Annotated in this window: 50 protein-coding genes and 1 riboswitch (2 of these 51 running past the window's edge); of the genes, 25 read left to right on the top strand and 25 right to left on the bottom strand. The window is 74.9% G+C overall.

The window, feature by feature from the left end:
• Positions 1-526, top strand: the 3' portion of a protein-coding gene (locus tag AC230_RS03900) for an APC family permease (RefSeq protein ID WP_049714487.1). The gene continues 971 nt to the left of window position 1, outside the view; the window shows 526 of its 1,497 coding nt (coding positions 972-1,497); the start codon falls outside the window, past its left edge; its stop codon occupies positions 524-526.
• Between the two features lie 98 nt (positions 527-624).
• Positions 625-1,206: a YIP1 family protein gene (locus tag AC230_RS03895; protein ID WP_049714486.1), complete on the top strand. Its 582-nt coding sequence runs from the start codon at positions 625-627 to the stop codon at positions 1,204-1,206.
• Between the two features lie 157 nt (positions 1,207-1,363).
• Here AC230_RS03895 and AC230_RS03890 read toward each other — a convergent pair whose 3' ends face one another.
• The 4 genes from AC230_RS03890 to AC230_RS03875 form a co-directional block, all read right to left on the bottom strand.
• A complete protein-coding gene (locus AC230_RS03890) occupies positions 1,364-2,575 on the bottom strand; it encodes a cytochrome P450 family protein (protein WP_049714485.1) in 1,212 nt (403 codons plus the stop codon).
• Positions 2,576-2,707: 132 nt separating this feature from the next.
• Complete coding sequence (locus tag AC230_RS03885; protein WP_049715000.1) at positions 2,708-3,922, bottom strand: MAB_1171c family putative transporter; 1,215 nt, start codon at positions 3,920-3,922, stop codon at positions 2,708-2,710.
• The gene (locus AC230_RS03880) at positions 3,915-4,565 is read right to left on the bottom strand and encodes a death domain-containing protein (protein ID WP_049714484.1); all 651 of its coding nucleotides are present in this window, start codon (positions 4,563-4,565) and stop codon (positions 3,915-3,917) included. Before AC230_RS03880 ends, AC230_RS03885 begins: the two co-directional genes overlap by 8 nt.
• Positions 4,562-5,047: a helix-turn-helix domain-containing protein gene (locus AC230_RS03875; protein WP_049714483.1), complete on the bottom strand. Its 486-nt coding sequence runs from the start codon at positions 5,045-5,047 to the stop codon at positions 4,562-4,564. Before AC230_RS03875 ends, AC230_RS03880 begins: the two co-directional genes overlap by 4 nt.
• A 323-nt stretch (positions 5,048-5,370) precedes the next feature.
• Here AC230_RS03875 and AC230_RS03870 point away from each other — a divergent pair, with 323 nt between their 5' ends.
• Positions 5,371-6,303 (top strand): trypsin-like serine peptidase, encoded by a 933-nt coding sequence (locus AC230_RS03870; RefSeq protein WP_049714482.1) that lies wholly within the window; start codon positions 5,371-5,373, stop codon positions 6,301-6,303.
• A 57-nt stretch (positions 6,304-6,360) separates the two neighbouring features.
• On the opposite strand, the gene AC230_RS03865 is transcribed toward AC230_RS03870, so the two are convergent.
• Together AC230_RS03865 and AC230_RS03860 are read right to left on the bottom strand one after the other, a co-directional pair.
• Positions 6,361-7,095, bottom strand: a complete 735-nt coding sequence (locus AC230_RS03865) for a hypothetical protein (protein WP_049714481.1) — start codon at positions 7,093-7,095, stop codon at positions 6,361-6,363.
• On the bottom strand, positions 7,095-8,357 hold the full coding sequence (locus tag AC230_RS03860; protein WP_049714480.1) for a VWA domain-containing protein: 1,263 nt from the start codon (positions 8,355-8,357) through the stop codon (positions 7,095-7,097). The genes AC230_RS03865 and AC230_RS03860 overlap by 1 nt, the downstream gene beginning before the upstream one ends.
• A gap of 215 nt (positions 8,358-8,572) precedes the next feature.
• On the opposite strand from AC230_RS03860, the gene AC230_RS03855 reads away from it, so the two are divergent.
• Positions 8,573-10,108, top strand: a complete 1,536-nt coding sequence (locus AC230_RS03855) for a carboxylesterase/lipase family protein (protein WP_049714479.1) — start codon at positions 8,573-8,575, stop codon at positions 10,106-10,108.
• A 21-nt stretch (positions 10,109-10,129) separates the two neighbouring features.
• Here the strand turns inward: AC230_RS03855 and AC230_RS31750 are convergent, their stop codons facing one another.
• The 4 genes from AC230_RS31750 to cobN form a co-directional block, all read right to left on the bottom strand.
• Positions 10,130-10,963, bottom strand: coding sequence for a hypothetical protein (locus AC230_RS31750; protein WP_049714478.1), 834 nt, complete (start codon positions 10,961-10,963; stop codon positions 10,130-10,132).
• Positions 10,960-11,847, bottom strand: a complete 888-nt coding sequence (locus tag AC230_RS03845; protein WP_049714477.1) for a hypothetical protein — start codon at positions 11,845-11,847, stop codon at positions 10,960-10,962. Before AC230_RS03845 ends, AC230_RS31750 begins: the two co-directional genes overlap by 4 nt.
• A complete protein-coding gene (locus AC230_RS03840) occupies positions 11,844-12,074 on the bottom strand; it encodes a hypothetical protein (protein WP_049714476.1) in 231 nt (76 codons plus the stop codon). Before AC230_RS03840 ends, AC230_RS03845 begins: the two co-directional genes overlap by 4 nt.
• 398 nt (positions 12,075-12,472) lie before the next feature.
• Positions 12,473-16,072: a cobaltochelatase subunit CobN gene (gene cobN, locus AC230_RS03835; RefSeq protein ID WP_049714475.1), complete on the bottom strand. Its 3,600-nt coding sequence runs from the start codon at positions 16,070-16,072 to the stop codon at positions 12,473-12,475.
• Positions 16,073-16,175: 103 nt separating this feature from the next.
• Positions 16,176-16,310, bottom strand: a riboswitch (cobalamin riboswitch).
• Between the two features lie 107 nt (positions 16,311-16,417).
• Here cobN and cobG point away from each other — a divergent pair.
• From cobG to AC230_RS03815, 4 genes are all read left to right on the top strand, one after another.
• Positions 16,418-17,722, top strand: a complete 1,305-nt coding sequence (gene cobG / locus AC230_RS03830; protein ID WP_049714474.1) for a precorrin-3B synthase — start codon at positions 16,418-16,420, stop codon at positions 17,720-17,722.
• 38 nt (positions 17,723-17,760) lie between these two features.
• Positions 17,761-18,387: a precorrin-8X methylmutase gene (locus AC230_RS03825; protein WP_049714473.1), complete on the top strand. Its 627-nt coding sequence runs from the start codon at positions 17,761-17,763 to the stop codon at positions 18,385-18,387.
• The gene (locus tag AC230_RS03820) at positions 18,384-19,898 is read left to right on the top strand and encodes a precorrin-2 C(20)-methyltransferase (protein WP_049714472.1); all 1,515 of its coding nucleotides are present in this window, start codon (positions 18,384-18,386) and stop codon (positions 19,896-19,898) included. The genes AC230_RS03825 and AC230_RS03820 overlap by 4 nt, the downstream gene beginning before the upstream one ends.
• A 178-nt stretch (positions 19,899-20,076) precedes the next feature.
• Positions 20,077-20,961: an alpha/beta fold hydrolase gene (locus tag AC230_RS03815; protein WP_049714471.1), complete on the top strand. Its 885-nt coding sequence runs from the start codon at positions 20,077-20,079 to the stop codon at positions 20,959-20,961.
• Positions 20,962-20,980: 19 nt separating this feature from the next.
• On the opposite strand, the gene AC230_RS03810 is transcribed toward AC230_RS03815, so the two are convergent.
• Both AC230_RS03810 and AC230_RS03805 read right to left on the bottom strand, forming a co-directional pair.
• A complete protein-coding gene (locus tag AC230_RS03810) occupies positions 20,981-22,249 on the bottom strand; it encodes an alpha/beta fold hydrolase (RefSeq protein ID WP_049714470.1) in 1,269 nt (422 codons plus the stop codon).
• A 127-nt stretch (positions 22,250-22,376) separates the two neighbouring features.
• A complete protein-coding gene (locus AC230_RS03805; protein WP_049714469.1) occupies positions 22,377-23,171 on the bottom strand; it encodes a cobalt-precorrin-6A reductase in 795 nt (264 codons plus the stop codon).
• Between the two features lie 48 nt (positions 23,172-23,219).
• Here AC230_RS03805 and AC230_RS03800 point away from each other — a divergent pair, with 48 nt between their 5' ends.
• Positions 23,220-24,359 (top strand): cobalt-precorrin-5B (C(1))-methyltransferase, encoded by a 1,140-nt coding sequence (locus tag AC230_RS03800; protein WP_049714999.1) that lies wholly within the window; start codon positions 23,220-23,222, stop codon positions 24,357-24,359.
• A 3-nt stretch (positions 24,360-24,362) separates the two neighbouring features.
• Positions 24,363-24,746, top strand: a complete 384-nt coding sequence (locus tag AC230_RS03795) for a VOC family protein (RefSeq protein WP_049714468.1) — start codon at positions 24,363-24,365, stop codon at positions 24,744-24,746.
• A 34-nt stretch (positions 24,747-24,780) separates the two neighbouring features.
• Here AC230_RS03795 and AC230_RS03790 read toward each other — a convergent pair whose 3' ends face one another.
• A complete protein-coding gene (locus AC230_RS03790; protein ID WP_049714467.1) occupies positions 24,781-25,452 on the bottom strand; it encodes a FadR/GntR family transcriptional regulator in 672 nt (223 codons plus the stop codon).
• A 362-nt stretch (positions 25,453-25,814) separates the two neighbouring features.
• On the opposite strand from AC230_RS03790, the gene AC230_RS03785 reads away from it, so the two are divergent.
• The 9 genes from AC230_RS03785 (at position 25,815) to AC230_RS03745 (ending at position 37,301) form a co-directional block, all read left to right on the top strand.
• Positions 25,815-29,639: a non-ribosomal peptide synthetase family protein gene (locus AC230_RS03785; protein WP_049714466.1), complete on the top strand. Its 3,825-nt coding sequence runs from the start codon at positions 25,815-25,817 to the stop codon at positions 29,637-29,639.
• A gap of 57 nt (positions 29,640-29,696) precedes the next feature.
• On the top strand, positions 29,697-29,921 hold the full coding sequence (gene pptA / locus AC230_RS31745) for a tautomerase PptA (protein ID WP_049714465.1): 225 nt from the start codon (positions 29,697-29,699) through the stop codon (positions 29,919-29,921).
• Positions 29,922-29,932: 11 nt separating this feature from the next.
• Entirely contained in the window at positions 29,933-30,673 is a 741-nt protein-coding gene (locus tag AC230_RS03775; RefSeq protein ID WP_049714464.1) for a maleate cis-trans isomerase family protein, read from the top strand.
• Between the two features lie 157 nt (positions 30,674-30,830).
• On the top strand, positions 30,831-32,009 hold the full coding sequence (locus AC230_RS03770) for an MFS transporter (protein WP_241833062.1): 1,179 nt from the start codon (positions 30,831-30,833) through the stop codon (positions 32,007-32,009).
• A gap of 225 nt (positions 32,010-32,234) precedes the next feature.
• Positions 32,235-32,792, top strand: a complete 558-nt coding sequence (locus AC230_RS03765; protein ID WP_049714463.1) for a DUF3291 domain-containing protein — start codon at positions 32,235-32,237, stop codon at positions 32,790-32,792.
• Positions 32,793-32,925: 133 nt separating this feature from the next.
• Complete coding sequence (locus AC230_RS03760; protein WP_049714462.1) at positions 32,926-34,449, top strand: alpha/beta hydrolase; 1,524 nt, start codon at positions 32,926-32,928, stop codon at positions 34,447-34,449.
• The gene (locus AC230_RS03755) at positions 34,446-35,612 is read left to right on the top strand and encodes a serine hydrolase domain-containing protein (RefSeq protein ID WP_049714461.1); all 1,167 of its coding nucleotides are present in this window, start codon (positions 34,446-34,448) and stop codon (positions 35,610-35,612) included. Before AC230_RS03760 ends, AC230_RS03755 begins: the two co-directional genes overlap by 4 nt.
• Positions 35,613-35,765: 153 nt before the next feature.
• Positions 35,766-36,599, top strand: a complete 834-nt coding sequence (locus AC230_RS03750; protein ID WP_049714460.1) for a hypothetical protein — start codon at positions 35,766-35,768, stop codon at positions 36,597-36,599.
• A gap of 441 nt (positions 36,600-37,040) precedes the next feature.
• The gene (locus AC230_RS03745) at positions 37,041-37,301 is read left to right on the top strand and encodes a dsRBD fold-containing protein (protein ID WP_049714459.1); all 261 of its coding nucleotides are present in this window, start codon (positions 37,041-37,043) and stop codon (positions 37,299-37,301) included.
• 24 nt (positions 37,302-37,325) lie between these two features.
• Here AC230_RS03745 and cobM read toward each other — a convergent pair whose 3' ends face one another.
• Entirely contained in the window at positions 37,326-38,096 is a 771-nt protein-coding gene (cobM, locus tag AC230_RS03740; RefSeq protein ID WP_049714458.1) for a precorrin-4 C(11)-methyltransferase, read from the bottom strand.
• Entirely contained in the window at positions 38,093-39,319 is a 1,227-nt protein-coding gene (gene cbiE / locus AC230_RS03735) for a precorrin-6y C5,15-methyltransferase (decarboxylating) subunit CbiE (protein ID WP_241833110.1), read from the bottom strand. Before cbiE ends, cobM begins: the two co-directional genes overlap by 4 nt.
• Positions 39,320-39,487: 168 nt before the next feature.
• On the opposite strand from cbiE, the gene tsaD reads away from it, so the two are divergent.
• Entirely contained in the window at positions 39,488-40,528 is a 1,041-nt protein-coding gene (gene tsaD, locus AC230_RS03730; protein WP_422125558.1) for a tRNA (adenosine(37)-N6)-threonylcarbamoyltransferase complex transferase subunit TsaD, read from the top strand.
• A gap of 78 nt (positions 40,529-40,606) precedes the next feature.
• On the opposite strand, the gene AC230_RS03725 is transcribed toward tsaD, so the two are convergent.
• The gene (locus AC230_RS03725; RefSeq protein WP_049714456.1) at positions 40,607-42,088 is read right to left on the bottom strand and encodes an SDR family NAD(P)-dependent oxidoreductase; all 1,482 of its coding nucleotides are present in this window, start codon (positions 42,086-42,088) and stop codon (positions 40,607-40,609) included.
• A 321-nt stretch (positions 42,089-42,409) separates the two neighbouring features.
• Between AC230_RS03725 and AC230_RS03720 the strand changes: the two genes are divergently transcribed.
• Positions 42,410-42,649 carry a chaplin gene (locus tag AC230_RS03720; protein ID WP_049714455.1) on the top strand — a complete coding sequence of 80 codons (240 nt, stop codon included), beginning with the start codon at positions 42,410-42,412 and terminating at the stop codon, positions 42,647-42,649.
• 168 nt (positions 42,650-42,817) lie between these two features.
• Here AC230_RS03720 and AC230_RS03715 read toward each other — a convergent pair whose 3' ends face one another.
• Entirely contained in the window at positions 42,818-43,603 is a 786-nt protein-coding gene (locus AC230_RS03715) for a sigma-70 family RNA polymerase sigma factor (protein ID WP_049714996.1), read from the bottom strand.
• Positions 43,604-43,702: 99 nt separating this feature from the next.
• Positions 43,703-44,710: an Lrp/AsnC family transcriptional regulator gene (locus AC230_RS03710; protein WP_049714995.1), complete on the bottom strand. Its 1,008-nt coding sequence runs from the start codon at positions 44,708-44,710 to the stop codon at positions 43,703-43,705.
• 111 nt (positions 44,711-44,821) lie between these two features.
• On the opposite strand from AC230_RS03710, the gene AC230_RS03705 reads away from it, so the two are divergent.
• Positions 44,822-46,174, top strand: coding sequence for an MFS transporter (locus tag AC230_RS03705; protein WP_049714454.1), 1,353 nt, complete (start codon positions 44,822-44,824; stop codon positions 46,172-46,174).
• Between the two features lie 15 nt (positions 46,175-46,189).
• Here AC230_RS03705 and panD read toward each other — a convergent pair whose 3' ends face one another.
• Both panD and AC230_RS03695 read right to left on the bottom strand, forming a co-directional pair.
• Entirely contained in the window at positions 46,190-46,606 is a 417-nt protein-coding gene (gene panD / locus AC230_RS03700; RefSeq protein WP_049714453.1) for an aspartate 1-decarboxylase, read from the bottom strand.
• A 96-nt stretch (positions 46,607-46,702) separates the two neighbouring features.
• Positions 46,703-47,527, bottom strand: coding sequence for an SAM-dependent methyltransferase (locus AC230_RS03695; protein WP_053160980.1), 825 nt, complete (start codon positions 47,525-47,527; stop codon positions 46,703-46,705).
• Positions 47,528-47,585: 58 nt separating this feature from the next.
• Here AC230_RS03695 and AC230_RS03690 point away from each other — a divergent pair, with 58 nt between their 5' ends.
• Complete coding sequence (locus tag AC230_RS03690) at positions 47,586-48,602, top strand: Lrp/AsnC family transcriptional regulator (protein WP_078870931.1); 1,017 nt, start codon at positions 47,586-47,588, stop codon at positions 48,600-48,602.
• Between the two features lie 515 nt (positions 48,603-49,117).
• The gene (locus tag AC230_RS03685) at positions 49,118-49,612 is read left to right on the top strand and encodes a helix-turn-helix domain-containing protein (RefSeq protein ID WP_049714450.1); all 495 of its coding nucleotides are present in this window, start codon (positions 49,118-49,120) and stop codon (positions 49,610-49,612) included.
• Here AC230_RS03685 and AC230_RS03680 read toward each other — a convergent pair.
• From AC230_RS03680 to AC230_RS03670, 3 genes are all read right to left on the bottom strand, one after another.
• Entirely contained in the window at positions 49,605-51,680 is a 2,076-nt protein-coding gene (locus AC230_RS03680) for a SpoIIE family protein phosphatase (RefSeq protein WP_049714449.1), read from the bottom strand. The two genes, AC230_RS03685 and AC230_RS03680, sit on opposite strands and share 8 nt — an antisense overlap.
• 165 nt (positions 51,681-51,845) lie before the next feature.
• The gene (locus tag AC230_RS03675) at positions 51,846-52,418 is read right to left on the bottom strand and encodes an ATP-binding protein (protein ID WP_049714448.1); all 573 of its coding nucleotides are present in this window, start codon (positions 52,416-52,418) and stop codon (positions 51,846-51,848) included.
• Between the two features lie 251 nt (positions 52,419-52,669).
• Positions 52,670-53,323, bottom strand: a complete 654-nt coding sequence (locus AC230_RS03670) for a DUF4360 domain-containing protein (protein WP_049714447.1) — start codon at positions 53,321-53,323, stop codon at positions 52,670-52,672.
• 517 nt (positions 53,324-53,840) lie between these two features.
• On the opposite strand from AC230_RS03670, the gene AC230_RS03665 reads away from it, so the two are divergent.
• Positions 53,841-54,182: a helix-turn-helix domain-containing protein gene (locus AC230_RS03665; RefSeq protein ID WP_078870930.1), complete on the top strand. Its 342-nt coding sequence runs from the start codon at positions 53,841-53,843 to the stop codon at positions 54,180-54,182.
• Positions 54,183-54,272: 90 nt separating this feature from the next.
• Here AC230_RS03665 and AC230_RS03660 read toward each other — a convergent pair whose 3' ends face one another.
• Positions 54,273-55,040 carry a hypothetical protein gene (locus AC230_RS03660; protein ID WP_049714446.1) on the bottom strand — a complete coding sequence of 256 codons (768 nt, stop codon included), beginning with the start codon at positions 55,038-55,040 and terminating at the stop codon, positions 54,273-54,275.
• 635 nt (positions 55,041-55,675) lie between these two features.
• Positions 55,676-56,946, bottom strand: partial view of an ATP-grasp domain-containing protein gene (locus AC230_RS03655; protein WP_049714445.1) — the 3' portion only. Its footprint extends 409 nt past the window's final position; only the last 1,271 of its 1,680 coding nucleotides appear in the window; the start codon falls outside the window, past its right edge; it ends in the stop codon at positions 55,676-55,678.

Raw genomic sequence — 56,946 nt, 5'->3', positions numbered from 1 at the left:
CAACGCGGCCCGGGAGAAGGTCTTCTTCCGCCCCTTCGGCACCCTGCACCCGCGGCACCGCTTCCCGGTCCTCGGACTGCTGACCATGGGGGCGATCGGCTGCGCCGGCTTCCTGATCGGCCGTCACACCGATCTGGCCACGCTCATCCAGCTGTTGACCACCGTCATGGTCCTGGTGCAGGCGCTCGGCCAGATCGCCGCCGTCACCGTGCTGCGCCGCCGCCAGCCCCGGCTGCGCCGCCCGTACCGGATGTGGCTCTATCCGCTGCCGAGTCTGGTGGCGCTCGTCGGCTGGCTCGTCATCTACGGCTACGCGGACCGCAATTCCCCGGGGCGGCACCCCATCGAGTGGTCGCTCGCCTGGTTCGCGGCGGGCTGCGTCGCGTTCCTCGGCTGGGCGCGCTACGAGCGGATCTGGCCCTTCGGGCCCCGCGAGATCCGCGAGGAGTTCCTGGAGCGGGACGCCGGCGACCCGGCCCCCGAGCCCGACGCCGGGGCCGGTCCCGTGGAGCCGACGCCCGCCTGACGGTCCGTCCGGCCCCTTGACATCCGGCCGCACGCCTGCACCTCCGCCCGGCGACCCGGACTCGGGCCTCCGCCCCGTACGGTGATAGAACGGCATCCATGCCCCTGACCACCACGACCGCACCCAGCGCGGAACCCCGCCGGCTCTTCTGGCACCGGCTCATACTCGGGCTCTGGTACCGGCCCGTCGAGGTCCTCGACGAAGCCCGGGACCGGAGCGTCTGGGGAGCCGCCATGTTCCTGTGCCTGCTGTGCGGGGCGCTGGGCACCCTGGCCAAGGACTCCTTCTGGGCGCAGTGGGACGTGGACCCGTCCCTCGCCCTCCAGGCGATGGCCATCGGCTCCGCCGCCGTGCTGCTCGCCAGCGTCCTGCTGGGCCTGGTGACCCACGCCATCGCCCGCCGCCTCGGCGGCAACGGCCGCCTCGGCCCGACGGCCAGCCTCTTCGTCCTCGTCTTCTGGGCGACGGACCTGCCCCGCCTGGTCCTCGACGTCTGGCTCCCGGCCGGCTCCGTTCCCGTCCGCGCGGCGGCCTCCGTGACGACGGCCTTCGGCTGCGCCCTGGCCACGCTGCTGATCCGTGGCCAGCACCACCTGCCGACGCGCAAGGCGGTCGCCTCGGTGAGCATCCAGATGATCGCGGCGGTGACGCTGCTGAAGTTCCCGCCGGGGAGCGGGTGAGGGACGGGCGTTCCGCCCCCGGACCCGGACCGCGCCGCCCCGTACGGCAGCGCGCGCCGCACGCCTCCCGACAGACGAAAGGCCCGCCCGGTGCGACGGGGGATGCACACCGGGCGGGCTCGATGTCTTTTCTACCTCATCACGGATGGGTCATGCATCAAAAACCTGTTCGTCTTGACGGAACGCAGCGCACGGGCAGCGAAATCAAGCCACGCGACCGCATGGTCGGACGCCACGTCAGATCGGCGACCGGAACAGCCAGTTCCAGTTCTTGGCAGCGGGACAGGAGTGCGGCGACGGCCGTTTCGGCCTCCATGCGGCCGAGGGCGGCACCGAGGCAGTAGTGGATGCCGTGACCGAGCGAGAGATGGCCGGAGGCGCCGCGCCGCAGGTCAAGGCGGTCGGGGTCGGGAAAGCGGCGGGGATCGCGGTTGGCGGAGGCCAGGGAGAGGAGGACCGTCTCGCCGGCCGGCACGGTGACGCCGCCGATCTCGACGTCCTGGAGCGGGAAGCGCCGGATGGCCAGCGGAACGGGCCCGTCCCAGCGGTTGACCTCCTCCACCAGGCCCGGAAGACCGTCCGGATCCTTTCGCAGCTCCGCGGCGAGTCCGGGACGCTCCAGCAGGGCCAGGACCGTGTTGCCGATGAGGTGGACGACGTTCTCGTAGCCGCCGAAGAGGAGGAGGAAGGCGAGCGACATCAGCTCGTCCTCCGAGAGCCGGCCCCCCGCGGCGTCGCCCTCGTCGTCGCGGACGGCGATGAGGTCGGAGAGGAGGTCGTCGCCGGGCTCGGCACGCTTCGCGGCCAGCAGCCGGGACAGGAAGCCGATCAGGTGCCCCACCGCCTCCCTCGCCGCCTCCGGGCGCGCCGGATCGGGGGCGACCAGCGCGTCCGTCCAGGAGCGGAAGTCGGGGCGGTCGTCGCCGGGGACGCCGAGGAGGTCGCACATCACCGTGATCGGGAGGGGGCCCGCGTACGCGGAGATCAGGTCCGCCTCGGGCCCGAGCCCGTCCAGCAGCGCGTCCGCCGCCCGCCGCACCGGCTCGCGCAGCTTCTCCACCCGCCCCGGCGTGAACGCCTTGACCACCAGGCGGCGGATGCGCGTGTGGTCCGGCGGGTCCATGTTGAGGAGGTTGGCGTCCAGCGCCGGCGGCAGGGACATCCCGGAGTAGTTCCCGGGCGCGGCGTGGCGCTTGTCGAGGGAGAGCCGGGGGTCGGCGAGGGCCGCGCGCACGTCCTCGTAACGGGTCACCAGCCAGGCGGGTTTGCCGTCCGCGCCGGGGACGCGGTGGACGGGGCCGGCCTCCCGCAGCGCGGCGTAGGTGCCGTGCGGATCGGCGACGATCGTTGCTGCGTCGATGGGTTGCATGCTTCGACCTTAGGGAGGAACCGGCGCGGGCGGCACCGGTTCCCGTACGCGTACGTACGGTCCCGGCGCCGCCCGGCGCCGCGGGCGGCCGTGACCCCCGTCCATGGCCGCCTCGTTCGTGGGGCCCGCGCCTCAGCCGGGTGCGCGGGCCGTGCCGGCCGTCCGCAGCTCGTCGAGCACGGAGTCGACCAGCCGGTCGTGGAAGACGTCCGCCACGAGCGCCAGGTGCTCGTGCTCGGCCGCCAGGTCGGTGCCCACGGTCACCACCACGCTGTCCGCGTGCGGATCGGGCAGGTGGCCGGCGAACCGGTTCGCCAGGCCGCGGCGCAGCGCCGCCGCCTCGACGACGGCCGCGGCGCGGGGCGCGCCGAGGCCGGCGGCGTCCGCGCGGCGGCGGGCGATGTCCAGGGCCGCGGGCTCGACGTGCCGCCGGACGCCGCGCTGGACATCGCGGATCTCGGCCATCTGCCGGTTGGCCCGCCACTCCAGGTCGGCCAGCGGCCAGCGGCCCGTCCAGCGGGGGCCGCCGATGGTGACCTCGGGGACCTGGGCGGTGACCTCGCGCCAGAGCGGGTGCAGCCGGCGCAGGCGGCGCCAGGCGGCGGCGCGGGGGCCGACGGCGGGGAGCGAGAAGCCGAGGAGGACGAGGAGCGCGGCGACCGAAGCGCTCATCGGGGCGAGGTAGTTGGAGAGCCAGGAGGCGTCCCGGCCCGACCAGGTCAGCAGGAAGCCGGCCAGCTTGCAGGCGCAGTACAGCAGGCCGAGCCAGCAGCCCGCGGCGAGCGTCCGCAGCCCCCGGGAGAGCCAGGAGGGGCCGAGGGTGGCCGCGTAGCGCGGGCACAGGACGCCGAGCCCGGCGAGACTGGCGCCGAAGATGGCCAGGTAGAGGGTGAGGAAGGCGACGACGCCGGGCGCGTGGGCGTAGGTGGTGCTGAAGTCCCTGGGGTGCTCGACGGAGTCGGGGCGGCCGAGGGCGAAGCAGACGATCGCGGCCGTCCAGGCGGCGGCGAGGACGGCCACGGCCCGGCGGGAGCGGGCGACGGCGCGGGCGTGGGCGGCCCGGTCGCCGCGGCTGGTCCAGCGCAGCAGCAGCACGGTGGCGCCGGCGGCGAAGAGGACGACGGCCGAGTAGAGGAGGACCATCGCGAGGTTGGCCACGCCCGTCAGCCGGTCGAAGGCGCGGTAGACGCGGGGTGCGGAGAACAGGAAGATGACGGGCACGCCGGCGGTCATCAGGGCGGTGAGCCCGAGGTCGACGTTGCCGCGGTCGCGGAACCAGGCGCGGGCCTTGTAGCCGACGATGGCCCAGGTGACGGCCGAGAGCGTCAGATAGAGGACGTCAAACACCGCCACCGCCCTCCCCGTCCGCGCGGGCCCGGCGGACGTGTTCGAGCGCGGGGCCGAGGGCGGCGGCCAGCGCCGCGGCCGGGCCCTCCAGCGGCCGGTTCCCGCCGGGGGGCGGCGGGACGACCTTCTCCATCAGGAGCGTGGCGAGGACCTCGGTCTCGCGCTCGGTGAGGTCGTCGTAGCAGTGGTGGCGGGCGACGCCCATGGCCAGGCCCATGCGGCGCATGGCGGTGGCGACGTCGACGGAGGGCGTCCAGACCTTGAGGGCGTTCTCGGTGACGGTGGGGTCCTGGTCGTGGCCGAGCAGCAGGTGGCCGAGTTCGTGGAGGACGATGTGCGCCTGGTGCCAGGGCGAGGTGCGCACCTCGTGGACGATCCAGTAGGCGTCGTCGGTGGTGGCGGTCATGCCGGAGACGACGCCGTCCAGCGGCATGGGCACCAGGTGGATGGGCCGGCCCACGCGGCGGGCGACGGCCTCGCACAGGGCGGGCAGGCCGGTGCGCGGCGGCAGGGCGAGCTCGTCGATGAGCTGCCCGCAGCGCCGGCGTATCCGCGCCACCCGCATGCCTGCACCGTCCTTGTCGTCGGCGTCCTCGACGCGCCGCCAGTAGGTGAAGAGCCGGTCGTCCGCCACGACGGTCACGGGCGTTCCTCACCGCCCTCCCCGGGCGCGTCGGTCGGCAGGTTCATCTGCTGCCGGAACTGACAGATGATCGCGGACAGGCTGTCCTGCACCTCGGGGGGCAGGCCGACCGACCGCAGGGCGATGGAGCGGACGCGCTGGTCGCGCATGGCGGCCAGGAACCGCACCTCGTCCTCGACGCGGGCGGCCTGCGAGTCGGACAGGCCGCCCATCAGGTAACACACGGGCACGGCGAAGAACTTGGCCAGGGCCCGCAGCACGTCGGGGCTGGGGTTGGTCCGCTTGCCGTTGCGCAGCATCGACAGGTACTGCTCGGTGACGGTGACGCCGCCGTACTCCTCCTTGCATCTGCCGATCTCCTCGGCGACGTGTGCGTTGGTGTAGGGCGCCCCGGGTGGATGCATGTTCGCGAAGAGGTAGTTGAGCCGCACCGCGAGCGCGTTGCCGGCGTCGTCCGCCGGTCCGTCCCCCCTGGTCCCCATCAGCGCCCCCGTTCTCCGTGCGGCCTCCGCGTGGTCGCCTCACGGCTGGTTAAGCCCGGGGCGGCCGCGTGGGGAATCCTGTCACGCACCGCCACGCGGCACCAGTCGGATTCCGGTTACGAGCAGGCAATGACTTAACCAGGAGTTGATGCCTCTTCGGAAGAGCGTTTTCCGGCCAGTGGCCGACGGCCCGTGGGTGCCGTCGCCGGAATCCGGCGTCCTGGTGAATCCTGTCGCGTCCGGCTCTCTCCACACCTCTCCCGTCCGTAGGACGATGGCACGCTCACCTCAATACGCGCCCCGAGCACCGGAGAGGAACGCTCATGCGCAGATCCCTCGCCGCAACCGGCCTCGTCACCCTTCTCCTGGGCCTCGCGACCCTCGCGCCCGTCGCTCCCGCGCCGCCCGCCGCCGCCGATCCCGGGGAGCGCGCGCTGGCGCGCGCGGCGGACGCCTACTGGACGGCGGAGCGCATGACGGAGGCCCTTCCGGCGGAGGCCGGGCGCCGTACGGCGGCCGCCGGCGGCCCGGCGGCCCGTGCCGTGCCGCCGAGCCGCCCCTTCGACGGACTCCCCCAGGTGGGGACGTTCTTCTGGACCGACGGGCAGAACAAGGGCCGCTTCTGCGGCGGAACGGTCGTCCGCAGCCCCTACCGCGACCTGGTCGTCAGCGCCGCGCACTGTCTGCGCCGGCCGGACCCGAAGAAGCGGCTGTCGTTCGTGCCGCAGTACCACGACGGCCTCAAGCCGCACGGCGTCTTCCCCGTCGAGGACATCTACATCGACCAGCGCTACTACGACCTGGGCACGGACGGCGGGGCGCGCTGGGACTACACGGTGGTACGGCTCGGCGACCGGGAGGACGGCACGCCGGTCGAACGGGCCGTCGGCGGTTTCGGCCTGGCCTTCCACCCGGGCTATACGCACCGGGACGTACGGCTCGTCGGCTACCCCGGCAGCAGCGACGCCAAGTACCCCAAGCCGATCGACTGCCGCTCCGCGACGCGGCGTTACACCAGCACCGACCCCAAGGCGCCCGGCGACTTCCTGGAGATCCCCTGCGCCGGCTTCGTCGGCGGCACGTCCGGCGGGCCGTTCCTGGTGCGTGCGGGGAGCGGGTACTCCGTGATCGGGGTGATCGGGGGCTACCACACCGGCGGCGACACCCCGGACATCTCCTACAGCTCGTACTTCACCGAGGACCTGCTGGACCTCTACGTGGACGCGGTGCACGGGGCGGCGCCCGCGGGCCGCTGAACCTCCGGGAAGCGCGAAGGCCCCCGGGATCCGGGGGCCTTCGGTCCGCGGCGGCGGCTAGCGCGAGAAGCGGTGCGGGTGGCGGGTGAGGGTGTATCCGCCGATGGCCAGGAGGGCGCCGAGCACGGCGCCGCCCACGGTCCACAGCCAGCGGTCCGACCACCAGCCGCCCGTCCAGCCGCCCTCCGGCTCGGAGACGGCTCCGGCGTGCAGCGGGGCGCCCAGCTCGCCACCCTCGGCGTACTTGCCGCCGGCGTCCTCGGCGGTCGCCTCCACCTCGGCGTGGACGGGCAGGCCCATGTCCTGGTCAGGGCCGTCGACGACGGTGAGGCGGAGGTAATAGGCGCCCGGCAGCGGGTCGTCGGACCAGCGCTCGGCGTACGGGCGGACGACGCGCAGGGTGCAGGTCAGGGTGATGGTGGAGTCCTGCGGCCCGGCCTTCCTCGTCGGCTCGCCCTCGGCGCACGCCTGGCGGCGGCGCAGCCCGTCGAAGACGTCCAGCCGCCAGGTGGCCGCGCCGTGCCGGGCGTTCGCCTCCGGCAGCCTCACCGTGGCCCTGGCAGTGGGGCGTTGGCCCGCGCCCGCCGGGAACTGCCAGTAGAGGTAGTCACCGGTGGAGGCGTCGGCGGTGGCCTTCTGGTCCTGCTTGACGGCGGTGGCGGTGCGGAAGCCGGTGCCCGCCTCCGTGGGGTCGCCGTCCTTGCCGGTGGTGCCGGCCGTGGCCGCTCCGGCGCCGGAGAACAGCGCGGTGGCGGCGAGGAGCCCGGCGGTCAAAGCCCTTCGGAAGCGCATCAGTTCTCCCTCCGGACGGCGACGCGCCAGCGCGCCAGCCAGCCCCACAGCAGGCCCGCGACCAGTCCGGTCACGCCGAGTACGGCGAGGAGCACCCAGCCCCGGCCGAGGCCGAAGGCCGCCAGGTCGGAGGGCTTGTCCGGGGCGTCGGCCAGGTCGACGGCCAGCTCGACGGGCAGGCCCGGGTCGCGCTTTACGTTCGCCGGGGCGGAGAAGGAGCTGGAGACCTCCAGGCAGACGCTCCTGGCGTCCCTGTCGTCGCCCTTCCTCGCCTTGCCCACCGGGTAGCGCAGACCGGAGGCCATCACGTCGGTGCGTCCGCTGCCCGCGTCCGAACCCCGTACCAGCTCCTGGCCGTTCTCGCCGACGGCTCTCACCAGGACGCCGTAGTCGCGGTCGACCTGCCGGTCGGCGGCCACGCTCGCGGCGGCGCGCAGCTCCTGGCCGGGCCTGACCTTCACCCGGTACCAGCGGTGCTCGCCGAACGTCGCGCGGTCCGTCCAGACGCCCGCGCCGATCTCGGGCGCGGTGGCGCACTCGTTCGCGCCCTTGGCCGGCTTCGGGGCCTCGTCCACGGGCGTGTCGGAGCGGCGGACGAGCTGCTTGATGCGGCCGGACAGCTCCTTGGTGTGGCGGACGGTGGTGTACGTGCCGCCGGTGGCCTCGGCGATGCAGCTGAGCTGCTCGCGGGTCTTGTCGTCGTGCGCCAGGCCGAGCGTGTCGATCGTCAAGTGCGTGCCCTTGGCGGCGAGTTCGCGCGCCACGTCGCACGGGTCGGGCCGGCCGCAGGAGTCCTCGCCGTCGGTGATGAGGACGATGCGGCGCGTACCGCCGTCGGTGCCCAGGTCCTGGTCGGCGCCGCGCAGGGCGTAGCCGATGGGCGTCCAGCCGGTGGGCCGCAGGGCCGCGACGGCCGCCTTGGCCTCCGTGCGGTCGACCTGTCCGACGGGGTACTCCTGCTTGCTGTCCCGGCAGCCGATCGCCTTGTCGTCGCCGGGGTAGTGGGCGCCCAGCGTCCGGATGCCGAGCCGCACTCCCTGCGGGACGGCGTCGATGACCTCGTTGAACGCCTGCTGGGCGGCCGCCATGCGGGACTGGCCGTCGATGTCGCGGGCGCGCATCGACCCGCTGACGTCCAGCACGAGCTCGACTTTCGGGGAGTCCTTCGAGGGCCCGTCGGCGGCCTGTGCCGGCCCGGCGCCCCCGGCCAGTGCGGCGAGCAGAGCACAGGCTCCCGCCGCCAGCCGTCTTGTGATGATCATCCGAGGATCCTAGTGACCGACGGGCGGCGGGCCCAAAACGGCGGCCGGGGCACGGCGGGGGCGTCCGGGAGCGCACGGGTGGTCACGGGGGCGTCCGGCCCGGCGCGGCAACGGCCGGGCCGGCGGCCGCAGACCGCTGGCCGCCGGCACCGGTGGGCGCCATGATGGCCGGTGACCGTGTTCGCGCTTGCTCCCCGCCGGGGGAAGGGGCTGCCATGACGACGTCCGCACAGGGTCCGGCCGGTTCCGGCCCCGAGGTCCGTACGGCGGCGGGGGCGCTGCGCGGCGCCCGGGAGGGGGGCGTGGCCGTCTTCCGCGGCGTCCCCTTCGCCGAACCCCCGGTCGGCGCGCTGCGGTTCGCCGCGCCGGTGCCGGCCCGGAGCTGGGACGGTGTGCGTCCGGCCGTCGCGTACGGCCCCCCGCCGCCGCAGACCGGCGCCCTGGGCATGGACGGGCTCACGCCGGACGGGGCGGGCCGGGACTGGCTGACGGTCAACGTCTGGACGCCCGAGCCGCACCCGGGGGCCGGCCTGCCCGTGCTGGTGTGGCTCTACGGCGGGGCCTTCGTCGTCGGCATGTCGGGCCTGCCCGAACAGGACGGGGCCCGGCTCGCGCGGGACGGCGGTGTCGTCGTCGTGACGTTCAACTACCGCGTGGGGATGGAGGGTTTCGCGCACATCGAGGGCGCGCCCGCCAACCGGGGCCTGCTGGACCAGGTGGCGGCGCTGGAGTGGGTGCGCGACTCCATCCGCGCCTTCGGGGGCGATCCGGGGCGGGTCACGGTCTTCGGGCAGTCGGCGGGCGCGGGGTCGATCGCCGCGCTGATGGCGATGCCGCGCGCGGCCGGGCTCTTCCGGCGGGCGGTCGTGCAGTCCATGCCGAACACCTTCTTCACCCCGGCGCTCGCCGCCGGCCTCTGCGCCGCCTTCGCCGCCGAACTGGGGCTGCGGCCCACGGTCGCGGACCTGGCGGCCGTGGACCCCCGCCGGCTGCCCGCCGTCGTGGACGCGGTCATGGCCAAGCTGCCGCTGTCGGCGGAGCGTTGGGGCCGGGCGGGCAGGGCGCCGATCCCGCTCGCCCCCGTCGTCGACGGCGACGTCCTGCCCGCCGCCCCCTGGGCGGCCCTGGCCGCCGGCGCCGCCCGCGACGTGGACCTCCTGACCGGCCACACCCGCGACGAGCAACGCCTGCTCTCCCTCCTCGACGGCACCCTGGGCCGCGTGACGGCGGATCAGGCGGAGGCCGCACTCGGCGCCTTCGCCCCCGGCCCCGACGGCGCCCGCCGCTACCGCGACGCCTTCCCCGCCGCCGGCCCGGAGGAGCTCTACGAACTGGTCAGGTCCGACTGGCTGTTCCGCATGCCGACCCTCCACCTCGCCACGGCCCACACCACCGGCGGCGGCCGCGCCCACCTCTACGAACTGACCTGGCCCGCCCCGGGCATGGGCGGCACCCTCGGCGCCTGCCACGGCCTCGACATCCCGCTGGTCTTCGGCACCATGGGCCGGGGCCGGACCGCCGCCCTCTTCGACGGCCACCCCTCCCCCGCCGCCGAGGAACTCTCCACGGCCATGCGCACCGCCTGGACCTCCTTCGCCACCCACGGCGACCCCGGCTGGCCCGCCTACGACCCGGAGCACCGCCTCACACGCCTCTTCGGATCGCAACCGGCCGTCGCCGCCTATCCGGAGGAGGCCTCGCGGCGGCTGTGGGAGGAGCACGCGTTCACGGCGATGCCGCTGCCGGCATGACCCCGGGCGTCCCCCGGGAGGTCATCCGCGCCCGCCGGGACCTCCGTGGGCGAGCTCGTCCCGGTGCGGTCGCACGAAGTCCGGAGCGGGAGCCGGCCGACGGTCGAGGCGGGGAGTGCGCGTTCCGGTACGGACGGGCACGGACTCGAGGGCCGCGGCGGCGGCGAGCCGGATCGCGAGGCACTCCGCGAAGTGCGGTCCCGGCAGCGGGAGTTCGAGTTCGGGATGGTCGAGGTAGCCGACCGCGACGGCCTCGGGCACGTACTCCATGACCGCGTCGACGGCTTCCGTACGCGGCCGGGAGGAGAGGCCCCACCGTCCGACGAGCCGGCAGAGGACGCGCAGTACGGTGGCGAGGCTCGAATCGGTCAGCAGCACGTCCCCGTCCCGCAAGGTCATGGCCTGCTCGGGCGGCTGCGTGGTGACGCGCATCTGGTCGTGCCACCACGTGGCGGCGTCGTGTTCGCCGAGGGCGAGGTGGTGGAGGTAGAGGCAGTAGGTGGCGATGTTGTCACCGGCGCCGGACGCGTACTGCCACCAGAAGCGACTGCCGTCATCGTCGTCGTTGAGCTGGAGGATGCAGCCGACCACGAGGGCTCCCCGGGGCTCGGGGAGTTTCTCGGTGATGAAGTCCCGCAGGGAGGTGCTGGCGGTGTGGGCGACGACGGCCTCGCAGAGGGCGCGCAGGTCGTGCGCGGCCGCCGGGTTCGCCCCGTGGCGGCCGTCCGCTTCCGGGGCGGGCCAGGGGGACGGCTCGTCGTGGGGGCGCGGTACGGCGGCGGGGACGATGTCGGGCCGGGGGCGCGGGTCGTCGCGCAGCAGGGCACGGGCGAGGAGGTCGTCGATCGGGGTCACGAGTGGTTCACTCCGGGGTGGAAGATCGCGGTCAAGGAGCGCTTGGCGTGGCGTTCGGCCGACCGTATGGAGGCGTGCGGCACTCCGAGCACGTCGGCCACCTGGTGGGGCGCCAGTCCGCGCAGGTACCGGAAGACGATGACGTCCAGCTGGAATCCGGGCAGGCGGCCGATGGCCCGGAAGAGGGCCAGGGACTCCTCGATCTGCGCGAACTTCCGGCCGGGGGGGGCCTGTTGGAGCGCCACGGTGTTGAACGCGGCGGGGCCGAGCTGGGGGTGGCCGTCGATGTGGGCGGCGCGGGCCATGACGCTGCGGCGCAGGACCCGCCAGGCGAACTTCTGCACGTTCGCGCTGCTGAGCGCCTCCTCCCAGCACAGCCACAGGACGTCGAAGACCTCGTCGACGGTGCGTCCGCAGTCGGCGACGCCGAGGAAGACCTGGGCGTAGGACGTGTACGCGCCGCGGTTGATCTCGGCGAAGGCCCGGTGGTCGACCGGCGGCAGGTGGGAGCCGGCGGTGATGACCACCCTGTCGACGCAGCCGTTCACCCATTGCGGCTTCTTGTGCGCCTCGAAGGCCGCCGCACGCCAGAGGCGGAGCATCGGCCAGGCGGGTACGCCCAGGACGTGCAGGACTCCATAGGTGAGCTCCCAGCTGGGGTAGAGCCCCACGCCGCGCAGGAGTTCGGAGACCTTGGACTTCGACCATCCGGCCTTCCGGGCCAGTTCGCTGACCGTCAGGCCACCGGCGAAGTACCGTGCGCGCACCGGCTCCAGCCAGGCACGGTGCGCGGGGCTCACGCCGTCGGCTATGGGCCCGAGTTTGCGGCCCGGCCGGCTCAGCGGATCGTCGCCGACGTCGGCCCGCCCGCCTCCGCCCGTCACCGGGTTTCCCCGGAGCCGTCGCGGGGATCGTCCGCCGAGGCGGCCCGCGTCCTGCCGCCCGCCCTGGCGCCGGCCGCGGCGGCCTGGACGATCTGCTGCACGAGCAGTCCGAGCGAGGGCACAAGGGTCGCGATCGCGGCGGTCTCGCCGAGGGTGACCATCACCAGACTCCAGGCCAGGACCGTCGCCACCACGACGAGGACCGCCCACATCTGTTTCCTTGCCATCAGGCACCTTTCCTCTGCGCATGTCCGAAAGGCCGGTTCCCCGCGGCGCGGTGCCGTTGCGTCCGCCGGGGTGGTTGGGACGACAGCATGGAGGGGCGCCGCCCGCTACGCCACGCGATCGGGGAATCACGGAACATTGCGAGGAAGGTTCGAAGGTTCACAGGCCGCGGCCCAACCCACGAACGCTGCCGCACGATCACCCTTTGAGGGGGGAAGTTCCCGCTTTTCCTTGCGCGGGGGCGAAGTCGTTCCATGCTGGGGAACAGAGGCGCCTCGTGCGTTTCGGGCCCTTCCTGTCCGGAAGGCCGCGGCCCCCGGTGCCGACGTGAAGCGGGGCCGCATACGACCGGTGCCCGGCCGACATCGTCGACCGGGCACCGTGGGGTGCGGAAGGACGCCTACTCCTCGCCCTCCCCGCCCTCCAGCTCCCCCTCCGTCTCCAGGAAGACCTGGCGGAGGGAGTCGAGGGTCTCGGGGTCGGGCTTGGCCCACATGCCGCGGCTCTCGGCCTCCAGGAGGCGTTCGGCGATGCCGTGGAGGGCCCAGGGGTTGGCCTCCTGGAGGAAGGAGCGGTTCTCCTCGTCGAGGACGTACGTCTGGGTGAGCTTGTCGTACATCCAGTCGGGGACGACGCCGGTGGTGGCGTCGTAGCCGAACAAGTAGTCGACGGTGGCGGCGAGTTCGAAGGCGCCCTTGTAGCCGTGGCGGCGCATCGCCTCGATCCAGCGGGGGTTGACGACGCGGGCGCGGAAGACGCGGGAGGTCTCCTCGACGAGGGTGCGGGTGCGGACCGTCTCCGGGCGGGTGGAGTCGCCGATGTACGCGGCGGGGGCGGTGCCCTTGAGGGCGCGGACGGTGGCCACCATGCCGCCGTGGTACTGGAAGTAGTCGTCGGAGTCGGCGATGTCGTGCTCGCGAGTGTCGGTGTTCTTGGCGGCGACCGCGATGCGCTTGTAGGCCGTCTCCATCTCCGCGCGGGCCGGGCGGCCCTCGAGGCCGCGGCCATAGGCGTAGCCGCCCCACACCGTGTAGACCTCGGCGAGGTCGGCGTCGGTGCGCCAGTCGCGGCTGTCGATGAGCTGGAGCAGGCCCGCGCCGTAGGTGCCGGGCCGGGAGCCGAAGATGCGGGTGGTGGCGCGGCGTTCGTCGCCGTGCTCGCGCAGGTCGGCCTGGGTGTGGGCGCGGACGAAGTTCGCGTCGGCGGGCTCGTCCAGGGAGGCGGCCAGGCGTACGGCGTCGTCCAGCAGGCCGATCACGTGCGGGAACGCGTCGCGGAAGAAGCCGCTGATGCGGAGGGTGACGTCGACGCGGGGGCGGCCCAGCTCCTCCAGGGGGACGGGTTCCAGGCCCGTCACGCGGCGCGACGCGTCGTCCCACACCGGGCGGACGCCCAGTAGGGCCAGCGCCTCGGCGACGTCGTCGCCCGCGGTGCGCATCGCGCTCGTGCCCCACAGGGAGAGGCCGACGGACTCGGGCCACGTGCCCTCGTCCGTGCGGTAGCGCTCCAGGAGGGAGTCGGCGAGCGCCTGGCCGGTCTCCCAGGCGAGGCGGCTCGGGACGGCCTTGGGGTCGACGGAGTAGAAGTTGCGGCCGGTCGGGAGGACGTTGACGAGGCCGCGCAGGGGGGAGCCGGAGGGACCGGCGGGGACGAAGCCGCCCGCCAGCGCCTTGACCGCGTGGTCGAGTTCGGCCGTCGTGCCGGCCAGGCGCGGGACGACCTCGCGGGCCGCGAACTCCAGGATGGCGGCGACCTGTTCGCCGTGCCCGGCGGGGACGGCGGCCGGATCCCAGTCCGCGGCCTCCATGGCCTCCACGAGGGCGCGGGCCTTGGCCTCCGCCTCGTCGGCGGTGGTGCGGGTGGCGGCGGACTCGTCCAGGCCCAGGGCCTCGCGCAGACCGGGCAGGGCGGTGGTGCCGCCCCAGATCTGACGGGCGCGCAGGATCGCGAGGACCAGGTTGACGCGGTCGGCGCCGGCCGGCGCGCCGCCCAGGACGTGCAGGCCGTCGCGGATCTGGGCGTCCTTGACCTCGCACAGCCAGCCGTCGACGTGCAGGAGGAAGTCGTCGAAGCCGTCGTCGTCGGGACGCTCCTCCATGCCCAGGTCGTGGTCGAGCTTCGCCGCCTGGATCAGGGTCCAGATCTGGGCGCGGATCGCGGGCAGCTTGGCCGGGTCCATGGACGAGATCTGGGCGTACTCGTCCAGGAGCTGCTCCAGGCGCGCGATGTCGCCGTACGAGTCGGCGCGGGCCATCGGCGGCACGAGGTGGTCCACGAGCGTGGCGTGGGCGCGGCGCTTGGCCTGGGTGCCCTCGCCGGGGTCGTTGACGAGGAACGGGTAGACCAGCGGCAGGTCGCCGAGGGCGGCGTCGGGGCCGCAGGCGGCGGACAGGCCGGCGTTCTTGCCGGGCAGCCACTCCAGGTTGCCGTGCTTGCCCAGGTGGATCATCGCGTCGGCGCCGAAGCCGCCGTCCTCGCGGGCGGCCGCGATCCAGCGGTAGGCGGCCAGGTAGTGGTGCGACGGCGGCAGGTCCGGGTCGTGGTAGATGGCGATGGGGTTCTCGCCGAAGCCGCGCGGCGGCTGGATGAGGATCAGCAGGTTCCCGTGCCGCAGGGCCGCGAGGACGATGTCGCCCTCGGGGTTGTGGGTGCGGTCGACGAACATCTCGCCGGGCGCCGGCCCCCAGTGCTCCTCGACCGACTCCCGCAGTTCCGCGGGGAGTTCGGCGTACCAGCGGCGGTAGTCGGCGGCCGGGATGCGGACGGGGTTGCGGGCGAGCTGCTCCTCGGTGAGCCACTCCTGGTCGTGGCCGCCGGCCTCGATCAGGGCGCGGATCAGCTCGTCGCCGTCGCCGGAGGCGAGCCCGGGGATCTCGTCCGTACCGAAGTCGTAGCCCTCCTCGCGCAGCCGGCGCAGCAGGGCGACGGCGCTGGCGGGGGTGTCGAGGCCCACGGCGTTGCCGATGCGGGAGTGCTTGGTGGGGTACGCGGAGAGGACGAGGGCGATGCGCTTCTCGGCGGCGGGGATGTGCCGCAGGCGCGCGTGGCGGACGGCGATCCCGGCGACGCGGGCGGCGCGCTCGGCGTCGGCGACGTAGACGGGCAGGCCGTCCTCGTCGGTCTCCTTGAAGGAGAACGGCACGGTGATGATGCGGCCGTCGAACTCGGGGACGGCGACCTGGGTCGCGGAGTCCAGCGGGGAGAGCCCCTCGTCGTTCTCCTCCCACGCGCTGCGCGGGCCGGTCAGGCACAGGGCCTGGAGGACGGGGACGTCGAGGGAGGCGAGCGCGCCGGCGTCCCACGACTCGTCGTCCCCGCCGGCCGACGCCTCGGCGGGCCTGGTGCCGCCGGCGGCCAGGACGGTGGTGACGACGGCGTCGGCGCCGCGCAGCGCGTCGATCAGCTCGGGCTCGGGGGCGCGCAGCGACGCGACGTACAGCGGGAGCGCCTGGCCGCCCGCGTCCTCGATCGCGCCGCACAGGGTCTCCACGAAGGCGGTGTTGCCGCTCATGTGGTGCGCGCGGTAGTAGAGCACGGCGATCCTCGGGCCGCTCGCGCCGGGCTTGGGGGTGCGCTCCAGCTCGCCCCAGGTGGGGGCGGGGGCCGGCGGCTCGAAGCCGTGGCCGGTGAGCAGGACGGTGTCGGAGAGGAAGCGGGCGAGCTGTTCGAGGTTGGCCGGGCCGCCGTGGGCGAGGTAGGCGTGCGCCTCGGCCGCGATGCCGACGGGGACGGTGGACGCCTCCATCAGCTGGGCGTCCGGGGCCTGTTCGCCGGTGAGGACGACGACGGGACGGTCGCCGGCGAGCAGCGCGTCGAGCCCCTCCTGCCAGGCCCGGACGCCGCCGAGGAGCCGGACGACGACGAGGTCCGTGCCCTCCAGGAGGGCCGGCAGCTCGTCCGGCGCGAGCCGGGCGGGGTTGGCGAGCCGGTATCCGACCGGGCCCTCGGCCGCGCGGGCGCTGAGCAGGTCGGTGTCGGACGTCGACAGGAGAAGGATCACGCGGCGCTCCCGGGGGCGTGTGATGCGTCAGGGGTTGCCCGGGGGGCGCGGCGCCGTGGTGTGCGCATGCTGCGGCTGGCCTTCCTCGGGGTCCGCGCCCCGGGCGGTTCGGAGGACGGCGGGAGTTCCTGACTCCGCGCGGCGTACTCGCCGTGCGTCACAGTGGCGGGACCGTGCCGGAATTCCACCGGGCTTCCTCCCCTGGCGCCGTCTTGGCCCCGTCATCTTAGCGATCTCGCGGGCGGGGGCGGAGGGGGGTTCGCCGGCCGCCGGCCGGGGGGTTCGCCCCGGCCCCTCGCCCGGAGGGGACAAACCCGGCCCGGCCGGCCGCCGCCCGGCCGTCGTATGCTCGCCGCCATGCCCACCCCACCCCCCGCCCCCGGCCGAGACCGCGGCGACGCCTGCCCGGGCGCGCTCCGGCTGCACGCCGCGGACGACGGCGCACTCGCCCGGATCCGGCTGCCCGGCGGCAGGCTGACGAGCCGTCAGGCACATGAGATCGGCACCCTCGCCGAGGAGTTGGGCGACGGGCACCTCGACCTCACCTCGCGCGGCAACGTCCAGCTGCGCGGCCTCGCCGCGACCTGCGGCGCCGCCCTCGGCGAGCGGCTGCGGGCCGCCGGCCTCCTCCCCTCCGACCGGCACGAGCGCGTACGGAACGTCGTCGTCTCGCCGCTGTCCGGCCTGGACGGGAAAGGCGCGGCGGACGTGGGGAGTTGGGCTCGCGAGCTGGACGCGCTGCTGTGCGCGGAGCCCGCGGCGGCCGGCCTCTCGGGCCGCTTCCTCTTCGGCCTCGACGACGGCCGCGGCGACATCACGGCCCTCGCTCCCGATGTGACATTGATCGCAGCGGAGGGCGGCGGAGCCGTCCTGACGTACGGCGCGGACGAGGACGCGCTGCGGGTCCCCGCCGGGCACGCCCCCCGCGCCGCCCTCCTCGCCGCCCTCCACTTCCTCGACACCGCGCGCCGGCACGGCGTCGCCGCCTGGCGGGTACGCGAACTGCCGGAAGGCGAGCGCCCGGCCCTGGCCGGCCGGCTCGTCGCCGCCGGCGTGCCCGCCACCCCCGTACGGCGGGAACCGCGGCCCGCGGCCGGGCCGCCCGTCCCCGGCCCGGTCACCGGCCCGGAAGGCCGTACGGCCCTGTGCGTGGACGCGCCCCTGGGCCGGCTGACGGTGGCGCAGTGGCGGCTGCTCGCCCGTACCGCCGCCGAGGCGGGCTCCGGGGAGCTGCGCGTGACACCCTGGCGCGGGATCGTCGTGCCCGGTCCGGACGCCGGGAACGCCGCGGACGCCGGGGAGCGGCTCGCGGCGCTGGCCGCGGCGGGCCTGGTGACCGACCCCGCCTCGCCCTGGCACGGCGCGGGCGCCTGCGCCGGCCGCCCGGGCTGCGCCAAGTCCCGCGCGGATGTGCGCGCCGACGCGGGCGCCGCGCTCGCGGGCGCGCGCCCTGTCCCCGCCGGGGCCCTGCCGGTGTACTGGTCGGGGTGCGAACGGCGCTGCGGCCGCCCCGGCTCCGGCCGCTGGGTCGACGTCCTGGCCACCGGCGGGGACGGCGACGGCGGCGGATACCGGGTCACCGTCCGGGACGGAGCACGCGAGATCCCCGCGCCGGCGGACGTCGCCGCCGCGCGTACCACCACGACGTGACAGCAAGCAGCAAGTCCAGCAAGCGAGGCAGAGGCCCTGTGTTCGACTACGACAAGGACGGCGCGTCCATCTACCGCCAGTCCTTCGCCACCATCCGCGCCGAGGCCGACCTCGGCGGCCTGCCGCCGGACGTCTCCCGGGTGGCGGTGCGCATGATCCACGCGTGCGGGATGACCGACCTCGTGAAGGACCTGGCGTACTCGCCGGGTGTGGTGGCCCGCGCCCGCGAGGCGCTGCTGGCCGGCGCGCCGGTGCTGTGCGACGCGAACATGGTCGCCAGCGGCGTCACCCGCAAGCGGCTGCCGGCGGACAACGAGGTGCTGTGCACGCTCGCCGACCCGGCCGTCCCGGAGCTGGCGCGGCGCATGGGCACGACGCGCAGCGCCGCCGCGCTGGAGCTGTGGCGGGAGAAGCTGGACGGCGCGGTGGTGGCGGTCGGCAACGCCCCGACGGCGCTGTTCCGGCTGCTGGAGATGGTCGCGGAGGGGGCGCCCCGCCCGGCGGCCGTGCTCGGCATCCCGGTCGGTTTCATCGGCGCGGCCGAGTCCAAGGACGCGCTGGCCGAGAGCCCCCTGGGGCTGGAGTATCTGGTGGTGCGCGGGCGGCGCGGCGGCAGCGCCATGGCCGCGGCCGCGATCAACGCGATAGCGAGCGAGGAAGAGTGAGCGAGCAGCAGACTTCGACGACCGGCCGGCTGTACGGGGTGGGGCTGGGCCCCGGCGACCCGTCGCTGATGACGGTGCGGGCCGTCGAGTGCATCGCCGCGGCCGACGTCGTCGCGTACCACAGCGCCCGGCACGGCCGCAGCATCGCGCGCTCCATCGCCGAACGGCACCTGCGGGCGGACCACATCGAGGAGGCGCTGGTCTACCCGGTCACCACGGAGACCACCGACCACCCCGGCGGCTACCGCGGGGCGATCGAGGAGTTCTACGAGGAGGCCGCCGCCCGGCTGGCCGCGCACCTGGACGCGGGCCGTTCGGTCGCGGTGCTGGCCGAGGGCGACCCGCTCTTCTACAGCTCGTACATGCACATGCACAAGCGGCTCGCGCACCGCTACCCGACGGAGGTCGTCCCCGGCGTCACCTCGGTCAGCGCGGCGGCGGCCCGGCTGGGCGAACCGCTGGTGGAGGGCGAGGAGATCCTCACCGTCCTGCCGGGCACACTGCCCGAGGAGGAGCTGGCCGCGCGCCTGGCCGCCACCGACTCCGCGGTGGTGATGAAGCTCGGCCGCACCTTCCCGGCGGTGCGCGGCGCGCTGGAGCGGTCCGGCCGGCTGGACGAGGCGCGGTACGTCGAGCGCGCCACGATGAGCGGCGAACGCACCGGCCGGCTCGCGGAGATCGACCCGGAGTCGGTGCCGTACTTCTCGGTGGCCGTGCTGCCGAGCCGCGTGGACGCCGCGCCGGCGCCGGCGGAGCGCGGGGAGGTCGTGGTCGTCGGCCTCGGCCCGGCGGGCCCGCGGTGGCTCACCCCCGAGGCGCGCGGTGAACTGGCCGCGGCCGAGGACGTGGTGGGCTACACCACTTACGTGGACCGCGTGCCGGTCCGCCCCGGCCAGCGCCGCCACCCGTCGGACAACAAGGTGGAGTCGGAGCGCGCCGAGTTCGCCCTCGACCTGGCCCGGCAGGGCCGCCGCGTCGCCGTCGTCTCCTCCGGCGACCCGGGCGTCTTCGCGATGGCCACGGCCGTGCTGGAGGTGGCCTCGGAAGGCCCCTACCGCGACGTGCCGGTGCGGATCGTGCCCGGCATGACCGCCGCGCACGCGGCCGCGTCGCGCGCGGGCGCGCCGCTGGGCCACGACTACGCGGTGGTGTCGCTGTCCGACCGGCTCAAGCCGTGGGAGGTCATCGCCGGCCGGCTGCGGGCCGCCGCCGGGGCCGATCTGGTGCTCGCGCTGTACAACCCCGGTTCGCGCAGCCGCACATGGCAGGTGGGCAAGGCCCGCGACCTGCTGCTGGAGCACCGCTCGCCGGGGACGCCGGTGGTGGTCGCCCGGGACGTCGGCGGCCCGGAGGAGAGCGTCCGCGTCGTACGGCTCGGCGAACTCGACCCGGAGCAGGTGGACATGCGCACGGTCCTCATCGTGGGCTCCTCGCAGACCCGGGCGGTGCGCCGGGGCGGGGACGCCGGCGAGGAGATCGTGTGGACGCCCCGCAGGTATCCGGAGGCGTGACGGACGGCGGCCGGGGCGTCTCCGGGCGCCCCGGCCGACTCCCCCGCCGTGCGGCGGCGTTGGTGATCCGGGTTCCGCTCATCGGGTGGTTTCGTCCCGTGGCCGGGGCCGCGTCCCCGCCGGGGGTCGGTAGAACTCGGTCCCGACCGTTCCGCCGGACGAGGACGAAGGGCCCGGCATGCCCGACGAGACCGTGTTCCAGTCGCACCTGGGCGGCTTCGCCTACCGGTGCCGGGTCGTGCCCTGCCGGGGCCGGCCGGCCCTGGAGCCGGTGCTGTTCCTCGGCGGCGCCTTCCAGGACATGTACGCCTGGCGGCGGCACGAGGCGGAGCTCGCCCCGCACGCGACAGTCGTCACCCTCGACCTGCCGGGCTGGGGCGGCGCGGAACCCCTCCCGCCGTCCTACGGCGTGGACTTCCTCGCCCGCGCCGCCGGACTCGCCCTGGACCGGGCCGGGTTCACCCGCTGGAACCTCGTGGGCGCCTCCTACGGCGCCCTGATCGGCCACCGGCTCGTCCAGCTCCGGCCGCGCGGCGTGGTGCGCGCCGCGTTCAGCGGGGTCGCGGGCAGCCCCTCGCCGCTGGAGATCGCGCGGCTGCGGGCCTGCGCGGAGCTGCTGCGCGACGGGCGGCCCGCCCGGTTCGCGGAGGAGGTCACGGCCCACCTGCTGTGCGCGGACCCGGCGCGGCGGGTGCGGCGCCGCGAGGCCGTCCGCCGCGTCCTCTTCTCCCAGCTGGCCGGCGCCGCCCCGCAGGAGCGCCGCAAGATGCTGGGCAACCTCCAACGCCTGTGGTCCACCCGGATCTTCCACCCCGGGCCGCCGCCGGCCGTGCCGACCCTGGTCTTCACCGGCGAGCACGACACGGTGACGCCGCCCGCCGCCGGTCGGCGGTTCGCGGCCGGCTATCCCCGGGGCACCTTCGTCACCGTCCGGGAGGCCGACCACGTCGTCCACCTCGAACGCGACCGGGAGTACAGCGAGTTGCTCCTCGCCCACTTCCGGGGCGAGGAGGCGGCCCGGCTCCCGTTCTGCCGTCCGTACGTGCCCCCGGCGGCGGCCTGAGCGGGCCGTCCCGGTGGGGCTACGCCCGGCCCGCGGCCATGTCCATCAGCCGGGACAGGACGCGTTCGCCGTCGGCGCGGATGCCGTCGTGCTCCCACTCGTTGGTGACCCAGGCCCGTACGGAGCCGACCTCGCGGGCGGTGCGCAGGGAGAGGCCGGCGTCCACGTACACGTCGTCGTGGTAGACGACCGCCGCGACCGGGACCTCGTTGGCGGCGAGCCGGGCCGGGTCGTACAGCGGCGGCCAGGCGTCGTGCCGCGCCAGCAGCTCGGCGGCCCCGGCGAACGGCCGCAGCCCGGCGATCTCCCGGAACATCCACGGGTAGATCATCTCGGCGGTGAGCAGCAACGGGTCGGCGTCCTCGGCGAATTCCGCCCGCTCCGCGAGGGCGCGGGACGCCGCCCACGCGGTGGGCCGCCCGCCGCCCTGTCCGTAGATGCTCTCCTGGAGGACGGCGTAGAGGGGGTTGTCGGTGAAGCCGGTGAGGGCGGCGGCCTGGTGGAGGAAGGTGTCCGTGGGCTCGCCGTCGGCGTCGAGGGCCTCGTCGAGCAGCCAGTGCAGGCGCTCGAAGCCGTCGCCCATGCCGAGGCACAGCCCCAGGCTGCGCAGCCGGCCGACGGTGAGGCGGTCGCCGTCGGGCAGGCGCACGTCCCGCGCGGCGAGCAGGTCGGCGAGGCGGCGCAGGAGGACGGCGTCGTCGGGGTAGCGGTCGTAGAACTCCAGGACGCGGTCGCGCACGCGCGGGTAGGTGCGGGCGTAGATCTCGTCGGCAGTGGCGGTCAGACCGGGCAGGCCGCCCGCGACGTAGCAGGCCCGCAGCCCGTGCGGCGCCTGCGAGAGGTAGGTGAGGGTGAGGAACCCGCCGTAGCTCTGGCCGAGCGTCTCCCAGGGCTCGTCCCCGCACAGCCGGCGGCGGATGTGCTCGGCGTCCGCGACGATGGAGTCGGCGCGGAAGTGGGTGAGGTACGCGGCGAGTTCGGCGGGACCGGTGAAGCGGGCGGCCGCGCGGGCGGTGACGGGGGTGGAGCGGCCGGTGCCGCGCTGGTCGAGGAGCAGGACGCGGTGGGTCTTCAGCGCGCGGTTCAGCCAGTTCGGCGAACCGGCGGACGGGCGGGGGGACTTGCCGCCGGGGCCGCCCTGGAGGAACAACAGCCAGGGCAGTTCCTCGCCGGCGCGCGCGGGGTCGGCGACCTCGCGGGCGAAGACCTGGATGCGGGGGCCGTCCGGCGCGGCGTGGTCGAGGGGGACGTCGAAGACGTGGTCGCGGCAGGCGTGGGCGGGGTTCACGGGTCGGCGCTCGCTTTCGTCGGGCGGTTCCCGCCGGCGGCGCTCGCACGGCCGGGGCACCGGTCCGAACGTCCCCGGGCCGGGCGGGCGTTGGGGCGGATCCCGGTCGTGGTCCGCCGGTGCCATGTCACATTACTACGGCCCGCCCGGGGCGCCGGCGGGCGTCCGGGCCGCACCCCGCCCCGCGCACCCACTCCACGGCCTCCGCCACCCCCGCCGCCACCGGCACGCCCTCCGGCGGCGGCGGACGGCGGACGACCACGACCGGGATGCCGGCGTCCCGCGCCGCGGTCAGCTTCGCGGCCGTCGCCGCCGCGCCGCTGTCCTTGGTGACGAGGACGTCGACGCGGTGGCGGCGGAGCAGCGCGCGCTCGCCCTCGACCGTGAAGGGCCCCCGGGCGAGCACGACCTCCATGCGGGGCGGCACCGGCGGAAGGGGGGCGTCCACCGAGCGGACCAGGAACCACATACCCTCGAGGTGCGCGAAGGCGCCGAGTCCCATGCGGCCGGTGGTCAGGAACGCCCGCTCGCCGAGGGACGGCAGCAGCCGGGCCGCCCCCTCCAGGGAGTCCACCGACCGCCAGTCGTCGCCCGGGCCCGCGACCCACCCGGGCCGGCGCAGGGCGAGCAGGGGAACATGGACCTCGGCGGCGGCCTTCGCCGCGTTGGAACTGATCGTGTCGGCGAAAGGATGCGTGGCGTCGATGAGCGCGTCGACGTGCTGCTCGCGCAGCCACCGGGCGAGGCCCCCGGGCCCCCCGAACCCCCCGATCCGCACCTGCCCCGCCGGCAGCCGCGGCTCGGCGACGCGCCCGGCGAGGGAACTGGTCACCCGCAGGGCCGGGTCCGCGTCCAGCAGGGCCGCGAGCCGCCGGGCCTCCGTCGTGCCGCCCAGGATCAGGATGTGGCGCTCGCCGCTCACCGGCCGCCCTTCCGTGCGTCGTTCCCACCGCCGCGGGAGCGCGGCGGCGTGACGGAGACGAAAGCACCGGGCGGGCGGTCGGCGCAACTCGCGCGCACCGGGCTGCGGCACGGCTGGACGACGGGGGCGTGCGCGACGGCGGCGACCACCGCCGCGTACACGGCGCTGCTCACCGGCGAGTTCCCCGACCCGGTGACGATCACCCTGCCCAAGGGGCAGACGCCGGCGTTCGCGCTCGCGGCGGAGGAGCTGGCCGGCGGGCACGCCATGGCCGGGATCGTGAAGGACGCGGGCGACGACCCCGACGTCACCCACGGCGCCCTGATCCGCTCCACGGTGCGCCTCCTGCCGCCCGGTGCGGGGGTGGTCTTCCGGGCCGGTCCCGGCGTGGGCACGGTCACCCGGCCCGGACTGCCGCTGCCGGTCGGCGAGCCGGCGATCAACCCGGTGCCGCGCCGGATGATGACCGACCACGTCACCGAGGCGGCCGCCCGGCACGGCGGCACGGGCGACGTGGAGATCACCGTCTCGGTCGACCACGGCGAGGAGATCGCCCGCTCGACCTGGAACGGCCGCCTGGGCATCCTCGGCGGGATCTCCATCCTGGGCACCACGGGCATCGTCGTCCCCTACTCCTGCTCGGCCTGGATCGACAGCATCCGGCGCGGCGTGGACGTGGCCCGCGCGGCGGGCCGCACGCACGTCGCGGGCTGCACGGGCTCGACGTCGGAGAAGGTCGCGGTGGCCGTGCACGGCCTGCCCGAGGACGCCCTGCTCGACATGGGCGACTTCGCGGGCGCGGTGCTGAAGTACATCCGCCGCCACCCGGTGGACCGGCTGACCGTGGCGGGCGGCTTCGCGAAGCTGTCGAAGCTGGCCGCCGGCCATCTGGACCTGCACTCCTCCCGCTCGCAGGTCGACAAGGGCTTCCTCGCCGAACTGGCCCGCCGCGGCGGCGCGGACGAGGTGCTGGCGGCCGAGGTCGCCGCGGCCAACACCGGCCTGGACGCCCTCCAGCGCTGCGCCGCGCGCGGCGTCCCGCTCGGCGACCTGGTCGCCGCGACGGCGCGGGACGAGGCGCTGGCCGTGCTGCGCGGCGCGCCCGTGGCGGTGGACGTGATCTGCATCGACCGGGCCGGTACCGTCGTCGGCCGCGCGGAGCCGCGCGGCCCCTCCAGGAAGGGCTGAACCGTGCGCATCGACCGCCTCGACCACCTCGTCCTCACCGTGGCCGACCCCGACGCGACCGTCGACTTCTACACGCGGGTCCTCGGTATGACCCCGGTGACCTTCCGGGGCGGCCGCCGGGCCCTCGCCTTCGGCAACAGCAAGATCAATCTGCATGAGGCGGGCCGGGAGTTCGAGCCGAAGGCCCACCGGCCGACGCCGGGCAGCGCGGACCTGTGCCTGGTCGTGGACGAGCCGCTGGAGACCGTCGTCGCCGAACTGGCCCGGCACGGCGTGCCGGTGGAGGAGGGCCCGGTCGAACGCACCGGCGCCGAGGGGCCGATCGTCAGCGTCTACGTGCGCGACCCGGACGGGAACCTGATCGAGCTCAGCAACTACCCGGCGTGAGCGGCCCCTTCGCAGACGGTCACTTCACGGACAGTCACTTCTCCGGAGGGCCGAGCGTGTCGAGGCTCGGCCGGATCGCCGCCGCGGCCGCGGCGGCGGCCGCCGCCTCGTCGCCCGCCTCGATCGCCGCGAGCAGCGCCTCGTGCGGCCCGTCCCCGCTCTCCGGCACCGTGTCCTGGCTGCGCAGCGTGTGCAGGCTGTCGCGCAGCCGCCCGACGAAGAAGCGGTAGAACTCCAGCAGCACGCTGTTGCCCGCCGCCTCGACCACCGCCAGGTGGTACGCGGCGTCGGCCCGCGCGAACTCCTGCGGGCCCGCGGCGCGGTTGCGGTCGCCCAGCAGGGTGCGCAGCCGTTCCACGTCGGCGTCGGTGCGCCGGGCCGCCGCGAGCCGGGCCGCCTGGACGTCCAGGCCGAGCTGGATCTCGAAGATCTCGCGCACCTCCGCCATCCCGACGCGGCGCAGCAGGGGGGCCGGGTCGGCGGTGGAGATGACATATGTGCCGGCACCTTGCCGGGTTTCCAGCACTCCCAGGTGCACCAGGGCGCGCACCGCCTCGCGGACGACGGTGCGGCTCACCCCCAGCCGCTCGGTGAGCTCGTGCTCGGTCGGCAGCCGGTCACCGAGGGCCCACGTGCCCTTGGCCAGGGCTTCGTTGAGCTGGGCGATGACTTCCTCCACGGAGGATCTCCGGCCAATCGCGCGCACTGTGCGCTCCTTCCTCCCTTGCTGTCTCCCACCCGGCCAGTAGTAGAGTGACTGTCAGACATCAGTCATCATACAAATCTGGGGGTGGGACATGGGGTAGACCGCAGGACCGGGGCCCCTCGGGGGCCGTCCGGTGCCGCGGTCGACGTGTCCAACTCCAGGCCAGGCCCTACATCCATGCCGGTCGCACAGCCGGGTCCACCGCATCGTACGGGATGGGCCGGACCCGGCGTGCCCGCGGCCGGCCCTGCCGGACGGCGGCCTCCGGCCCGCCTCGGCGCGGCCCGTCCGCGCAGCAATCCGTGTATGCAGCACCCATCACCAGACCGTCCACAGTGGGAAACCAACGGGGAAGGCGTTTCATGCGTGCAGCGACCCTCGACCTCGCCACCCTGCCCGGCGCCCTTCGGGCCCGGGCCGGCGCACAGGCGGACTCCACCGCCGTCGTCGCCGGCGACGACAGCCTCACCTACCAGGAGCTCACCGAGCGAAGTACCCGGACGGCCGCCCTCCTGCACAGACTCGGCGTGCGCCGCGACGACCGCGTCGGCATCTTCGCCGACCCGTCCCTCGACCTCGTCGTCGGCGTCTGGGGCACCCTCGCCGCCGGCGGCGCCTATCTGCCGCTGTCCCCCGAGTACCCCGAGGAGCGGCTGCGGTACATCATCGAGGACGCCCGCGCGCGGGTCATCCTGTGCCGGCCGCAACTGACGGGCCGGCTGCGGGAACTCGCCCCGGCCGGCACCCGCGTCGTGACGCTCGACGAGGCGGCCGGCGAGGAGCCGGTCCTGCCCGACGAGGCGGGCCCGCGGCCCGACAGCCTCGCCTACGTCATCTACACCTCCGGCAGCACCGGCCGCCCCAAGGGCGTGATGGTCGAACACCGCAGCGTGGTCTCGCAGATGCGCTGGCTCGCCTCCGCCGGGCACCTGGACGACGACAGCGTCGTCCTCCAGAAGACCCCGATGAGCTTCGACGCGGCGCAGTGGGAGATCCTCTCCCCGGCCTGGGGCGCGCGCCTGGTCATGGGAGCCCCCGGCGTCTACCGCGACCCGGAGGGGCTGGTCGACACGATCGTCCGGCACGGTGTGACCACGCTCCAGGGCGTGCCCACCCTGCTCCAGGCCCTGGTCGACACCGAGCGGCTGGGCGGCTGCACCACGCTGACCCGGGTGTTCAGCGGCGGCGAGGCGCTGACGCGCTCGCTGGCGGGCGAATTACTCGCCGAACTGCCCGGCGTACGGCTGGTGAACCTGTACGGGCCCACCGAGTGCACCATCAACTCGTCCGCCCACACCGTCTCCCCCGCGACGCTGCACGACGAACCGGCCGTGATCCCCATCGGCACCCCGGTCGACGGCACCGGCTACCACATCCTCGACGAGGAGCGGCGCCCCGTCGGCCCCGGCGAGATCGGCGAACTGTACATCTCCGGCGTCCAGCTCGCCCGGGGCTATCTGCACCGCCCCGACCTGACCGAGGAGCGCTTCCTCCACCTCCCCCCGGCCCCCGGCGCGGAGCCGGTGCGGCTGTACCGGACGGGCGACCTGGCGCACCGGGACGCCGACGGCACCGTCCACTTCGCCGGACGGACCGACAGCCAGGTCAAGTTGCGCGGCTACCGCGTCGAGCTGGACGAGATCGCCCGCACCATCGAGGACCACGCCTGGGTCAAGCGGGCGGCCGTCGTCGTCAAGGACGACCCGCGCACCGGCTTCCAGAACCTGATCGCCGCCGTGGAGCTCAACCCCAAGGAAGCCGCCCTGATGGACCAGGGCAACCACGGCGCCCACCACCAGTCCAAGGCCAGCCGGCTCCAGGTCAAGGCCCAGCTCGCCAACCCCGGCCTGCGCGAGGACCACGAACTGGCCGGCCGCCCGCACGTCGACCTGCCGGGCCGGACGGCGGACGCGCGGATGCGCCGGGAGGTCTTCGCCCGCAAGACCTACCGCTTCTACGAGGGCGGCCCGGTCTCCCGGGCCGACGTCGTCAAGCTGCTGGACCAGGCCGCCGACGGCCCCGCCGCCGTCCGACCGCGCCGGCCCGGCGACCTGACGCTCGGCGAACTCGGCACGATCCTGCGGTGGTTCGGGCAGTTCCACAGCGAGGAGCGGCTGCTGCCCAAGTACGCCTACGCCTCGCCGGGCGCCCTGTACGCCACCCAGCTCTACCTGGAGGCCGAGGGCGTCGCCGGCCTGCGGGCGGGCCTGTACTACCACAACCCGCTCACCCACCGCCTCACGCTGGTCAGGGAGTTGGACGAGGGCGGGCCCGAGCGGCTGAAGGCGCACTTCATCGGCAAGCGGCGGGCGATCGAGCCGGTCTACCGCAACAACCTGCTGGAGGTCCTGGAGTTCGAGACGGGCCACATGGTCGGCCTGTTCGAACGAGTGCTGCCCGCCTACGGTCTGGCCATCCACCCCGACGGCCGGCGGCCGGAGCTCAAGCCGCTGTTCGACGTGGCCGACGAGGACCACTACCTGGGCTGCTTCGACATCCGCCGCGGTGACGGCCCGCGGCCGGAGGACCCCGTCGACCTCTATGTGCAGGCGCACCCCGGCAAGGTCGCGGACCTCCCGGCCGGCCAGTACCGCTACGTGTGCGGCGGCCTGGAGCGGGTCTCGGCCGAGCTGGTGCAGAAGAAGCACGTCATCGCGATCAACCAGGCCGTGTACGAGCGTGCCAGCATCGGCATCAGCGCCGTCAGCCGCGCCGCGGAGCCCTGGCTGGAGTACATCGTGCTCGGCAGGAAGCTCCACCACCTCCAGGCCAACGGGCTGGGCTTCGGCTTCATGTCCTCCGGCTACAGCTCCAAGAGCGGCAACCCGCTGCCCGCCGCGCGGCGCCTGGACGCGATCCTCACCGAACGCTCCCTGCCGACCGGGGCCTCCTACTTCTTCGTCGGCGGCCGCGTCGACGACGGGCAGCGGGCGAGCGAGGGCATGGGCGAGGACATCGTCCACATGAAGGGCCCCACCGAGATGATCAGGGACGACCTGATCGCGTACCTGCCCGACTACATGCTGCCGAACAAGGTCGTCGTGCTCGACGCGCTGCCGCAGACGGCCAACGGCAAGATCGACGTGAAGGCGCTCGCCGCCATGGAGCAGCTGACGCAGGGGCTGGAGCAGCGGGAGTTCGTGCCGCCGCGCACCGCCACCGAGCAGGCGCTCGCCGGGCTGTGGGGCGCCGCCCTGAAGTACGAGCCGGTCTCCAAGACGGACAACTTCTTCGAGAGCGGCGGCAACTCGCTGCTCGCCGTGACCCTCGTCAACCGCGTCAACCGGCACTTCGGCACCGCGCTGCCCGTGCAGGTCCTCTTCGAGACGCCCACCGTCGAGCAGCTCGCCCGCCGCATCGACGGCGGCGGCGCCGAGGAGTCGTCGCGCCTGGTGCGGCTGCACGCCAAGGGCGGCGAGGCGCCGGTCTTCTGCTGGCCCGGCCTCGGCGGCTACCCCATGAACCTCCAGCTCCTCGGCTCCCGCGTGGACCTCGGCCGGCCCTTCTACGGCATCCAGGCGCACGGCCTCAACGCCGGCGAGGAGCCGTATCCCACGATCCGGGAGATGGCCGCCGCCGACCTGGAGGAGATCCGGCGGATCCAGCCCGAGGGGCCGTACACGCTCTGGGGCTACTCCTTCGGCGCCAGGGTCGCCTTCGAGGCGGCCTGGCAGCTGGAGCAGGCCGGCGAGCGGGTGGAGAACCTGTTCCTGATCTGCCCCGGCAATCCCACGGTGCGGACGCGGGACGGCGAGCAGCACGACCGGACGGCCACCTACTGCAACCCCGCCTACCTGACGGTGCTGTTCTCGGTCTTCGCCGGCACCATCAGCGGTCCGGACGTCGACCGGTGCCTCGAATGCGTCAAGGACGAGGACGACTTCACGGAGTTCGTCCACGACCTGATACCGGCGCTGGACACGGAGCTGATCCGGAGGATCGTCCGCATGGTCGCGGAGACCTACGAATTCGACTACTCCTTCCGGGAACTGGCCGAGCGGAGCCTGCGGACACCGGTGACGCTCTTCAAGGCCGTGGGCGACGACTACTCGTTCATCGAGGGCAGTTCCGGCTACTCCGCCCTGCCGCCCGCCGTGATCGACCTCGCGGGCGACCACTACGGCGTCCTGAAGGAACACGGCGTGGGCGAACTGGTCTCGGCCATCCGCACCCGGCTCGGCCACTGACACCGGCCGTCGACACGTACCACCGACGAACGCACGACCCGATTCACGAGGAACGGCATGCCGCACATCAACATCAAGCACTTCCCGAAGGACTTCACCGGTGAGGAACGGGAACGGCTGGCCGAGTCGCTCACCGACGTGATCACCCGGCACTTCGGCGTGTCCGAGGACGCCGTCTCGGTGGCCCTGGAACCGGTGGAGCAGGCCGTCTGGAACGAGACGGTCCACGGACCGGAGATCACCGGGCGCCCGCATCTGCTGATCAAGCACCCGAACTACTGAAGGAGCACGTCATGACCGACTCCCTCGGACCGCGCCTCAAGGTCGGCGTCGTCGTCCCCGCCACCAACACCTCGATGCAGCCGGAACTGGAGGCGCTGCGGCCCGTCGGCGTCACCAACCACACCGGCCGCATGCTGACGGCCGACTACTCCCTCGTGGAGGGCATCGACACCCTGGTGGACGGCTACCGGGAATCGACCCGCAGGGCCATCGAGACGATCGTGCCCTGCAAGCCCGACACGATCGTGATCGGCTTCTCGCCGGAGATCTACTGGGACGGGCCGGAATCCCACGCCCCCGTGCTGAACTCCCTCAAGGAGGCCGCCGGCGGCCTGCCCGTCGTCATGAGCCCCGACGCGTTCGACGCCGCCCTGACGCTCCACCGGGCGCGCCGGGTCGCCGTCATCACGCCCTATCTCGCCGTCGGCGACGACTCGGTGAGCCGGTTCTTCACGGACAGCGGATACGACGTCGTCCGCGTCCAGGGGCTCGGGTGCAGCAGCCCGGAGAAGATCTCCCACGTGTCCGAGGCCGAACTCCGCGACGCGGTCAGGGAGATCGACGGGCCCGACGTCGACGCGATCGTGCAGGTCGGCACGAACGTTGCCATGGGGCGCGTCGCGGCCGCCGCCGAGGAATGGCTCGGCAAGCCGGTCGTCACCAACAACACGGTGCTGTACTGGCACGCCCTCCGGCAGAACGGAATCCCCGACCGGGTGCGCGGATTCGGCTCGTTGCTCGCCGAGCACTGAGCCGCGCGGCCCCGGCCGCGCGGAAAGCCGAGCAGAAACCGGGCGGGGATGGAGGATGTCCCCGCCCGGCGGTGACCGAGACAACTGGAGAATCGCCGTGAGTATTACCGGCAGCACCGGCAGCGGAAGGACCGCTCTGGACGGGGGAGGGATCCCGGTGGAGAACCGGATCCCGGTGTGGAGACTGCTGGCTTTCACCACAGCCGGCTTCCTCGCCATCATGACCGAGACGATGCCCGCGGGCCTGCTCCCCCAGATCGGCGACGGACTCGGCATCTCCGAAGGACTGGCGGGGCAGCTCGTCACGCTCTACGCCATCGGTTCCGTGGTGGCCGCGGTGCCCGTCATCGCCGCCACCCGCGGCATGCGGCGGCGGCCCCTGCTGCTGCTGGCCGTCGGCGGGCTCCTCGTCTTCAACACCGCGACGGCCCTGTCGAGCAGTTACGGCCTCACCCTGGTCGCCCGCTTCGTGGCGGGCATGGCGTCCGGGGTCATCTGGGGGCTGCTCGCCGGCTACGGCCGCCGTCTGGTGCCCGAGCACCTCCAGGGCCGGGCCCTGGCCATCGTCGGCGTCGGCCAGCCGATCGCCCTCACGCTCGGCGTCCCGCTGGGCACCTGGCTGGGCTCCCTCTTCGACTGGCGCGGCGTCTTCTGGGTCATGTCCGCCGTCGCGCTGCTGCTCATGCTCTGGGTGCGGGCGCTGGTGCCCGACTTCCCCGGGCAGACGGCCGCGGACCGGCGGCCCATCCGGGAGATCTTCGTCCTGCCCGGCGTCCGGCCGGTGCTCGGCGTGATGTTCCTGTGGATCCTCGCCCACAACATCCTCTACACCTACATCGCGCCCTTCCTGAAGGACGCCGGTCTCGGCGACCACGTCGACATCGCCCTCGGCGTCTTCGGCGCGTCCGCCATCCTCGGCATCTGGCTCACCGGCGTCCTCGTCGACCGGCTGCTGCGCGTCGTCACGCTCGCCAGCCTGGCCGGCTTCGCCTTCGCCGCCCTCCTGCTCGGCATCGCCGGCCACTCCGCGCCCCTCGTCTTCACCGGCATCGTCGCCTGGGGCGTCACCTTCGGCGGCGGTCCCACGCTGCTTCAGACGGCGATCGCCGACGCGGCCGGGGACGGGGCGGACGTCGCCCAGTCCATGTTCGTCACCGTCTTCAACCTCGCGGTCGCCGGGGGCGGCCTCGCCGGCGGCCTCCTCGTCGAGTCGGCCGGCGCCGGCGCGCTGCCGTGGGTCCTCCTGGTACTGGCCGTCCCCGCCCTCGCGGTCGTGACGGTCTCACGCCGCCACGGCTTCGCGCCGGGGGCGCGGGGGGCCGGGGGCGAGGACTGAGCGGGTGCCGGGCCGCGAAGGCGCACGGCGCGGTCAGGGGCTGCCCGCGCGGCTCACGCCCGTCCCCCTCGCAGCCCCCGCGAGGACCTGTGCAAGAAGCCACGTGAACAGGGACTTGGCAACTTCGACACCGCCCCCGGAGGCAGCTACCTTCACCTGGTCCTCGGCGACCGCCCACGGTCGCCACCGGGTCCCCACCGGGCACCCCCGTCCAGGGAGAAACGCATGCCCAGTCTTGCGCTGTACACGTTCGGCGTCCTGAAGTCGCCCCTCGCCGATCCCGCACCGCTCACGCACGAGTTCTACGAGATCGGCGAGGCCGTCTACCGGGAGATCAGCCGGTACCCCGGTTACCTCGCGCATGCCGAAGCGGCAGACGGTGACCGGGGCCTGCTCTTCGGGGCGGACTGGGGAGCGTGGGGGGAGTTCGCCGTACCGGCCTGGTACGACAAGGGCCGTACGGTGGAAACCACCGCGCTGGCGACGACCCTCTCGCTCTGGACCGGCCTGCGCCCCGCCTTCGAGGCCGTCTACACCGGTCTCCACCGCGGTGCTCTGAGCAGGCGTCACGACTGGTTCGAGAAGGCCGAGCAGCCGAACCACATGTTCTGGTGGGTTCCTGACGACGCGATACCCACCTGGCAGGACGGGGTCTCCAGGCTGGAGCACCTCCACGGCCACGGCCCCGCGCCGCACGCCTTCACCTTCCGCCACCCGTTCTCCCCGGACGGAACTCCGGCGGGAACCGACGGCATCGGGCGGAAGAGCGACCCGGTCCACTGACGAGGCGGGCGGACCTGTGGACGGCCCTCGGGGGTGGGGCTACCCCCCGGTCGGGCGTCGGGGCAGCCCGATGGCCGTCCCGCACGCCGGTTTCTAGGGTCGGGACGGACCGACGCCCCGCCCCTGGAGACCCATGCGCACCCCAGCCCTCGTCCTCTCGGCCGCCCTCCTCGCCGTCGCCGCCCCCGCCGCCCCGCCGGCCCACGCCTCCCCTCCGGGCGGCGCACTGCGCTGGGGGCCCTGTCCCGCCGCCGAGAAGGAGCTCGTCGCGGCGGGCGCGGAGTGCGGGCAGCTCGCCGTGCCCCTGGACTGGTCGGTCCCGGACGGCCGCACGATCCGCATAGCGGTCTCGCGCGTCAAGGCCAAGGACAGCGCCCACCGCCGCGGCGTCCTCCTCTCCAACCCGGGCGGCCCGGGAGGCGTGGGCCTCGCCAACACCCTCGCGCTCAAGCCCGCGTTGAAGGACGTGGCCGACCGCTACGACCTCATCGGCTTCGACCCCCGGTTCCTCGGCGCGAGCACCCCGGTCGACTGCGGCCCGGCCCCCGCGCCCGCCGAGCCCCGCCGGCGCACCACCCCGCGCCGCGACTTCGACGACGGGATCGCCCGCCACCGCGCGACGGCCGAGCGCTGCTTCGCCCACGGCGACAACGCGGCGCTCCTCCCCCACGCCTCCACCCGCAACGTCGCCCGCGACATGGACGCGATCCGTGCCGCCCTCGGCGAACGCCGGCTCTCGTACTACGGGGTGTCCTACGGCGCCGACCTGGGCGCGGTCTACGCGCAGCTGTTCCCGGGCCAGGTGGACCGTCTGGTCGTCGACTCGTCCACCGACCCGGACGCCACGCAGTACGAGCTGTTCCGGCGCGCCGGAAGACCGCTGGAGGCGGGCCTCGACGAGTGGGCCGCCTGGACGGCGCGGCGCGACAGCACGTACCGCCTCGGGCGCACCGCGCCGGCCGTGCGTGCCACGGTCGAGCGCCTGCTGGAGGGGGCCGAGCGGCGGCCCGTCCCGGTCGCCGGCACCCGCCTCGGCGCCCCGCTGATCCGGCTGTTCCTGCGGCAGTTCGTCCAGCGGCAGGAGGACGACGCGGCGCTCGCCCGCACGGTGCGCACCCTGGTGGACGCGGCGGACGGCAGGAAGGTGCGGCCCGACCCGGAGCTCGCCGGCATGCTGGCGTTCCTCAACTCCCCGGAAGGAGAGGCCTCGTTCACCGGCGGGGCGGTCTTCATGTGCGGGGACGGCGGCTGGCCCGCCGGCGGCTGGCCCGGACGGCCCGAGACCTACTGGCGGAACATCGACCGCAGCCGGGCCGCCGAGCCGGTCTTCGGCCCCCTGGTCAACGACATGACCGCGCCCTGCCCGTTCTGGAGGACGGCACCCCGCGAGCCCGGCACCCGGATCGCCAACTCCGTGCCCGTCCTGATGCTCCAGGCGGTCCGCGACAACAACGTCCCCTACGAGGGCGCCCTCGCCCTGCACCGGAAGCTCAGGGGCTCGCGCCTGGTGTCGGCGGACATCCGCTCGCACGGCGTCTACGGGCGCGGTGCCGAGGGCCACACCCCCGTCCCGTGCGCGGACCGGGCCGTCAACGACTACCTGCGCGGCGGCCCGCTCCCCGCCCGCGACCTGACCTGCCCGGGGGGAAAGCGATGACGCTCGCCAGGAGAACGGCCCTCGCGGCCGCCGCGACGGCCCTCGTCGCGGGCCCCGCGCCCCACGCCGCGGCGGCCGGCGACGCCCCGCTCCAGCGGGACGCGGACGCCGTCCGCGCCACCGGCGCCACGGGCGTCCTGGCCGAAGTGCGCACCGCCACGGGCCGGTTCGCGGCGCGCTCCGGCGTCGCCGGCCTCACGTCCGGCGGGCCCGTGCCGTGGGACGCGTACTACCGCATCGGCAGCGACACCAAGACCTTCACCGCCACCCTCGTCCTCCAACTCGCCGCCGAGCGGCGGCTGTCGCTCACCGACACCGTCGAGCGGTGGCTGCCCGGCCTGGTCCGGGGCAACGGCAACGACGGGCGCCGGATCACGCTGGTCAATCTGCTGCGCCACACCAGCGGCCTCAACGAGTACGTGGACGTGGGCGCGTTCACGCCGGAGGCCTACCGCGCGGCCCGCTTCCGGCCGCCCGTCGCGCCGGAGCGGCAGGTGGCGGCGGCGCTGCGCCGGCCGCCCGGGTGGCTGCCGCGCGCGGACCGCCCGGCGGAGGAACGGCGCTGGGGCTACTCCAACACCGACTACGTCCTGCTCGGCATGGTGCTGGAGAAGGCCGCGGGCCGTCCCTGGGCCGAGCTCCTGCACGACCGGATCATCGAACCGCTGGGCCTGCGGCGGACGTTCACCCCGGGCGGCTCGCCGTACGTCCCGCAGCCGACGGCCTCGGCGTACACCGAGTTCCCCGGGCACGCCCGCCCCGTCGACACCTCGCTGGCCGCCGGGGGCTGGGCGGACGGCGGGATCGTCAGCACCCCGCGGGACCTGACGGCGTTCCTGCGGGCCCTGCTGGGCGGCCGGCTGCTGCCCGCCGAGCAGGCGGCGGCGATGCGGCGGACGGTCCCCGCGGAGGGGTGGATCGACGCGCCGGGCGTCCGCTACGGGCTCGGCATCGCCTGGCGCCCGGTGCCCGGCACCCGTGCGGGGATCTGGTTCCACGGCGGTACGCACCTCGGCACCGTCTCCGAGAGCGGTGTCACCCCCGACGGCGCGCGGGCCGTGGCGGCCGCGGTCTTCACGCTGCGGACGGACACGAAGGGCCGGGAGGCCCAGGCCCGGGCGGCGCTGCGGCTGGTGGACCGGGCACTCGCCCGGCAGGACTGACGCTCGGAGGGGTCACTCCCACGAGGGGCGTGGGCGTTCTCGCGTGCGCTGTCCGGGTGACGGAACACCGCCGTCCGGCCGCCCGGACGAGAAATCCGGAAGCGTGCGTTCCGTCAGCTGTCACTCCTCTGCCACTCCTCCCGGAGGTCGAGAATGAGGCGCTTCGCCCTTCCCCGGTTCCCCGTCCTCGCGGCGTCCACGGTGCTCGCCCTGGCGCTGACCGCCACCGCCGCGCAGGGCCACGGCGCCCCCGCGCCGGAGCGGGGGCCCGGCGCCCGGGCGGCCCACGACCAGCACTTCGGGCCCCGGGTGACCGTGCCGCCGGGCGAGTCCGCGCGCGCCACGGTGCACTGCCCGCGCGGCGAGAAACCGACCGGCGGGGGCGGCGCGGGCAGCGACGGCGTGTTCCTCACCGCGTCGACCACGCACGGGGGCGACGACTGGACGGTCCGGGCCTACAACAGCTCCGAGGACACCCCGGGCCGGCTGACCCCCTTCGTGGTCTGCGCCCCGGACGGCGCCCGCTTCCGGGGCAACGGCCCGCAGACCGCCCTCGCCCCGGGCGTGAACGGCTCGGTGAGCAACGCCTGCCCCGCGGGCGAGGTGGTCACCGGCGGCGGCTGGGACACCACCGGCGACCGGGTCTTCGTCACCCAGGGCAGCGCGACCGGCGACGTGTGGACGGTCCGCGGCGCCAACCGGGCCGGGGACAGCCAGGGCCCGTCGGTCACCCTGCTGTGCTCGGACCGCCCGCACTCCCAGCACCTCGGCCGCCAGGTCGTCCTGGAGCCGGGCCGGACCGCCAGCGCCACCGTGGCCTGCCCCGGCGGCGAGGTACCGACCGGAGGCGGCGGCTCCGCCCGGGACGACACCTTCGTCAGCGGCTCGGCCGGCACCCCCGACGGCCGGGGCTGGGAGACCCGGGCGACCAACACCGGCACCGAGCCGCAGACGCTGTTCGCCCAGGTGATCTGCGCCGCTCCGTGAGCGGACGCGCGGCCTCGGACCGGTCCCGGCCCCGGTCCCGGACGACCGGCTCCTGGAGCCCGGTCACCCAGTCCGCCGGGTCCGCGGGCCACTCCTTCAGGCAGAGCTCGCGGGGGTGGCCCGCGGACCGGTATCCGTGGGCCCCGATCCAGCGGGCCAGGGCCTGGGCCGTCGGCAGCACGTCGTCCACCGGGCCCCGGTGGACGACGGTGGCGGCGGCCCCGCCGGCGGACAGGTCCACCGTCGTGACACCGTGCTCCGGCCCCGGCGCGGCCGTGCCGGGCGAAGTCTCCGGTGGTGAACACGGTGTGGTCACCGCACCGTCTGACACCGTGTCAGGGTCAAGCGGCCCCTCCGCGGGCGTGCGGGCCGCCGCGTGTGCGGGCGCGCAGGGCCCGCCGTAGCCTGGAGGACGGGGGCAGGGGTACGGAGGTGATTCCCGTGCAGCATGTCGCCGGATGGCATGTGGAAGTCGAGTTCGACGAGGACGAGCGCCACGCGCGCGCCGCGGCGATGCTCCGGCTGCGCGACGGCACGGAGCTGAGGGCCCGGGGCCAGGCGGCCCGGCACCCCGACGACCCGGGCGAGCCCCGGGTGGGCGAGGAGCTGGCGGGCGCCCGGGCCCTGGCCGATCTCGCCGATCAGCTCAGGGAGAAGGGCGGCCGCGAGGCGCACGAGCTGCGCACGGCCGGGGCGGCGTAGCGCCCGGCCCGCCGCCCGTCCGGTTCACGCGCCCGCGTCGCAGGGCGCGTGGGCCGTCCGGTCACGCCCGGTCGAGTAGAGGTAGCTGTCGGGGAACTGCTCCGCCGCCAGCGTGCGGCCCACGACGATCACGGCGGTGCGGACGACTCCGGCCTCCCGCACCCGGCCGGCGATGTCGGCGAGGGTGCCGCGCAGCACCACCTCGTCGGGCCGGCTGGCCAGGGCGACGACGGCGGCCGGGCAGTCGGCGCCGTAGTGCGGCAGCAGTTCGGCGACGACGCGGTCGGTGTAGCGGACGGCGAGGTGCAGGACGAGCAGGGCGCCGCTGCGGCCCAGGGTGGCCAGGTCCTCGCCGGGCGGCATGGGCGTGGCCTGCTGCGCGACGCGGGTGAGGATCACGGTCTGGCCGACGGTCGGCACGGTCAGCTCGCGGCCGAGCGCGGCCGCCGCCGCCGCGAACGCCGGAACGCCGGGGACGATCTCGTAGGGGATGCCGTGCGCGTCCAGGCGGCGCATCTGCTCGGCGACGGCGCTGAAGACGGACGGGTCGCCGGAGTGCAGGCGGGCGACGTCGTACCCCTCCTCGTGGGCGCGGACGAACTCGGCCGTGATCGCGTCCAGGTCGAGGCGGGCGGTGTCGATCAGCCGGGCGCCGGGCGGGCACTCGTCCAGCAGCTCCCGGGGCACGAGGCTGCCGGCGTACAGGCAGACGCCGCAGCGGGCCAGGGTCCGGGCGCCGCGCAGCGTGATCAGGTCGGCGGCGCCGGGTCCGGCACCGATGAAGTACACGGTCATGACGGTGAATCTCCTTGTGCGACGGCCGGCTTGACCACGGACCACTGGGTGACCGGCATGGCCTGCCGCCAGCCGGTGAACCCGCCGACGGGGGCGGCGTGCGCGACGGCGAGGCGGGTGAGCCCGCCGCCGTGGCGGCGGTGCCACGCGGCGAGCAGGGCCTCGGACTCCAGGGTGACGGTGTTGGCGACGAGCCGGCCGCCGGGCGGCAGGGCGTCCCAGCAGGCGTCCAGCAGGCCGGGCGCCGTGAGCCCGCCGCCGACGAACACGGCGTCGGGCACGGGGAGCCGGGCGAGCGCCGCGGGCGCGGCGCCGGTGACGACGCGCAGGGCGGGGACGCCGAGGGCCTCGGCGTTGCGCTCGATGCGGGAGGCGCGGGCGGGGTCGCGCTCGACGGCGACGGCCCGGCAGGAGCGGTGGGCGCGCATCCACTCGATGCCGATCGAGCCGGAGCCCCCGCCGACGTCCCACAGCAGTTCGCCGGGGGCGGGGGCGAGGGCGGCGAGCGTGGCCGCCCGTATGTGACGCTTCGTCAACTGCCCGTCGTTCTCGAACGCTTCGTCCGGCAGGCCGGGCACGAGCGACAGCCGCAGCGCGTCCGGGGCGGGGCGGCACTCGACGGCGACGAGGTTGAGCGGGTCGCCGGCCGGGTGGTCCCACTCCTCGGCGGTGCCCTCGCGGCGGGCCTCGCGGCCGGAGCCGAGCTGTTCGAGGACGGTCATCCGGCTGGGGCCGAAGCCGCGGTCGCGCAGCAGGGCGGCGATCTCCGCGGGGGTGCCCGCCCCCGCGCTGAGGACCAGCAGCCGGCGGCCGGCGTGCAGCGCCGCCGCCAGTGCGGCGAGCGGGCGCCCGACGGCGCTGACGACCTCGGTCTCCTCCAGCGGCCAGCCGAGGCGGGCGCAGGCGTAGGAGGCGGACGACGGGTGCGGGATCACCCGCAGCCGCTCCGGGCCCACTTCCTCGGCCAGCGCCCGTCCGATGCCGAAGAACATGGGATCGCCGCTGGCCAGGACGCAGACGCGGCGTCCCGCGTGCTCGGCGAGCAGGCCCGGCACCGCGGGCCGCAGCGGCGACGGCCAGGCCACGCGCTCGGCCGCGCAGTCCGGCGGGAGCAGCGCGAGCTGGCGGGGGCCCGCGATGACGACCTCCGCCGCGCGCAGCGCCTCCCGCGCCGCGGGCGCGAGTCCGGTCCGGCCGTCGGCGCCGACGCCTACGACGGTCACGTGGGTCACGGAAGTCCTCGGTCCTCGGCTGGTGGTGTGCGGGGCACGGATGTGCGGGGGCACGGAAACTCTACTGACCTGCGGGGACGGCCCGACACCCACCACCTTGTTGCGTATCATTTGCAAGTACGTCAAGTGGGCAGGAGGCGCGCCGTGGGGCGTTCACCGGTGGTGCTGGGTATCGAGTCGTCCTGTGACGAGACCGGCGCCGGGCTGGTCCGGGAGGGGAGGCTGCTGGGGCACGCGGTGGCCTCCAGCATGGACGAGCACGCCCGCTTCGGCGGCGTCGTCCCCGAGATCGCGGCCCGCGCGCACGTGCACGCGGCGACGCCGGTGGTGCGGCGGGCGCTGGCCGAGGCGGGCCTGACGATGTCCGACATCGGCGCGGTCGCGGTGACCACGGGCCCCGGCCTGTCCGGCGCCCTCCAGGTCGGGGTGGCGGCGGCGAAGGGCCTCGCGTACGCGCTCGGCGTCCCGCTGTACGGCGTCCACCACCTGGCCGGGCACGTCGCCGCCGACACCCTGGAGCACGGGCCGCTGCCCGATCCGTGCGTGGTCCTGATCGTCTCCGGCGGCCACACGTCGCTGCTGCTGGTCCGCGACCTGGCCCGCGACCCGATCGTGCACCTCGGGGACACGCTCGACGACGCGGCCGGCGAGTGCTTCGACAAGGTCGCGCGGGTCTTCGGGCTGCCCTATCCCGGCGGGCCGGCCGTCGACCGGGCCGCCCGGGACGGCGACCCGCGCGCGGTCGCCTTCCCGCGCCCGATGACCGGGCCGCGCGACGACCCCTGGACGTTCTCCTTCTCCGGTCTGAAGACGGCCGCGGCCCGCTGGGCCGAGCGGCACCGGGCGGCCGGGCGCCCGCTGCCCGTCGCCGACGGCGCCGCCTCCCTCCAGGAGGCCGTCGCGGACGTCCTGACGCGCAAGGCGGTGGCGGCCTGCACGGAGTACGGGGTGGGGACGCTGGTCGTCGTCGGCGGCGTCGCGGCCAACTCCCGCGTCCGCTCCCTGGCGGAGGAACGCTGTGCCGCGGCCGGGATCCGGCTGCGGGTGCCGCCGCTGCGTCTCTGCACGGACAACGGCGCGATGATCGCCGCCATCGGCGACCTCCTGGTCCGCGCCGGCGCCGAGCCGGCCCCCCTGAACGTGTCGGTCGACCCGTCGGCGCCGCTGGAGTACGCGGCCCTGCACCCCGTGGCCGCCTGAGCCGTCTCCTTCTGCCCGCCTCTCCCCCGGGGAATCCCTCTGGGGGCGGGGCCGGGGCGGAGACCGCCCGGCGGCGGACTACCAGTTCGCCTTGCGGTAGTCCTTCAGGAAGCACCCGTACAGGTCCTCCCCCTCCTCGCCCCGCACGATCGGGTCGTACACCCGCGCCGCCCCGTCGACGAGGTCGAGCGGTGCGTGGAAGCCCGCGGCCGCGAGCCGCACCTTGTCCGGGTGCGGGCGCTCGTCCGTGATCCAGCCGGTGTCGACGCTGGTCATGAGGATGCCGTCGGACTCGAACATCTCCTGCGCGCTGGTGCGCGTGAGCATGTTGAGCGCGGCCTTGGCCATGTTCGTGTGCGGGTGCCCGGCGCCCTTGTAGCCGCGGCTGAAGACGCCCTCCATGGCGGAGACGTTGACGACGTACTTGCGCCGGGCCGCCGCCGCGGCCATGACCGGCCGCAGCCGGCTGATGAGGATGAACGGCGCGGTGGAATTGCAGAGTTGGACCTCCAGCAGCTCGACCGGGTCGACCTCGGAGACGGTCTGGATCCAGCTGTTGCTGGCGTCGAGGTCCGGCACCAGCCCGCCCGCGTCGATCGCCGTCCCGGCCTCGATCCGGGCGAGCGACGCGGACCCGCCGACGAGCGCGAGGTCGGTGACGTCCTGCGCGGTGAGCCCGTCCCCGCGCCCGGCCGGCAGCGCCGCGACGGAGTCGACGGCCCCGCTGCCGAAGGCGCCGATGACCTCGGCCGCCGGCAGCTCCCCGGCGGGCAGCGGCGCGGACTCGGCGGCGACGAGCTCGCTGTAGGCGCGCGGCGAACGCCGCACCGTCTGGGCCGCGTTGTTGATCAGGATGTCGAGCGGGCCCTCGGCGGCGACGGAGTCGGCGAGGGCGACGACCTGCGCCGGGTCGCGCAGGTCGATGCCGACGATCTTCAGCCGGTGGATCCACTCGTCGCTGTCCGGCATCGCCTTGAAGCGGCGGATCGCGTCGTTGGGGAAGCGCGTGGTGATCGTCGTGTGCGCGCCGTCCCGCAGCAGCCGCAGCGCGATGTACATCCCGATCTTGGCCCGGCCGCCGGTGAGCAGCGCGCGGCGGCCGGTGAGGTCGGCGCGGGCGTCGCGGCGGGCCCGGTTGAAGGCGGCGCACTCGCGGCAGAGCTGGTGGTAGAAGGCGTCGACCTCGACGTAGCGGGTCTTGCAGATGTAGCAGGAGCGGGGCCGCTCCAGGACGCCGGCGATCTCGCCGAGCGCGGTGGAGCTGGGCAGGATGCCCTGCGTCTCGTCGTCGATGCGGTCGGCGGAGCCAGTGGCGGTGGCCTCGGTGACCCTGCGGTCGTTCTCGGTCTTGGCGGCCCGGCGCTCCTGTCGGCGGCGCTGCTTCACCATGCGGTAGATGCCGGAGGTGGCCCGCCGGACGGTGACGGCGTCGGGGTGGTCGAGCGGCAGTCCGTCCAGTTCCTTGAGCACGTCGAGGCAGACCGCCAGGCGCTCGGGGTCGATGCCCGCCTGCTCGGCCGCACCGTTCGCGTCGCCGCGGCTCTCTTCTGTGACCGTCATTGCCGCTGTTCGTTCCAGTCCATGCGTTCGATTGAAGCTTCCAGGAAACTGTACGGAAGCCCGGCCCCGGCTCCAAACCCGCACCGGAGGCCCCGGGACGGCTCCCCCGCCGCGCCCGCACCCCGGGCACCCCGCGCACGGACCGCCCCACGGCGGCCCGTCCCACTCCCCCGCATCGGGCGACATCCCAAACCCCGCGCATCACATCTGACTTATTGCACCCAATGGGTTAATTCCGGCTTCAACGGCCATTTTTGGAGCATCCCCACCCGAACCCCCGGCCACAATGGCCGCTCAACACCCCTTAGAAAGGCACAGTCCATGTCGCGTATCGCCAAGGCCGCACTCCTGACCGCCGCAGCCGGCGCCGTCGTCACCGGCGCCTCGGGCATCGCTTCCGCCGACGCCGACGCCAACGGCGCGGCCATCGGCTCCCCCGGTGTGATCTCCGGCAACACCATCCAGGTCCCGATCCACCTGCCGATCAACCTGTGCGGCAACTCGATCGACCTCATCGCCCTGCTGAACCCGACGTTCGGGAACACCTGCGTCGCCGACTGACCCGTCCCCCCAAAGAACGATCAGTTCCGAAGGACTGCGGTACACCGGACCGCACAGTCGCGCGGGGCGGTCACAGTCAGCCGCCGGAACCGCCCGTCGCGCACCCGTGGCGCCCATCACCTCCCGTGATGGGCGCCACGTCCTTGTCCGCGGGGGTGCCGGCCGCCGTCATGCGGGCGCGAGCAGCTGCCGGCGCAGGTGGGCGCAGGTGCGGCTGAGGATCCGCGAGATCTGCATCTGGGAGACGCCCAGGCGCGCGCCGATCTGCTGCTGGGTGAGGTTGCCGAAGAAGTGCCAGTAGAGGACGGACTTCTCCCGCTCGGGGAGGGCGTCCAGCAGCGGCCGCAGCGACTGCCGGTCGATCACCAGGTCCAGCGCCCGGTCGATGCGGCCGAGGGTGTCCGCGAGCGGCAGCTCGCCGGCGCCGTCGACGGGGTGGTCGAGGGAGAGGGTGTGGTGCACCCCGTCCGCGTCGATCCCCCGCCGCACCTCCGCCTCGGTCAGGCCCGCCTCCTCGGCGATGGCCGCCTCGGTGACGCGGGCGCCGGCGTCGCGCTGCTCCAGCCGCGAGCGGGCGGCGCGCACGGCGGCCCTCAACTCCTGGTCGCGGCGCGGGATGTGCAGCGACCAGACGTGGTCGCGGACGTGGCGCTTGAGCTCCCCGTTGATGGTGGGGACGGCGAAGGACTCGAAGGCGAAGCCCCGGGCGGGGTCGAACCGGTCCACGGCGCGGACCAGGGCCAGGGCGGCGACCTGCCGCAGGTCGGCCGGGCTCTCCCCGCTCGACCGGTAGCGCAGGCTGATGCGCTCGGCCATGGGCAGCCACGCCGCGATCAGCTCCTGGCGGAGCCTCGCCCGCTCGGGCCCGTCCGGGAGCGCGGCGAGCCGCGCGAACATCCCGGGGGCGGAGGCCGGGGTCCGGCGCGTACGGCGCCGGGTGGCAGCTTCCGTCATGGTCACCGTGGTCCCCTCACTCGTACGCCAAGGAGTGACTGCCGGCGGTTTCAGCATGACCCGGCGCCTCGTGTTGCGCGACTCGGCGCAGCGGCACCGTCACCCTGAGCGAAGGACCCGCCCCGGGCGGCCGGACGCGCCGGGCAGCAGGGCCCCCGCCCGCTTGACCGTCCGGATCACCGGGGCGGTCTCCATCGAGCGGATCGCGTCCAGCGCGGCGACGCGTTCGGTGAGGTAGCGCGAAAGGGCTTGTGTGTCACGGCAGTTGACGGCGGCCAGCAGGTTGGTGGGACCGGTGGTCAGGGCGACGAGGGAGACCTCCGGGTGCCGGGCGAGCTCCTCGGCCACGGCGGTCAGGCGCGAGGGGCGCACGGACATCCACAGCCGCGCCTCCGTGCGGAAGCCGAGGGCGGCGGGCGGGATGTCGATCAGGAGGACGAGCACGCCGGCGGCGCGCAGGGCCGCCAGCCGCCGGCGCACGGTCGACTCGGGACGGCCCGTCGCGGCCGCGAGCTCGGCGTGGCTCGCCCGGCCGTCCCGCGCGAGGTGTTCGAGCAGCGGGCGGTCCGCCGGGAGGAGGGTGATGTCACCGGTGTCGTCGACGGGCGGCGGGGCGAGCCGGGCGGCCTGTTCCGGCGTGAGCGCGGCGGCCCCGGCCCAGGTGCTGGGCAGGGCGTAGCGGCCGAGCAGCAGGTGGGCGGAGACGGAGGTGACGCGGGCGGTGCGGGGCAGCCGGTGCAGGAGCAGGGCCTCGCTCTCGTCGGCGTCGGAGGTCTGGACGCTGCACGAGATCTCCGTGCCGCCGGAGAGCAGATGGACGTACGAGGTGTCGGGGCGGGCCGCGAGCGCGTCGGCCAGGGCGACGGCCGCGTCGGGGGTGCAGCGCAGCCGGATCGTCCAGGCGCTCCCGCCGAGGCGGGTGCCGTCGACGCCACCGACGACGCGGAGGACGCCGGCGGTGCGCAGCCGCCGGTAGCGGCGGGCGACGGTGTTCTCCGAGACGCCGAGGGCCTCGCCGATGAGGCGGAAGGGCGCGCGGCCGTCGATCTGGAGGGCGTGGACGAGGGCGCGGTCGGTCGCGTCGAGGGTGACGGTATGCGTCTCCATGAGCGTGATCATGCCAGTATCCGGCAGCGGACCGGGCGTGGGTGGCGGCGGGCGGGGGCCGGGCCGGAGCGTACGGGCGTCCGCAACGCTCCGGTTTCCGTGGAGGAAGTCATGCGCAGGTGGTGGCCCCTGGTGGCCGTCTGTCTCGGCACGTTCGTGTTCCTGCTGGACACGACCGTGCTCTCCGTCGCCCTGCCCCGTGTCGGCGCGGGGCTGTCCGCCGGGCCGGCGGAGCTCCAGTGGGTGGTGACCGTCTACCCCCTCGTCCTGGCGGTGCTGACGCTGTCGGCGGGGGCACTGGCCGACCGCTTCGGGGCGCGGGCCGTGTACGCGGCCGGGCTGGCGGTCTTCGGCGCGGCCTCGCTGGTCTGCGGGCTGGCCCCGGACGTGCGGGTGCTGATCGCGGCGCGGGCGGTGCAGGGGGTGGGCGGCGCGGCGCTGGCCGTGACCGGGTTCGCCCTGCTCGGCGCGGTCTACCGGGGGCCGGACCTGGGCCGGGCGATGGGCGCGTTCGCGGCGGTGACGGGGCTGGGGGCGGCGGCCGGGCCGGTGATCGGGGGTGTGCTGACGCAGTACGCGGGATGGCGGTGGGTCTTCCTCCTCAACGTGCCGTTCGTCGCCGTCACGCTGGCGCTCGCCCTGCGGGTCCGCGAGGGCGGCGGCGGAGGCGCGCGGACGCGTACGGACGTGCCGGGCACGGCCGCGTTCGCCGTGTGCGCGGGCGCGCTCACCTACGCGCTGAACCGGGCGGGGAGCGGCGGGTGGGGCGCGTGGCCCGTGCCGGCCGCCCTGGCGGTCTCGGCGGTGGCGCTCGCCGTCCTGGTCCGCGTCGAGCGCCGGCGTCCCGATCCGCTGCTGGACGTGCGGCTGTTCGCGCGGGCCTCGTTCTCGGCCGTGATGGTGTGCGTGCTCGCCTCGACGGCGTCCTTCGCCGCGCTCGTCTACACCTCGCTGTGGCTGCAGTCGGGGCTCGGGCTGGGGCCGGTCCGCGCGGGGCTGGCGCTGCTGCCGCTCGCGCTGGCGTCCTGTGCGACCTCGCTGGTCGCCGGGAAGCGGCTGCACGGGCGGTCGCCGCGGGCGGTCCTGGCCGCGGGGCTGCTGCTCGCGGGGGCGGGCTGTGCGCTCCAGGCGGGGCTGGACGCGGGCTCGACGGCGGGCTCGGTGACGGCCGGGCTGGTGGTCACGGGCGTCGGGGTGGGGCTGACCGGCCCGGTGACGGGGGCGGCGGTGCTCGGCGCGCTGCCGCCGGAGCGCGCGGGGATGGCGGCGGGGGCGATGACGACGTTCCGGCAGCTCGGGCAGACGGTGGGGGTGGCCGTCTTCGGGATCCTCTTCCGGCAGGGCGGCGGCGCGGCCCACGCCGGGCTCAACCGCGTCCTGGTCGCCGCCGCGGTGGCCGGGCTGGCGGGGGCGGCGCTGGCCGGCGCGCTGGGCCCCCGCCGCGCGCCGGCCGCCGCCCGCTGAGCCGTCCCGGCCGGCTCAGCCCGCGACGCGGTCGCCGCGCGACAGCCCGGATCCCTCCGGGACGGCGGCCGGGTCGCCGCCCAGGTCCACGACGGCGTTGTGCTCGTCGACGAAGACCACGCGCGGCTCGTACGTCCTGGCCTCCGCGTCGTCCATCGCCCCGTAGGCGATGACGATGACGAGGTCGCCGGGGCTGATCAGCCGGGCCGCCGCGCCGTTGATCCCGATCACGCCGGAGCCGCGCGGCCCCTCGATGACATAGGTCGACAGCCGGGCGCCGTTGTCGATGTCGACGATGTCGACCTTCTCGCCGGGCAGCAGGTCGGCGGCGTCCATGAGGTCGGCGTCGAGGGTGAGCGAACCGACGTAGTGCAGGTCGGCCTGGGTCACCGTGGCGCGGTGGATCTTGGACTTGAGCATGGTGCGGATCATCGGGCACTCCTGAATCTCGGCTCCCTGCCTGCGTTTGTGCAGGTCAAGGGCGATCCCCCACTGTACCCCCGCTGCCCGGCCGGCCGGTCGGCGCGCTCACCGCACGGCGGTGACCAGGTAACCCTGCGGAACGCCGGGGGTGCCGCGGGGCGCGTCCGGGAAGGGCCACCGGCCGAGCCGGGAGCCGGCGGTTCCCAGGCGGGCGGCCCCGGCGCGCCAGCCGCGCCGGGCGAACAGCTCCTCGGGCTCCTCGTGGCCGTACCGCCACGTCATGCCGCGTTCGCGGAAGAGCGCGAGCATGGGCGCCAGCGCGGGGCTGTCGAGGAGCGACCGGCCGGCGAAGTCCACCACCGCCCGGCTGCCGGGGGCCGACAGGGCGGTGACGCGGTCCAGCAGGCCCGACACGGCGGCCTCGTCGAGGTACGGGGTCAGTCCCTCGGCGACCCAGCAGGCGGGCCGGTCCGCGCGGAAGCCCGCGTCGAGCAGGGCACCCGTCCAGTCCCCCGCCAGGTCGGTCCCCACGGCCACCCGGCGACGGCCTGCGGCGGACGCGCCGCGCAGGAGGCCGTCCTTGAGCGCCAGCAGGTCCGGGCGGTCCAGTTCGTGGACCACGGTCCCCTCGGGGAGGGGGAGGCGGAGCGCGCGGGTGTCCATGCCGGCGGCCAGGAGGACGACCTGCCGGATCCCGGCGCCGCAGGCGTCCAGCAGCGCCTCGTCGAAGAAGCGGGTGCGGACGGGGACGACCGGGATCTCCGTCGTGAGCGACCCCCGGAACTCCGCCAGCAGTTCGCGCCCGGCCGGCCCGGCCAGCGCGTCCGCCCACGGGTCGTCGAAGAGCCGGTCCGCGCGGCGCGCCTCACGGGCGCGTTCGGCGGCGGTCAGCCGGGCGGTGACGGAAACCGGGTCGAAGAGTTCTGTCATCGTTGTCTCCCTCATCGTTGTCTCCCTTGTCGGTCTTTCGTGGAAACGGGGAAGCGGAATGCGTCGGCCTGCGGTGGTGTACGGACCCGGACTCGACCCGGTCGACCGGAAGTTGATCCACGCGCTCCAGGTCGACGGCCGCGCGCCGCTCAGCCGCATCGCCTCGGTGATCGGTGTGCCGGACCGGACGCTGGGGCACCGCTTCCGCCGTCTCACGGAGTCGTCCGGGCTGCGCGTCGTGGGGATGCCGGACAGTCAACGCGTCGGTCTCACCGACTGGTTGGTGAGGATCCGCCGGGCGGGCGCGGCCGCCCCCACCCTGGCCGGGCGGCTGGCGCGGCGCCCCGAGGTGTCCTGGGTCGGCGTCCTCGCCGCCGGCACCGAGGTCACCTGCCTCGTGCGCACGCCGCCCGGCGAGGAGGACACCGCCCTCCGGCGGGCGCTGGGAGCGGTCCCCGCCTCCGCCGTCGTCACGCCGCAGTGCGTCCTCGCGGTCGTCGCCGGGGAGTCGGGATGGCCGGTCCGCACGGCCGCCCTGAGCGGGGACGAGGTGGCCGGCCTCGGTGCGGCGGCGCCGGAGGAGGACCGCGGCGGGCCCGTCCCGCTCCAGGAGGACGACTGGCGCCTGGTGAGCGCCCTGTCCCGGGACGGCCGCACCGGCGCCGCCCGGCTCGCCGGACTCACCGGCTGGTCGGAGGCGAGCGTCCGGCGCCGGCTGACGCGGCTGCGCTCGCGCGGCGCGGTGCGGTTCTCCGTCGACGTCCCGCCCGCGCTCTTCGGTTACGGCCTGGAGGCCGTGCTCTGGCTCAAGGTGTGCCCCGGGCGGCTGCCCGACGCCTCGCGCGCGCTCGCCGCCGACCCCGAAGTCGCCTTCGCGGCGCGGACGACGGGGGGCGGCAACCTCGTGGCCATGGTGGTGTGCCGCAACACCCCTGACCTCGCACGGTACTTGACGGAGCGGACGGAACGGCTCCCGGGCGTGCTGGAGGCCGAGGCCCAGCCGGTCGTCCGCCGGACCAAGCGCTGCGGGATCCCGGCGGGGCGGCCGTACGGCGCCGCTCCGGAAGGGGATTGAGGACGCGGGTGTGCGGCGCGTACGGCCGCGGGACGCGGGATGCGGGGCGGGACATGCGGACCTCCAGCGGGAACCGGTGACCATTCCGTTCCCGCCGAAGGCTTCCACGCGGACCGGCGAAGGGCACGGGAGTCCGCCGCGGCCGACGGGTTCCGCCAGGGGAACGCCGCGCGGTGACGGATGCACTCACGCGCGGCGGGAGAGGGCGGGAGGGGAGCGCGGCCGGGCCGCCGGGAGGACACAGCGATACGGCCGGCGACGCTCAAAGCACCCCCGTGGCTTTGAGCGGCCGCCGACCGCACGACCGGGACGTTAGCCATCCGCATCCGGGGATTGCAACTTGCTGCACCGGAATCGCAATGTATTGCGCCTAAAGTCGGTCCTGTTCGGCCTTCTACATTGACAAATTGGACAATCACTTACATAGAGCGGCGACCCCGCCCGGGAGTTGACATCGCACCCCCGTGCGGGGCGCTAGAGTCCAGGGGTCGGAGCGGTGGGTGAGAGGTCGGACGATGCATCAGGGGGGCGGGACGGCGGAGCCCCGGGGACACTCCTCCCTGGAGGAGCGGATCAACGCGGCGAAGGGCGACATAGCGCGTCGCCTGCGCTACATACGCCACCACCATCCCGACGGTCCCTTCACCCTCGCCGGGCTCGCCGAGCGGGCGGGGGTCTCCAAGCGGACGCTCTCGCACGCCGAGTCGGCGGACGGGTCGAACCTCACCCTGGAGACGCTGCTCAAGGTCTGCTACAGCCTGGGCATCGCGCGGGACGCCTACTTCCTGGACGAACAGGTCTTCCAGCAGGTCAACATGGAGCTGGAGGCCAGCTCGGGCCGCGAGGCCGGATGTGCGGCCCACGTGGACCTGCTCTGCCACCTGCTGACGGACATCGCCGACTCCGCCGCCCAGGCGCGCGGCGTCCTGCGCGCCCTGCCGCCGGAGCAGCGGCGTCCGCCGGGGCGGACGGCGCCACCGGGGCCCCCGGGTCCGTACGGGCTCAGCTGACCTCGGCGATCAGCAGGGCCGCGTCGTCCTCGTTGCCCAGGCGGAAGGTCGAGAGCAGCAGGTCGCAGGTCTCCTCCAGGCCGCGCCGGGCGCCGCCCAGGACCCGGACGAGCGCCGCGAGGCGGTCGTCGATGGACTCGTCCCTGGTCTCGACCAGTCCGTCGGTGTAGAGGACGAGCCGGTCGCGGGGCCGCAGGTCGACGACGACGCTCTCGAAGGGGACGTCGCCGACGCCGAGCGGCGCGCCGGTGGGCAGGTCGAGCAGGACGGGCGGGCGGCCGTCGCGGAGGAGGACGGGCGGGAGGTGCCCGGCGTTGGCGACGCGGCAGCAGCCCTCCCCGGGGTCGTAGACGGCGTACACGCAGGTGGCGATGAGCTGGCCGAGGCCGGTGGCGGCCTGGTCGAGGTGGCGCAGCACCTGGGCGGGGTCGAGGCCGAGGCCGGAGAGGGTGCGGGCGGCGGTGCGCAGCTGGCCCATGGCGGCGGCCGCGGTGATGCCGCTGCCCATGACGTCGCCGACGACCAGGGCGCTGCGGCCGCCGTCCTGCGGCACGACGTCGAACCAGTCGCCGCCGACCTGGCCGGCGGCGCCGGCGGGCTGGTAGCGGTGGGCGACTTCGAGGCCGACGGGGCTCGGCGGGCGCTGGGGCAGCAGGGTGCGCTGGAGGCTGACGACGGTGGCGCGTTCGCGCTGGTACCAGCGGGCGTTGTCGATGCAGACGGCGGCGCGGGCGGCGAGTTCGCCGGCGAGCACGACGTCGTCGTCGCCGAACGGGACGGGGTTGTCGGTGCGTTTGAGGTCGAGGGCGCCGAGCACCTCGCCGCGGGCGATCAGCGGGACGGCGACGTAGGAGTGCAGTCCGGCACGGGCGAGGACGGCGGCGGAGGTGCGGTCGCGGGCGATGTGGGGCAGGTCGCGGGTGCCGACGCGGGGCAGGTGGACGGGGCGTCCGGTGGTGACGCAGCGGGTGACCAGGCGGTCGGCCGGGTAGTGGGCGATCTCGCCGGGCGGGTCGGCGGCGCGGGCGGCGTCGGCGGCCCCGGCGGTGCCGGCGGAGGCGACGGCGAGGGCCCGGATGGCGGCGGCCCTGCTGTCCGCCGGGGCGGCGCGCCCGCCCTCCAGGGCGGTGTCGAGGACGTCGACGGCGGCGACGTCCGCGAGGTCGGGCACGACGACCTCGGCGAGCTCGCGGGCGGTCTGGTCGAGGTCGAGGGTGGTGCCGATGAGCACGGAGGCGTCGGCGATCAGGGCGAGCCGGCGGCGGGCCTCGCCGGCGGCGATGTCGGCGCGGTGGCGGTCGGTGACGTCGACGACGGAGGCGGCGAGGCCGAGGACGTGGCCGCCCGCGTCCTCCAGGCGGAAGTACGAGACGAGCCGGGCCCGGTCGTCGGCGGCCCCGGCGAGGCCGCCGGTGACGAACCGGTCCAGCAGCGGCCGGCCGGTGGCGAGCACCCGCCGCATGGCGCGCTCGCTGGTGTCGGCGTCGATGTAGGGCAGGACGTCGCGGACGCGGCGGCCGACGTGCTCCTCGGCGGGCAGTCCGTGGATCCGCTCCAGGGCCGGGTTGACCATGACGTAGCGCAGGTCGGTGTCGATCACGGCGAGGCCGATCGGGGACTGCGCCACCAGGCGCATGGAGAGCGCCAGGTCCCGCTCGACCTTGTTGAGGACCTCGTGGTCGGTGGCGATGCCGAGGGCGTAGAAGGCGCCGTGCCGGTCCTCCAGGCGGACGTTGCGCAGCTCGACGAGGCGGGGACGGCCGTCCTTGTGCCGGACGGGGAAGACCCCGGCCCAGCTCTCGCCCTCGCCCATGACCCGGGAGAAGAGGCCGAGGACGACGTCCATGTCGTCCTCGGAGACGAGCAGCCGGGCGGCGTACTGGCCGAGCGCCTCGGCCGGCGTCCAGCCGAAGAGCTGCTCGGCCTGCGGGCTCCACAGGACGATGCGGCCGTCGCGGTCCAGGACGACGGCGGCCACGCTCAGCACGTCGAGGAGGCCGCTCACGCCGCCGTCCTGGCCGCCGCCGTCCCGGCCGGGGGCCGGGCGGTGTGCGTCGGTGCTGCCCATGGAGGGTCCTCCTCGCGCCCGCGCCTCTCGCGCGCGTTCCCGGCGGTGCGCGCCGCGGCGCTCTCCATGGTCTCTCGGATGGGGCGCAGTGCGCAGCCTGGTGCGCGAGTGAGGGGTGGGGCGGGGATTTCCTCCCCCCACCCCTGCCCGCGTCCCGGGGCGGGGCTACGCGGCGGGCAGGGGCAGGGCGAACCAGACCGTCTTGCCGCCGGGCGAGGCGTGGTGGCCCCACTGGTCGGCGATCTGCTCGACGAGCCACATGCCGCGTCCGCCCTCGCTGTCGTCGCGGGCCGGGGCGCAGGCGGGCAGCGCGCTGCCGCAGTCGGTGACCTGGGCGAGGAGGTGGGCGGAGGTGCGGGTGAGGGCGAGCTCGACGCCGCCGGAGCCCTCGGGGACGTGGACGACGGCGTTGGTCACCAGCTCCGACAGGAGCAGGACGGCGTCGTCCGCCAGGTCGTCCAGCCCCCACTCGGCGAGCAGCAGCCGGGAGAACCGGCGGGCCAGGGCCGCGGAGCGCGGGGACGCGGGCAGCGAGAGGGTGCGGGCGGGCGCGGGCGCGGGGAGCTCGGGCAGCCATGGGCGGACGGGGCCGGGCAGGCGCGGGGAGCGGAGGCCGCCCGTCGCGGGAGAGCCGGACGGCCACGGGACGACCGGTTCCGGGACGACCGGCTGCGGAGCACCGGGGAAGACGTCCGCCGGGCACGACGGGCTCAGGATGTCGCGGCTGGAAGCAGGCATGGGGCTCAGGGCTGTCGAGGGGGGAGCGCGGGTGCCTGATGGCGTGGGGGAGCCGGCCGGTCCGCGCAGTGGTTTTCCCCACAGTCGCGCGATTTTCGCCAGAGGTCTATACCCCTTGGGTCACGGACCGCTCGCGGAGCGCGATGACCGCAGGTGACGCGGCGTCGGCGGGTCGTAAAAGTCACGGTGAACGGCGGGTGCCCCCGCGGCCGGCGCCGGGCCGCGGAGGCGCCCGCTCCGCCGGTCCCGGCCTACCGCCGGACCGGGCACTCCTTCCAGGCCAGGTGGTAGATGGTGTTGATGCTGCCGTCCGTGGAGTCCATGGCCATGAAGCTCGTGGTCTTGGTGGTGTCGGAGGAGCCGCCGAAGACTCTCAGCTCCGTGTTGATGTTGAAGTTCTTGCGCTCGCCGCAGGGGGCCCAGACCATCTCGGCCACCTCGATCTTGTCCGTGGTCTGCCAGTTGTCCCCGTAGGCGCCTCTGATGGTGTGGGTGACCGGCATCGTCTGCGAGGAGCCCTGGAAGTAGTAGGACGCCTTCTCGGTTCCGTAGGCCCCGGACTCCAGCTTGGCGTAGCCGCGGTAGTCCGTCTGGGCGATGGCGTAGGTGAAGCCCTGCGGCACGTGGACGTCCAGGTTGAGCTGGCAGTTCTTGCGGAAGTCGGTCGGCTTGGAGCCCACGCCGACCTGGGCGAGGTATTCGCTGTACGTCACGGTGAACGCGGTGTTGTCGGGCGAGACCGCCACCGCGGCCGTGCCGGCCGGACATCCGGACCCGTTCACGGTCGCGATCTCTATCACGATCTTGTCCGGCGGCGGGTTGGTGATCGCGGAGGGGTGGGGCGTGGAGAACGCCGAGGCGAACATCGCCGCGAGCGCACCGGCGGTGACCAGACCTGCGGGCATGGCGCTCCAATCGGTTGTCCTCGGGCGTCCGCCCGAGGGACGAACAGAGGGATCCCGGGACGGCCGTGCCCGGGCGGCCGCCCGGTCGGAGGGCACGCCGGAAGCAGCCGTGGCCGGCGCCGGAATCATGGGGACGGGCCGGAAGAAGAGCAGGTCAGGAGCGTCGAAAGGCATGCTCATGACATCCACGCGGCCCGCTGGGACGGGGAGCGTTCGAATGATAGGAAGCGGCGCGGGGGTTGGCTAGGGCCGGGGGCGTACGCCCTCCACGCCCCCGCCGTCACTCGCACGCCCCACGGCGGCACCCCTCACGCCCCCTCCAGGAGTGACACGGCGAATCTGGCCGAAATCCGCCCTGTGCCGTGAACCCGCTGGTCACCCGGTGACGTTCGGCCAACTCAGGAGCGATGACCGGCTTTTTGCCCCGCACCTGACTTTTAGCTACGTCTAAAGGTGGCATCCTGCCCTTGGTGAAAGGACAACCGACGGCATCAGCCGCAGGCGACTGGGGGGAACGATGAGCTGGCGCACGAGAACGGCGGACGACCCGACCGCCGAACCACCCGCCGGCGGCAGGCTGGCCCGGCAGGCCACCGCCTCGCTGGCCGGGCTGCTCGCCGAACGCGGCATGTCCCGCAAGGACCTGGCCGACCGCATGGGCGTCTCGCCCGGACGCGTCAGCCAGATCCTCTCCGGCGGCGAGAACCTGACGCTCAAGTCGCTCGCCGCCGTCGCCGACTCGCTCGGCGCCCGGGTGGAGATCTCCTTCACCGAACCCTCGGGCGCGTCCTCGGCCCCCGCACCCTCACCCGCCGCGCCGCTCCCCGTGACCACGGGAGCCCCGCACCACGACTCCTGACCCGGTGACACCCGTCCCCCGCCCCGGGCGGCCCCGGAGCGGAGGACGGGTTCGGCCGCCGGGCCGCGACCGGCGGCTCCCGAGCCGCCGTCAGCGCCCGACCGTCACCGCGTCGTCCACTTCCTCGTACGCCATGTGCCGCTCCTTCAGCACCAGGAGCCTGCGGGCGTCACTGCGCTTGCCGTAGGCGTGCCCCAGCTCCAGCAGGTGCCGCAGATACTGCTCCGCCTCGCCGAACGCCCGCCGCACCGCCCGGACCTCCTCCGGCGCCGGGCGCCGCCCCTGCTGCTGGCACGCCTTCTGCATCCTGGTCTCCGCGGTGATCCACTTCTGCGCCGCCGACCGGACCTCGCCGTGCCGCTCGGCGATCTCCTTGCGGAGGCCGGCACGCGCCCGGGCGGTGCGGCCCGGCACGTCGACCCGCATCAGCAGGTGGTCCCTCAGGTCGGCCGCGAACGCGTCCAGGTCCCAGCAGTCCCGGAACCCCTCGGCCATCCGGTCGCACCAGTCCGCCCGGTCGCTGCGCAGCCGCAGCGCGAGCTGGTGCAGCAACAGCGAGTCGCCCAGCGTCAGTACGGCCAGGACCGCCCGCGCCCCGGTCTGCTCGGCCCGGCCGCGCGGTATCACGCCCGTGCCGGCCACCGCCCCCACGGCCGCGGGCGGCACGCTCGCCGCGTGCGGCAGCAGCAGCCCGCCGGCCACGGCCGCCACCGCCGCCGTCCACAGGACGACGCCGACGGTGAGCGCCGCCGACCGCAGCGTGCCCAGGAGCCGCCCCTCCTCACGGAAGCGGAAGACCAGGCTCACCCAGGTCACCGGTGCGCAGACGACGGCGGGCAGCACCCACTCCGAGATCACGGACGCCTGGCCCCCTGCCACATGGACCCCCAGCTGCTGATGGACGGCGGGGCCCGGTGACGGGCGGGCCCCACCGGATGTCACGCGCTCCCCAGGAACCCGCACGGCTCGCCGACCGTCACGCTGCGCCCCACCACGATCACCAAATGATGTTCCCACCAGGGGCCGTTACCGCGTGCAACGATCCGGCCAAGCATGGTGACGACCGCATGGATCGCGCCATCCCCACGCACCCCCTCGGCCCCTGCGGGGCGGGCGCGGGCCGGGCGGCCCCCGTACCGCCCGGCGTTGTTTGCGAGGCGCAACGGACGTGCGCTGTGGTGTGCGGCCCGGGCGCGGCCGCTCCCCCTTCCTGCGCGATCGGGCGCGGGCAGCGCCGGCCCGGCATCGGCGCACCCGGTCGCTACTGCAATACCGGTACCCGGCCGCGAGCCGTCGGCCGGCACGGCGTGCGGGGCGTTCCACGGGGTGTCGAGGCCCGGTCGGAGCGGTCCGAAAAGCCGGTGGACAGGAGGGGACAAGGGGCGGCGGCGCCGGGCCCGGGAGGTCCGCCAACGTGCTCGCCCCGTCGGGAGGTTGGGGGAGGTGCACCAGGCCGCGCGCCCGCCCGGCCGCACGTCCCGGGTGAGTGGGCGCTAGGCGTGCACCGGTACGGCGGCGTCGCCGACGTCGCCCGGCCCGGCTCCGGGCGCGGCCTCGGGCTGGTGCCCGGGCCCCGCTTCGGGCTGTGGGCCGGGGCCGGGCGGCGTCTCCGGCCCGGGGGCGGCGGGGAGTTCGTCCTGGGGCCCGGCCGCGCTCCCGTTCGCGGTGGCGGCGTCGGGCGCGGGCCCGGTCCCGTGCTCCGGCTCGGCTCCGGGCACGCCGTCCGCGGGTACGGCGTCGGGCGCGGTGCCGCCGCCGTCGCTCGCCGGAGCCTCGTCGCGCTCCGTGACCCCGGCGTCCTCGGCACCGCCGCCGCACTCGCCGCCGTCCGTGCCACCACCGGCACCGTCCCCGGCTTCGTCCATGACCTCCGCGTCCTCCGTGGCCTCCGCGTGCTCCGCCTCTTCCACACCCTCGGCGCCCGCCACGTCCTCCGGGTCCTCCGCGTCCTCGACGTCGAGGACGATCCGCCGCGCCAGGCGGGCGGCGAGGGCCTCCAGGCCGTCCGGGGCGGCGGCGCGGGTGACGAAGACGCCGGGGCGGGCGGCGTCGTCGCGTTCCTCGGTGACGGTGCCGCCGGGCTCGACGGTGAGGGCGGCCGTGAGGACGTTGGGGTGGCGCAGCAGCTCCTCCCAGCCGTGGACGGCGCGCAGCCGGCCGGGCGGGGCGAGGAGGAAGTCGGCGCGCGCGGCCCCGGCGGGCTCGGGCAGCGGGCGGCGCTCGCAGTCGAGGAGGTCGTCCACGAGGAGGCCGAAGAGCTCCAGTCCGGGGCGGGTCTGCTCGACCAGGGCGTGGACGAACTCCCCTCCCGCGCGGCAGTGGACGTCCCCGATGACGATCCCCGAGCCGTTCACCCAGAACCCGACGTGGAAGAGCCCGTGCGTGACGCCGAGGACGCCGAGGGCCTCGGCGACCGTCCCGGCGGCGCGTTCCGCGGTGACCGGGTCCAGTCCGGAGGGCTGCGCGCGGGCGGTCGTCAGGAGGCCGTCGGTGACGGTGCGGTGGGTGAGGGCGAGGACATGGGCCTCCTCCTCGAGCATCACGCCCTCGGCGGAGTACGCGCCGCCCGGGACGAAGGTCTCGACGAGGACGTAGGGCGCGTCGTCCGGGGCCTTCGCCCTGCGTACGGCCTCCGGGAGCTGGTCCAGCCGGTCGACGCGCGAGACGCCGGCGCCGTCGAGGCCGTCGCGCGGGGCGACGATCCACGGCCCCGGGAGGGTTTCGCGGAGGAAGCGTTCGGCGTCGTCGGCGTCCTCGCAGACGG

The organism is Streptomyces caatingaensis, assembly GCF_001187435.1.
Classification (GTDB): Bacteria; Actinomycetota; Actinomycetes; order Streptomycetales; family Streptomycetaceae; genus Streptomyces; species Streptomyces caatingaensis.
This window is presented reverse-complemented; position numbering and strand designations above follow the sequence as displayed.

What these genes read in the sequence shown, in the direction of transcription:
- AC230_RS03760 (WP_049714462.1), top strand. Translation starts at nt 32,926, where the DNA reads ATGCGCACCCCAGCCCTCGTCCTCTCGGCCGCCCTCCTCGCCGTCGCC.
- AC230_RS03865 (WP_049714481.1), bottom strand. Translation starts at nt 7,095, where the DNA reads ATGCGCTTCCGAAGGGCTTTGACCGCCGGGCTCCTCGCCGCCACCGCG.
- AC230_RS03710 (WP_049714995.1), bottom strand. Translation starts at nt 44,710, where the DNA reads ATGGAGACGCATACCGTCACCCTCGACGCGACCGACCGCGCCCTCGTC.
- AC230_RS03855 (WP_049714479.1), top strand. Translation starts at nt 8,573, where the DNA reads ATGACGACGTCCGCACAGGGTCCGGCCGGTTCCGGCCCCGAGGTCCGT.
- panD (WP_049714453.1), bottom strand. Translation starts at nt 46,606, where the DNA reads ATGATCCGCACCATGCTCAAGTCCAAGATCCACCGCGCCACGGTGACC.
- cobG (WP_049714474.1), top strand. Translation starts at nt 16,418, where the DNA reads ATGCTCGCCGCCATGCCCACCCCACCCCCCGCCCCCGGCCGAGACCGC.
- AC230_RS03690 (WP_078870931.1), top strand. Translation starts at nt 47,586, where the DNA reads ATGCGTCGGCCTGCGGTGGTGTACGGACCCGGACTCGACCCGGTCGAC.
- AC230_RS03775 (WP_049714464.1), top strand. Translation starts at nt 29,933, where the DNA reads ATGACCGACTCCCTCGGACCGCGCCTCAAGGTCGGCGTCGTCGTCCCC.
- AC230_RS03765 (WP_049714463.1), top strand. Translation starts at nt 32,235, where the DNA reads ATGCCCAGTCTTGCGCTGTACACGTTCGGCGTCCTGAAGTCGCCCCTC.
- AC230_RS03665 (WP_078870930.1), top strand. Translation starts at nt 53,841, where the DNA reads ATGAGCTGGCGCACGAGAACGGCGGACGACCCGACCGCCGAACCACCC.
- AC230_RS03755 (WP_049714461.1), top strand. Translation starts at nt 34,446, where the DNA reads ATGACGCTCGCCAGGAGAACGGCCCTCGCGGCCGCCGCGACGGCCCTC.
- AC230_RS03670 (WP_049714447.1), bottom strand. Translation starts at nt 53,323, where the DNA reads ATGCCCGCAGGTCTGGTCACCGCCGGTGCGCTCGCGGCGATGTTCGCC.
- AC230_RS03840 (WP_049714476.1), bottom strand. Translation starts at nt 12,074, where the DNA reads ATGGCAAGGAAACAGATGTGGGCGGTCCTCGTCGTGGTGGCGACGGTC.
- AC230_RS03750 (WP_049714460.1), top strand. Translation starts at nt 35,766, where the DNA reads ATGAGGCGCTTCGCCCTTCCCCGGTTCCCCGTCCTCGCGGCGTCCACG.
- AC230_RS03685 (WP_049714450.1), top strand. Translation starts at nt 49,118, where the DNA reads ATGCATCAGGGGGGCGGGACGGCGGAGCCCCGGGGACACTCCTCCCTG.
- AC230_RS03785 (WP_049714466.1), top strand. Translation starts at nt 25,815, where the DNA reads ATGCGTGCAGCGACCCTCGACCTCGCCACCCTGCCCGGCGCCCTTCGG.
- AC230_RS03715 (WP_049714996.1), bottom strand. Translation starts at nt 43,603, where the DNA reads ATGACGGAAGCTGCCACCCGGCGCCGTACGCGCCGGACCCCGGCCTCC.
- AC230_RS03720 (WP_049714455.1), top strand. Translation starts at nt 42,410, where the DNA reads ATGTCGCGTATCGCCAAGGCCGCACTCCTGACCGCCGCAGCCGGCGCC.
- AC230_RS03675 (WP_049714448.1), bottom strand. Translation starts at nt 52,418, where the DNA reads ATGCCTGCTTCCAGCCGCGACATCCTGAGCCCGTCGTGCCCGGCGGAC.
- cobM (WP_049714458.1), bottom strand. Translation starts at nt 38,096, where the DNA reads ATGACCGTGTACTTCATCGGTGCCGGACCCGGCGCCGCCGACCTGATC.
- AC230_RS03680 (WP_049714449.1), bottom strand. Translation starts at nt 51,680, where the DNA reads ATGGGCAGCACCGACGCACACCGCCCGGCCCCCGGCCGGGACGGCGGC.
- AC230_RS03870 (WP_049714482.1), top strand. Translation starts at nt 5,371, where the DNA reads ATGCGCAGATCCCTCGCCGCAACCGGCCTCGTCACCCTTCTCCTGGGC.
- pptA (WP_049714465.1), top strand. Translation starts at nt 29,697, where the DNA reads ATGCCGCACATCAACATCAAGCACTTCCCGAAGGACTTCACCGGTGAG.
- AC230_RS03725 (WP_049714456.1), bottom strand. Translation starts at nt 42,088, where the DNA reads ATGACGGTCACAGAAGAGAGCCGCGGCGACGCGAACGGTGCGGCCGAG.
- AC230_RS03815 (WP_049714471.1), top strand. Translation starts at nt 20,077, where the DNA reads ATGCCCGACGAGACCGTGTTCCAGTCGCACCTGGGCGGCTTCGCCTAC.
- AC230_RS03860 (WP_049714480.1), bottom strand. Translation starts at nt 8,357, where the DNA reads ATGATCATCACAAGACGGCTGGCGGCGGGAGCCTGTGCTCTGCTCGCC.
- AC230_RS03875 (WP_049714483.1), bottom strand. Translation starts at nt 5,047, where the DNA reads ATGGGGACCAGGGGGGACGGACCGGCGGACGACGCCGGCAACGCGCTC.
- AC230_RS03705 (WP_049714454.1), top strand. Translation starts at nt 44,822, where the DNA reads ATGCGCAGGTGGTGGCCCCTGGTGGCCGTCTGTCTCGGCACGTTCGTG.
- AC230_RS03890 (WP_049714485.1), bottom strand. Translation starts at nt 2,575, where the DNA reads ATGCAACCCATCGACGCAGCAACGATCGTCGCCGATCCGCACGGCACC.
- AC230_RS03895 (WP_049714486.1), top strand. Translation starts at nt 625, where the DNA reads ATGCCCCTGACCACCACGACCGCACCCAGCGCGGAACCCCGCCGGCTC.
- AC230_RS03695 (WP_053160980.1), bottom strand. Translation starts at nt 47,527, where the DNA reads ATGACAGAACTCTTCGACCCGGTTTCCGTCACCGCCCGGCTGACCGCC.